The 56,225-nt window shown below is 70.0% G+C and carries 55 protein-coding genes and 1 tRNA gene (2 of these 56 cut by a window edge); 33 read left to right on the top strand and 23 right to left on the bottom strand.

Annotation, left to right across the window (positions count from 1 at the left end):
• Together AC1MEY_RS14180 and AC1MEY_RS14175 are read left to right on the top strand one after the other, a co-directional pair.
• Positions 1-1,308, top strand: the 3' portion of a protein-coding gene (locus AC1MEY_RS14180; protein WP_480231483.1) for an MFS transporter. The gene continues 60 nt to the left of window position 1, outside the view; 1,308 of the gene's 1,368 nt are visible here — the last part of the coding sequence; its start codon lies off the left edge, out of view; its stop codon occupies positions 1,306-1,308.
• Between the two features lie 54 nt (positions 1,309-1,362).
• Positions 1,363-2,325 (top strand): hypothetical protein, encoded by a 963-nt coding sequence (locus AC1MEY_RS14175; protein WP_480231216.1) that lies wholly within the window; start codon positions 1,363-1,365, stop codon positions 2,323-2,325.
• 7 nt (positions 2,326-2,332) lie between these two features.
• On the opposite strand, the gene AC1MEY_RS14170 is transcribed toward AC1MEY_RS14175, so the two are convergent.
• From AC1MEY_RS14170 to AC1MEY_RS14160, 3 genes are read right to left on the bottom strand one after another with little or no spacing between them, the layout of a single operon-like run.
• Positions 2,333-2,707 (bottom strand): DUF3817 domain-containing protein, encoded by a 375-nt coding sequence (locus tag AC1MEY_RS14170; protein WP_480231215.1) that lies wholly within the window; start codon positions 2,705-2,707, stop codon positions 2,333-2,335.
• A complete protein-coding gene (locus AC1MEY_RS14165) occupies positions 2,704-3,084 on the bottom strand; it encodes a hypothetical protein (protein ID WP_480231214.1) in 381 nt (126 codons plus the stop codon). Before AC1MEY_RS14165 ends, AC1MEY_RS14170 begins: the two co-directional genes overlap by 4 nt.
• Positions 3,065-3,889 (bottom strand): hypothetical protein, encoded by an 825-nt coding sequence (locus AC1MEY_RS14160; protein ID WP_480231213.1) that lies wholly within the window; start codon positions 3,887-3,889, stop codon positions 3,065-3,067. The genes AC1MEY_RS14165 and AC1MEY_RS14160 overlap by 20 nt, the downstream gene beginning before the upstream one ends.
• A 38-nt stretch (positions 3,890-3,927) precedes the next feature.
• Here AC1MEY_RS14160 and AC1MEY_RS14155 point away from each other — a divergent pair.
• A tRNA-Leu gene (locus tag AC1MEY_RS14155) sits at positions 3,928-4,010 on the top strand.
• 100 nt (positions 4,011-4,110) lie between these two features.
• Here AC1MEY_RS14155 and AC1MEY_RS14150 read toward each other — a convergent pair.
• The 6 genes from AC1MEY_RS14150 to AC1MEY_RS14125 form a co-directional block, all read right to left on the bottom strand.
• On the bottom strand, positions 4,111-5,751 hold the full coding sequence (locus AC1MEY_RS14150; protein ID WP_480231212.1) for a peptide chain release factor 3: 1,641 nt from the start codon (positions 5,749-5,751) through the stop codon (positions 4,111-4,113).
• A 51-nt stretch (positions 5,752-5,802) separates the two neighbouring features.
• Positions 5,803-7,620, bottom strand: a complete 1,818-nt coding sequence (locus tag AC1MEY_RS14145; protein ID WP_480231211.1) for a sulfatase-like hydrolase/transferase — start codon at positions 7,618-7,620, stop codon at positions 5,803-5,805.
• Positions 7,613-8,059 (bottom strand): SRPBCC family protein, encoded by a 447-nt coding sequence (locus AC1MEY_RS14140; protein ID WP_480231210.1) that lies wholly within the window; start codon positions 8,057-8,059, stop codon positions 7,613-7,615. Before AC1MEY_RS14140 ends, AC1MEY_RS14145 begins: the two co-directional genes overlap by 8 nt.
• A 54-nt stretch (positions 8,060-8,113) precedes the next feature.
• Complete coding sequence (locus tag AC1MEY_RS14135) at positions 8,114-10,480, bottom strand: lysylphosphatidylglycerol synthase transmembrane domain-containing protein (protein WP_480231209.1); 2,367 nt, start codon at positions 10,478-10,480, stop codon at positions 8,114-8,116.
• A gap of 49 nt (positions 10,481-10,529) precedes the next feature.
• On the bottom strand, positions 10,530-12,311 hold the full coding sequence (locus AC1MEY_RS14130; RefSeq protein WP_480231208.1) for a penicillin-binding transpeptidase domain-containing protein: 1,782 nt from the start codon (positions 12,309-12,311) through the stop codon (positions 10,530-10,532).
• A gap of 63 nt (positions 12,312-12,374) precedes the next feature.
• Positions 12,375-13,937 (bottom strand): Bcr/CflA family efflux MFS transporter, encoded by a 1,563-nt coding sequence (locus tag AC1MEY_RS14125; RefSeq protein WP_480231207.1) that lies wholly within the window; start codon positions 13,935-13,937, stop codon positions 12,375-12,377.
• A gap of 65 nt (positions 13,938-14,002) precedes the next feature.
• Here AC1MEY_RS14125 and AC1MEY_RS14120 point away from each other — a divergent pair, with 65 nt between their 5' ends.
• The gene (locus AC1MEY_RS14120; protein ID WP_480231206.1) at positions 14,003-14,467 is read left to right on the top strand and encodes a MarR family winged helix-turn-helix transcriptional regulator; all 465 of its coding nucleotides are present in this window, start codon (positions 14,003-14,005) and stop codon (positions 14,465-14,467) included.
• 18 nt (positions 14,468-14,485) lie between these two features.
• Here the strand turns inward: AC1MEY_RS14120 and AC1MEY_RS14115 are convergent, their stop codons facing one another.
• The 6 genes from AC1MEY_RS14115 to AC1MEY_RS14090 form a co-directional block, all read right to left on the bottom strand.
• Positions 14,486-14,929, bottom strand: a complete 444-nt coding sequence (locus AC1MEY_RS14115; RefSeq protein ID WP_480231205.1) for a nuclear transport factor 2 family protein — start codon at positions 14,927-14,929, stop codon at positions 14,486-14,488.
• Between the two features lie 72 nt (positions 14,930-15,001).
• Positions 15,002-15,808 carry an oxygenase MpaB family protein gene (locus AC1MEY_RS14110; protein ID WP_480231482.1) on the bottom strand — a complete coding sequence of 269 codons (807 nt, stop codon included), beginning with the start codon at positions 15,806-15,808 and terminating at the stop codon, positions 15,002-15,004.
• 105 nt (positions 15,809-15,913) lie between these two features.
• On the bottom strand, positions 15,914-16,879 hold the full coding sequence (locus AC1MEY_RS14105) for an acyl-CoA dehydrogenase family protein (protein WP_480231204.1): 966 nt from the start codon (positions 16,877-16,879) through the stop codon (positions 15,914-15,916).
• A complete protein-coding gene (locus AC1MEY_RS14100) occupies positions 16,876-18,072 on the bottom strand; it encodes an acyl-CoA dehydrogenase family protein (protein WP_480231203.1) in 1,197 nt (398 codons plus the stop codon). The genes AC1MEY_RS14105 and AC1MEY_RS14100 overlap by 4 nt, the downstream gene beginning before the upstream one ends.
• Positions 18,069-19,007: an acyl-CoA dehydrogenase family protein gene (locus AC1MEY_RS14095; protein WP_480231202.1), complete on the bottom strand. Its 939-nt coding sequence runs from the start codon at positions 19,005-19,007 to the stop codon at positions 18,069-18,071. Before AC1MEY_RS14095 ends, AC1MEY_RS14100 begins: the two co-directional genes overlap by 4 nt.
• Positions 19,004-20,143 (bottom strand): acyl-CoA dehydrogenase family protein, encoded by a 1,140-nt coding sequence (locus tag AC1MEY_RS14090; protein WP_480231481.1) that lies wholly within the window; start codon positions 20,141-20,143, stop codon positions 19,004-19,006. Before AC1MEY_RS14090 ends, AC1MEY_RS14095 begins: the two co-directional genes overlap by 4 nt.
• 58 nt (positions 20,144-20,201) lie before the next feature.
• Between AC1MEY_RS14090 and AC1MEY_RS14085 the strand changes: the two genes are divergently transcribed.
• Positions 20,202-20,981, top strand: a complete 780-nt coding sequence (locus AC1MEY_RS14085; protein WP_480231201.1) for a FadR/GntR family transcriptional regulator — start codon at positions 20,202-20,204, stop codon at positions 20,979-20,981.
• Between the two features lie 10 nt (positions 20,982-20,991).
• Here AC1MEY_RS14085 and AC1MEY_RS14080 read toward each other — a convergent pair whose 3' ends face one another.
• From AC1MEY_RS14080 to AC1MEY_RS14070, 3 genes are read right to left on the bottom strand one after another with little or no spacing between them, the layout of a single operon-like run.
• Positions 20,992-21,294, bottom strand: coding sequence for a hypothetical protein (locus AC1MEY_RS14080; protein ID WP_480231200.1), 303 nt, complete (start codon positions 21,292-21,294; stop codon positions 20,992-20,994).
• A complete protein-coding gene (locus tag AC1MEY_RS14075) occupies positions 21,291-22,790 on the bottom strand; it encodes a class I adenylate-forming enzyme family protein (RefSeq protein ID WP_480231199.1) in 1,500 nt (499 codons plus the stop codon). Before AC1MEY_RS14075 ends, AC1MEY_RS14080 begins: the two co-directional genes overlap by 4 nt.
• Positions 22,787-23,620: an SDR family oxidoreductase gene (locus AC1MEY_RS14070; protein WP_480231198.1), complete on the bottom strand. Its 834-nt coding sequence runs from the start codon at positions 23,618-23,620 to the stop codon at positions 22,787-22,789. The genes AC1MEY_RS14075 and AC1MEY_RS14070 overlap by 4 nt, the downstream gene beginning before the upstream one ends.
• A 247-nt stretch (positions 23,621-23,867) precedes the next feature.
• On the opposite strand from AC1MEY_RS14070, the gene AC1MEY_RS14065 reads away from it, so the two are divergent.
• The 4 genes from AC1MEY_RS14065 to AC1MEY_RS14050 all read left to right on the top strand — a co-directional run bounded on the left by AC1MEY_RS14065 (position 23,868) and on the right by AC1MEY_RS14050 (position 27,986).
• Positions 23,868-25,445 (top strand): methylmalonyl-CoA mutase family protein, encoded by a 1,578-nt coding sequence (locus tag AC1MEY_RS14065; RefSeq protein WP_480231197.1) that lies wholly within the window; start codon positions 23,868-23,870, stop codon positions 25,443-25,445.
• Complete coding sequence (locus AC1MEY_RS14060) at positions 25,445-25,858, top strand: cobalamin B12-binding domain-containing protein (RefSeq protein ID WP_480231196.1); 414 nt, start codon at positions 25,445-25,447, stop codon at positions 25,856-25,858. Before AC1MEY_RS14065 ends, AC1MEY_RS14060 begins: the two co-directional genes overlap by 1 nt.
• Positions 25,859-25,919: 61 nt before the next feature.
• On the top strand, positions 25,920-26,876 hold the full coding sequence (locus AC1MEY_RS14055) for an LLM class F420-dependent oxidoreductase (RefSeq protein ID WP_480231195.1): 957 nt from the start codon (positions 25,920-25,922) through the stop codon (positions 26,874-26,876).
• A 60-nt stretch (positions 26,877-26,936) separates the two neighbouring features.
• Positions 26,937-27,986, top strand: a complete 1,050-nt coding sequence (locus AC1MEY_RS14050; RefSeq protein WP_480231194.1) for a CaiB/BaiF CoA transferase family protein — start codon at positions 26,937-26,939, stop codon at positions 27,984-27,986.
• Here the strand turns inward: AC1MEY_RS14050 and AC1MEY_RS14045 are convergent.
• A complete protein-coding gene (locus AC1MEY_RS14045; protein ID WP_480231193.1) occupies positions 27,974-28,279 on the bottom strand; it encodes a 2Fe-2S iron-sulfur cluster-binding protein in 306 nt (101 codons plus the stop codon). The two genes, AC1MEY_RS14050 and AC1MEY_RS14045, sit on opposite strands and share 13 nt — an antisense overlap.
• Before the next feature lie 129 nt (positions 28,280-28,408).
• Here AC1MEY_RS14045 and AC1MEY_RS14040 point away from each other — a divergent pair, with 129 nt between their 5' ends.
• The 4 genes from AC1MEY_RS14040 to AC1MEY_RS14025 are packed head-to-tail and all read left to right on the top strand — an operon-like array spanning position 28,409 to position 32,453.
• Positions 28,409-29,797 (top strand): class I adenylate-forming enzyme family protein, encoded by a 1,389-nt coding sequence (locus tag AC1MEY_RS14040; protein ID WP_480231192.1) that lies wholly within the window; start codon positions 28,409-28,411, stop codon positions 29,795-29,797.
• On the top strand, positions 29,797-30,612 hold the full coding sequence (locus AC1MEY_RS14035; protein WP_480231191.1) for an acyl-CoA dehydrogenase family protein: 816 nt from the start codon (positions 29,797-29,799) through the stop codon (positions 30,610-30,612). The genes AC1MEY_RS14040 and AC1MEY_RS14035 overlap by 1 nt, the downstream gene beginning before the upstream one ends.
• Positions 30,599-31,687, top strand: a complete 1,089-nt coding sequence (locus tag AC1MEY_RS14030; protein ID WP_480231190.1) for an acyl-CoA dehydrogenase family protein — start codon at positions 30,599-30,601, stop codon at positions 31,685-31,687. Before AC1MEY_RS14035 ends, AC1MEY_RS14030 begins: the two co-directional genes overlap by 14 nt.
• A 1-nt stretch (position 31,688) precedes the next feature.
• Entirely contained in the window at positions 31,689-32,453 is a 765-nt protein-coding gene (locus tag AC1MEY_RS14025; RefSeq protein WP_480231189.1) for an enoyl-CoA hydratase/isomerase family protein, read from the top strand.
• Positions 32,454-32,737: 284 nt separating this feature from the next.
• Here the strand turns inward: AC1MEY_RS14025 and AC1MEY_RS14020 are convergent, their stop codons facing one another.
• On the bottom strand, positions 32,738-33,490 hold the full coding sequence (locus tag AC1MEY_RS14020) for an SDR family NAD(P)-dependent oxidoreductase (protein ID WP_480231188.1): 753 nt from the start codon (positions 33,488-33,490) through the stop codon (positions 32,738-32,740).
• 4 nt (positions 33,491-33,494) lie between these two features.
• Entirely contained in the window at positions 33,495-34,259 is a 765-nt protein-coding gene (locus AC1MEY_RS14015; RefSeq protein WP_480231187.1) for an SDR family NAD(P)-dependent oxidoreductase, read from the bottom strand.
• A 122-nt stretch (positions 34,260-34,381) separates the two neighbouring features.
• Here AC1MEY_RS14015 and AC1MEY_RS14010 point away from each other — a divergent pair, with 122 nt between their 5' ends.
• The 4 genes from AC1MEY_RS14010 (at position 34,382) to AC1MEY_RS13995 (ending at position 37,949) form a co-directional block, all read left to right on the top strand.
• A complete protein-coding gene (locus AC1MEY_RS14010; RefSeq protein ID WP_480231480.1) occupies positions 34,382-35,293 on the top strand; it encodes an ArgK/MeaB family GTPase in 912 nt (303 codons plus the stop codon).
• 99 nt (positions 35,294-35,392) lie between these two features.
• Positions 35,393-35,812 (top strand): Zn-ribbon domain-containing OB-fold protein, encoded by a 420-nt coding sequence (locus tag AC1MEY_RS14005; RefSeq protein ID WP_480231186.1) that lies wholly within the window; start codon positions 35,393-35,395, stop codon positions 35,810-35,812.
• A 37-nt stretch (positions 35,813-35,849) separates the two neighbouring features.
• A complete protein-coding gene (locus AC1MEY_RS14000) occupies positions 35,850-36,995 on the top strand; it encodes a thiolase family protein (RefSeq protein WP_480231185.1) in 1,146 nt (381 codons plus the stop codon).
• Between the two features lie 57 nt (positions 36,996-37,052).
• Positions 37,053-37,949 carry an enoyl-CoA hydratase gene (locus tag AC1MEY_RS13995; RefSeq protein WP_480231184.1) on the top strand — a complete coding sequence of 299 codons (897 nt, stop codon included), beginning with the start codon at positions 37,053-37,055 and terminating at the stop codon, positions 37,947-37,949.
• Between the two features lie 80 nt (positions 37,950-38,029).
• On the opposite strand, the gene AC1MEY_RS13990 is transcribed toward AC1MEY_RS13995, so the two are convergent.
• Together AC1MEY_RS13990 and AC1MEY_RS13985 are read right to left on the bottom strand one after the other, a co-directional pair.
• Positions 38,030-39,643: an FAD-dependent oxidoreductase gene (locus AC1MEY_RS13990; RefSeq protein WP_480231183.1), complete on the bottom strand. Its 1,614-nt coding sequence runs from the start codon at positions 39,641-39,643 to the stop codon at positions 38,030-38,032.
• 14 nt (positions 39,644-39,657) lie between these two features.
• Entirely contained in the window at positions 39,658-40,362 is a 705-nt protein-coding gene (locus AC1MEY_RS13985) for an IclR family transcriptional regulator (RefSeq protein WP_480231182.1), read from the bottom strand.
• 108 nt (positions 40,363-40,470) lie between these two features.
• Between AC1MEY_RS13985 and AC1MEY_RS13980 the strand changes: the two genes are divergently transcribed.
• From AC1MEY_RS13980 to AC1MEY_RS13905, 16 genes are all read left to right on the top strand, one after another.
• Positions 40,471-41,343, top strand: coding sequence for an alpha/beta fold hydrolase (locus AC1MEY_RS13980; RefSeq protein ID WP_480231181.1), 873 nt, complete (start codon positions 40,471-40,473; stop codon positions 41,341-41,343).
• The gene (locus AC1MEY_RS13975) at positions 41,336-43,036 is read left to right on the top strand and encodes a bifunctional 3-(3-hydroxy-phenyl)propionate/3-hydroxycinnamic acid hydroxylase (RefSeq protein ID WP_480231180.1); all 1,701 of its coding nucleotides are present in this window, start codon (positions 41,336-41,338) and stop codon (positions 43,034-43,036) included. Before AC1MEY_RS13980 ends, AC1MEY_RS13975 begins: the two co-directional genes overlap by 8 nt.
• Positions 42,984-43,904, top strand: a complete 921-nt coding sequence (locus tag AC1MEY_RS13970; RefSeq protein ID WP_480231479.1) for a 3-carboxyethylcatechol 2,3-dioxygenase — start codon at positions 42,984-42,986, stop codon at positions 43,902-43,904. Before AC1MEY_RS13975 ends, AC1MEY_RS13970 begins: the two co-directional genes overlap by 53 nt.
• Before the next feature lie 62 nt (positions 43,905-43,966).
• The gene (locus AC1MEY_RS13965; protein ID WP_480231478.1) at positions 43,967-45,631 is read left to right on the top strand and encodes an FAD-binding protein; all 1,665 of its coding nucleotides are present in this window, start codon (positions 43,967-43,969) and stop codon (positions 45,629-45,631) included.
• Positions 45,632-45,657: 26 nt separating this feature from the next.
• On the top strand, positions 45,658-46,968 hold the full coding sequence (locus AC1MEY_RS13960; protein WP_480231179.1) for an LLM class flavin-dependent oxidoreductase: 1,311 nt from the start codon (positions 45,658-45,660) through the stop codon (positions 46,966-46,968).
• 8 nt (positions 46,969-46,976) lie between these two features.
• Positions 46,977-47,825, top strand: coding sequence for a coniferyl-alcohol dehydrogenase (locus AC1MEY_RS13955; RefSeq protein ID WP_480231178.1), 849 nt, complete (start codon positions 46,977-46,979; stop codon positions 47,823-47,825).
• Positions 47,812-48,807, top strand: coding sequence for a cyclase family protein (locus tag AC1MEY_RS13950; RefSeq protein WP_480231177.1), 996 nt, complete (start codon positions 47,812-47,814; stop codon positions 48,805-48,807). The genes AC1MEY_RS13955 and AC1MEY_RS13950 overlap by 14 nt, the downstream gene beginning before the upstream one ends.
• A 7-nt stretch (positions 48,808-48,814) precedes the next feature.
• The gene (locus tag AC1MEY_RS13945) at positions 48,815-49,384 is read left to right on the top strand and encodes an NADPH-dependent FMN reductase (RefSeq protein WP_480231176.1); all 570 of its coding nucleotides are present in this window, start codon (positions 48,815-48,817) and stop codon (positions 49,382-49,384) included.
• A complete protein-coding gene (locus AC1MEY_RS13940; protein WP_480231175.1) occupies positions 49,381-50,220 on the top strand; it encodes an alpha/beta fold hydrolase in 840 nt (279 codons plus the stop codon). The genes AC1MEY_RS13945 and AC1MEY_RS13940 overlap by 4 nt, the downstream gene beginning before the upstream one ends.
• On the top strand, positions 50,217-51,044 hold the full coding sequence (locus tag AC1MEY_RS13935; protein WP_480231174.1) for an SDR family NAD(P)-dependent oxidoreductase: 828 nt from the start codon (positions 50,217-50,219) through the stop codon (positions 51,042-51,044). The genes AC1MEY_RS13940 and AC1MEY_RS13935 overlap by 4 nt, the downstream gene beginning before the upstream one ends.
• 95 nt (positions 51,045-51,139) lie before the next feature.
• A complete protein-coding gene (locus AC1MEY_RS13930; RefSeq protein WP_480231477.1) occupies positions 51,140-51,799 on the top strand; it encodes a TetR/AcrR family transcriptional regulator in 660 nt (219 codons plus the stop codon).
• Positions 51,796-51,990, top strand: a complete 195-nt coding sequence (locus AC1MEY_RS13925) for a ferredoxin (RefSeq protein WP_480231173.1) — start codon at positions 51,796-51,798, stop codon at positions 51,988-51,990. The genes AC1MEY_RS13930 and AC1MEY_RS13925 overlap by 4 nt, the downstream gene beginning before the upstream one ends.
• A 2-nt stretch (positions 51,991-51,992) precedes the next feature.
• Positions 51,993-53,228: a cytochrome P450 gene (locus tag AC1MEY_RS13920; protein WP_480231172.1), complete on the top strand. Its 1,236-nt coding sequence runs from the start codon at positions 51,993-51,995 to the stop codon at positions 53,226-53,228.
• A 58-nt stretch (positions 53,229-53,286) separates the two neighbouring features.
• Entirely contained in the window at positions 53,287-54,459 is a 1,173-nt protein-coding gene (locus tag AC1MEY_RS13915; protein ID WP_480231171.1) for an amidohydrolase family protein, read from the top strand.
• Between the two features lie 65 nt (positions 54,460-54,524).
• A complete protein-coding gene (locus AC1MEY_RS13910) occupies positions 54,525-55,700 on the top strand; it encodes a M24 family metallopeptidase (RefSeq protein ID WP_480231476.1) in 1,176 nt (391 codons plus the stop codon).
• A gap of 3 nt (positions 55,701-55,703) precedes the next feature.
• Positions 55,704-56,225: the 5' portion of a M24 family metallopeptidase gene (locus AC1MEY_RS13905; RefSeq protein WP_480231170.1), read on the top strand. The gene runs 615 nt beyond the window's last position; the window shows 522 of its 1,137 coding nt (coding positions 1-522); its start codon is at positions 55,704-55,706; its stop codon lies off the right edge, out of view.

The following is a 56,225-nucleotide window of genomic DNA, read 5'->3' as shown; positions in this document are numbered from 1 at the left end:
TCCGACGCATCCTGGGCGATCACGGCGACGCTGCTCACCGCAGCCGTGGCCACACCGGTCTTCGGCCGCCTCGGCGACATGTACGGCCCCAAGCCGATCCTCGTGGTGTGCGCGCTGATGCTCATCGCCGGATCGCTGATCGCGGCGATGACGAGTTCGCTGATCCCACTGGTCGTGGGCCGCGGGCTGCAGGGCTTCGGCATTCCCATCATCCCGCTGGGCATCAGCGTCCTGCGGACCTGCGTGCCCGCCGACCGGGTCGGCAGCGCCATGGGGCTGATGAGTGCCTCACTGGGAGTCGGCGGCGCGCTGGGACTGCCGCTGTCCGCGGTGATCGCCCAGCACTTCGACTGGCACATGCTCTTCTGGTTCGCCACCGCGCTCGGCGTGCTGGCGCTGGCGATGTTCACCTTCCTGGTCCCGCACGTCCCGTCGCGGTCGACCGACCGGCTCGACCCGCTCGGCGCCGTGCTCCTCGCGGGTGGCCTGGTCACGCTGCTGCTCGGCATCTCGAAGGGACAGACCTGGGGGTGGACGAGCGGTCTCGTGATCGCCATGTTCGGCTCGTCGGCCGTGATCCTCGCGGTGTTCGTGTGGTGGCAGCTCCGGGTGACGTCGCCCACGGTCGACCTCCGCACGACCATGAAGCGGCCCGTGCTGGCGACCAATGTCGCCTCGATCGCGGTGGCGTTCGGCATGTTCGGGCTGTCACTGGTGGCGCCGCAGATCCTGGAGATGTCGACCGACACCGGCTACGGACTCGGCCAGTCGATGCTGGCGACCGGGCTATGGATGGCGCCGGGCGGGCTGGCGATGATGGTGACGTCGCCGATCGCCGCGCGGATCGCTGCGGTGCGCGGTCCCCGCTTCACGCTGGTGATCGGCGCCGCGGTCATCTCGGCCTCCTACGCAGCCGGCCTCGTCCTGTTGTCGGCGCCGTGGCAGGTGATGGTGCTCAACGTGCTGGTGTCGGTGGGCGTCGGATTCGCCTACGCCTCGATGCCGGCCCTCATCATCGCGGCGGTACCCGTGTCCGAGACCGCCGCCGCCAACGGCATCAACGCGCTCGCCCGGTCGCTCGGTACCTCGATCTCGAGCGCGGTCATCGGGGCCATCCTGGCGGGCATGACGGTGTCGTACGCCGGCCGCGACGTGCCGTCCATGGCGGGCTTCCGGACGGCGCTGGTGGTGGCGGCCGCCATCGCGGCGCTGGCCGCCGTCCTCGCACTGCTGATCCCGGTGACCCGCGCCGACGCCGAGGCCGCCGAGTCGTCCGACGAGCCGCGGCGGGAACCCGCTCACCGCTGACGTGTCGGACCCCCTCGCCACAATGAGCCGGACGAGGACGACGAGGGGGAGACCATGGCCATCGTGCTGCAGGACGATTCGATCGAGTTCCACTTCCCGGAGGTGCACCCGTCCGCACGGCTGGAGGTGACCTTCCACCGCACCGTGCGCGTGCCCGACGACGGCGGACAGTACGGCCTGCCCGCCGGCCTCGGCCGGTTTCCGCTGCGCCGGGTCGCCGACCTGGCGGCGGCGCCGCGCGCGTGGCAGCGTGCGGGTGGTCTGGTGATGCCGATGTGGCAGTCCGAGGCGTGCTGGTTGGACTTCTCCGTCGAGGACGGATACCCGTTCCTGGTGACCGTGGGCGCCGGCGGGGTCAACGCCGTCACCGGCGGAACCTGGTCGCCGACACCGGATTTCGAGGCGGAGGACTACTTCGAGGTGCCCGAGCAGCCGTGGCTGGACGGCTTCTGCGTCGGCAACGGCGTCGTGCGGCAGTTCGTCGCGATGCCACTGGGGTCGGGATACACCGTCGAGGAACAGGTGACGGGCAGCGCCGCGGTGGGCGGCATCCAGATCGCGGTGGTGCCGCTGAAGGCCTCGGTGTTCCGGGAGCGTCCCGCGCCGCCGCCGTACCCGGAGGTCGACGGCATCTGCTGCGCGCCGCCCGACGGCATGGGCATGGGTGCCGGCGGCTCCATCACGCAGTCCATCGCGACGCCGGTGGAACCCCGGGAGAACTGGGAACCGGACAGCGGGTCGAGCGTCACCGTGCACCTCGCGAACAGCGCGCGGTGGGTGGAGGCGACCGGGGAGGAGCCGCCGACGCTGCCGCTCAGCGCCGCGGACTACACGCGGCGGGGGATGCCGTGGTTCGAGTGGTATGACGACACCCTCGCGCGCACGGGATCGGCGAAGCTGGCCGGGGTGGTGAGCGTCGCCGAACTGGGGCGCGAACGGGGGGAGCATCCGCTCCCGGAGAACGAGTCGTTCGAGCCGCCCGAGCCGGTGATCCTCGGCCCGGCGCTGACGGTCTGACGACCGGCTACAGCCCGAACTCGGCCTTGATCCGCTTCGTCTGGAAGTGCTCGACGACGATGCCGAGCAGCGGGATGGTGCCGGCGAGGAGCACGCCGATCGTCTTGCCGATGGGCCAGCGGACCTTGACGGCGAGGTTGGCGGCGAAGAGGAGATAGACGAAGTAGACCCAGCCGTGCACCACGGCGATCCAGCTCAGCGAGTCGTTGCCGAAGCCGTACTTCAGCACCATCTCGTAGCAGAGCGCGATCAGCCAGAGGCCCGTCACCCAGGCGAAGACGCGGTACCCCTTCAGCGCCTTGCGAATCGAGTCCTTCGGCGTCGCGGAGGGCTGGGCGGCGGCGGGGAGGTCGGCGGGAGCCTCGGGCTCGGGTGAGGTCATGGCGTGGTCCTGTCGTCGGCGTCGCGGTCGGATTGGGCGGCGAGTTCGGCCAGGTAGGCGTTGTACTCGGCGAGGGTGGGGTCGTCGTCGGGTTGCGTCGGCTTCGGCCGCTCGGGAAGGAGCCCCGCCGGGATCTCGGTGATCCCGTCGCCGTGCGCGCTGGGCGGCGGGGCCTCTTCGTAGCGGACGAACTTGAAGTACGCGTAGAAGCAGAAACCGGCGAACATCGGCCACTGCAGCGCGTAGCCGAGGTTCTGGAAGCTGCCCGAGTTGGACTCGTAGCGGGTCCACTGCCACCAGGCCAGCGCCATGCACCCTGCGGCGCCGAGGCACACCAGCAGGATGAGTGCCGGCCTCCTACGCCGTGTAGTGGACATTCGTCCACGGTACCGCGAGGGCCTTCGGTCCGATGAATGCGTCGAGGGCTGCGGTGTCGGCCTTGCGATAGATCGAGACGGTGTGTCGATCGGACCGCGTCCAGTGGACGGCGAGTCGGTCCAGCGCGGCGGTGAACAGCCCGATGATGTCCTCGGAGCGGTTGGAGAAGTGATAGCGGACGCTTCGAACACCGCGATCATTGGCGACCACGCGACACCCGTCGCTGTGGATCAGGCCCCGGACGAATTCGTCGGTGGCCTGATCCACGAGGTTCTGCTGCCACGGTTCGAGTGCGATGCGACGGGTGTGCTTTCGTCCGGGTCCGTGCTGCGGGAAGAGGCAGGGCCAGTGCTTGGAACAGTGTGAAACGTCCGAGCAATTGTCGCTGCGATGGACGATGCTCGCCCGTTGTGCTGGGAACAGCGAGTCAATCGCCTCGCGGCAGCGGCTGATGATCGCCGGATACTTCGCGTCGCACGTGATCCTGAGGCGGAACGTGCGGGGTCCGCGCGAGATGCACCCGTCGCCGAGGTAGAGGCCGAGCAGGTAGCAGTACTTCGCCGGATGAAGGGCGGCGTAGTCGTGGGCTACACCGCAATCCGCCGAACCGGCTCTCAAACGTGGCCGTATCCCGGGTCGTCGTCGCCACTGCCACACGGTCTTTCGGGGAACGCCCGTTCCCCGCGCTATCGCGCAATCGTTCAGGCCGGCCGCTATCAGCCGCTGAACTTCGTCGTATTCCTCGGAGGAACGCACGTCTTCTCCTTGAGGGCTTTCCCCCAACTTAGGAGGGGGCGCCGACAACCTTCACGGGCCGGACCGCAGGTACGATCGCCCCACAAGCGGGCGTGATGGAACGGCAGACATGCCGGCTTTAGGTGCCGGTGCTCGAGAGAGCGTGTGGGTTCGAATCCCACCGCCCGCACTCATGAGGCGTCGACGCCTCGAGTGTGAATCTGGCGACGCGAATCGCGGCTGAAGCGTCGTCAGATTCACACTCGGGCGGGCAGACCAAGCCAGAGCCGTCAGTCGTCGGCTGCGGCGACCAGCGAACCCAGCTCGATGTCGGGGTTGTCGCGCTGGAAGCCCTCGAGCCGCCACTTCGTCGAGAACAGGGCGAGCATGACGCCGTCGGTCCGCGTCATCACCTCGGTCGAGTGCTGCCGCTGCATGAATTCGGCGTCCTTCGGGTCGATCACCCGCGCGACGGTGTACGGCAGCGACTCCAGCTCGATCGGCGCGCTCAGCTCGCTGGCCATCCGGTGGGTCGCCACCTCGAACTGCATCGGCCCGACGGCGGCCAGGACGGGAGCCTGGTCACCGCGGCGGTCGGAGCGCAGCACCTGCACCACGCCCTCCTGCTCGAGCTGCTCGATGCCGCGCCGGAACTGCTTGTGCTTGCTCGGGTCCTTGCCGCGCGCCACCGAGAAGTACTCCGGCGAGAAGCTGGGGATCGGCGGGTACTGCACCGGTACGTCGCGGTACAGCGTGTCGCCGGGTCGCAGCGCGTTCGCGTTGGCGAGTCCGATGACGTCGCCCGGCCACGCGGTGTCGAGCGTCGTGCGTTCCCGGCCGAACACCGATTGGGCGTACTTGGTCACGAACGGCTTGCCGGTGGTGGCGTGGGTCAGCACCTCGCCGCGCTCGAAGGTTCCCGAGCACACCCGCGCGTAGGCGATGCGGTCGCGGTGCGACGAGTCCATGCCGGCCTGCACCTTGAACACGAACGCGCTGAACGGCGCCGCGGGTGGTCGGCGGGTGCCCTCGACGGACACCTGGCCGCTGGGCGGCGGCGCGATCTGGACGAGCACGTCGAGCAGCTGGTTGACGCCGAAGTTCAACGCGGCCGAGGTGAAGAGCAGCGGTGACGATTCGCAGCCCAGGAAGGTGTCGCGGTCGTAGTCGGCACCGTCGGCCTCGAGCAGTTCCGACTCCTCGACCGCGCGGTCCCAGTCGTCGCCGGCCGACTCGTGCGCCTTGTCCGGGGTGAGGTGCTCCTCGGGTGCGGCGGTGGCGCCGCCCGCCGTGCGGGTGAACCGGATGAAGTTGCCGGTCCGCCGGTCGAGGACGCCCTTGAAGTCGCCGGCGATGCCGACCGGCCAGGTCAGCGGGGTGGGGCGCAGGCCGATCCGCTCGTTGATCTCGTCGATGAGTTCCAGCGGATCGCGGCCCGGGCGGTCCCACTTGTTGATCACGGTGATGATCGGGATGCGGCGGTGGCGGCACACCTGGAAGAGCTTCAGCGTCTGCGGCTCGAGGCCCTTGGCGGCGTCGATGAGCATGACCGCGCAGTCGACGGCCGTGAGCACGCGGTAGGTGTCCTCGGAGAAGTCCGCGTGGCCGGGTGTGTCCAGGAGGTTGATGACGCAGTCCTGGCCGGCGGTCGCGTACGGGAACTGCATCGCCGTCGAGGTGATCGAGATGCCGCGCGCCTTCTCCATGTCCATCCAGTCGGAGACGGTGGAGCGGCGGCCGGCCTTGCCGTGGATGGCACCGGCCTCGGTGATGGCGTTGGCGTGCAGGACGAGCGCCTCGGTCAGGGTCGACTTGCCCGCGTCGGGATGGCTGATGACGGCGAAGGTCCTGCGGCGCCGCGCCTGGGCGGCGACGCGCTCCGCGGCCGGTCCGTCGACGACCGCCGGGGCATCGGCAGCGATATCTGTCATGAGTACGTCCATGATATTGGCGGGCGCCGTCAAACCCCCAATCGACGACAGTCAGTCGCGCCGCCGGATCCTGTTGAGGACCTGGCGGACCAGCGGATGCGATGCGGCACCGGGCGGGTGGCGGTCGACGTAGGGCCACGGTCGGTTGCGTTCGGGTACCGAGTCGGCGCGGGAGCGCTTCAGCCTGGTGCGAAGGTGTGCGCGCACGTCGAACAGGTCGGGATCGGTCCAGCGGTTGAGCGCCTCGATGGCGTCGTCGGTCAGGTCGTACAGCTCCCACTGGTCGTCGAGCGGTTCGGTGCGGTAGGCCTCGCCGGCCACACCGGTCGCCTCGAGGTGGCGCACGCCCGGTTCCGTCCACGTCGACGGATCGTCGAAGGTGCGGACCAGCTTCCACAGGTGGCCGGCACCACCCTTTGCGTCGGTGTCGTCCACGCGGACCACCAGACCTTCGAAGTTGGCGGCCACGTACGCGGGCACCTGGATGCGCAGCGGCGCGGGGGGATTGGCGGTCAGTCCGATCCGTCGTGCGCCGGCCGACGCCCCGGTGTCGCCTTCGAGCACGTTGTCGCGCGTCATCATGTACACCGCGCGGTCGGCGTCGGCCGCCGCGCCATCGACGACCGGCACGAGGTTGCGACCGGGCAGCGGATGAACCTCGGAGAAGGCCCGAGACAGGTCAGCGGCGACCGCGTCGACGTCCACCCCGGCGGCGCCGAGCAGCGTCGGCACCAGATCGACGTGCGAGGTGGGGGCCGTCACCCGGCGGGAGCAGGTGGCGGCGTCACCGATCCGCGCGATCACGAACGGCACCCGGGTCGCCTCGTCGTACAGGTTGAACCACTTCTGGTGCAGCCCGCCGTGCGCGCCGAGCAGGTCGCCGTGATCGGCGGTGCGGACGAGGACGGCGTTGTCGGAACCACCCTCGGTGACCGCGCGTCGAACCCGATCGATGGGGTCGTCGACCTCGGCGTGCAATCGGTAGTAGAGGTCGCGGTAGCGCTGCGCGTTGCGCCGGTAGGCGCGGTCGATCAGCGGGGCGGGGCCGTAGCCGCTGTAGTAGGCCTCGCGAAACGCGATCTGCGCGGCGGGCTTGTCTGCGAGGTCCTCCTCCGCGGTCGGTGCGGGCGGGACGTGCGGCGGCTCCACGTGCGACGGTGGCAGCGGGTTGCGCCTCAGCCATGCCGGGAAGAGCACGATGTCGTGCGGATTGACGAAGCTGGCCACCAGCAGGAACGGGCGCAGGGCGGCGGCGTCCCCCGCGCGGCGCCGCTCGTACCGGTCCGAGAGCCAGGCGACCACCCGATCGGCGATCAGGGGGTCGCGGCGAAAACCGCTGTTGGACAGCAGCGGTCCGTGTGGCTCGGGGCCCACCCAGCCGGAGAAGCCGAAGTCGCCCAGTGGATCGGCGTCCAGGTATCGCCGTACCGCAACGGGATCGACGATGCCGTCGTCGTCGTTGGTGGCCAGCGCGGCGCCGGTCGCGGCGTCCTCGAGGTCGGCGTGCGAGACGTGCCACTTGCCGTCGTAGTGGGTGTCGTAGCCGGCCGCCCGGAACCAGTTGCCGAGCGTCGGGACCTCACCGCGGCGCAGCCACCGCAGTCGGGAGTCGTCGAAGCGCTTGCCGATGCCGTCGGTCTGAGTGACGCCGTGCAGGTCGGGGTAGTGGCCGGTGAACATCGTGGGCCGGCTCGGCACGCACGCCAGCGATCCGGTGTAGTGCCGATCGAAGCGGACGCCGTGATCGTCGAACCACCGTCGTCCCGGTAGCGCGTGCTGCCGCCAGGCGAGCACCTCGGCGGACTCGTACGGAGGGATGGCCCGCTCTTCGTCGGTCATGATGACGACGACGTCCGGCCGCTCAGCCACGGGTGCGCGCCAGCCGGCGCGCGAGACCGTCGAGCATCGCGTCCGACTGCTTCGCCATCACGCGGGTGACGACGGCCGCCACGACGGGCCCGAGCGGACCACGGACGGGGGAGACGGTGGACGTCAGCGTCACCTCGGTGGTGTCGGCGGCCGGACGCAGCGTCCACTGGTTGTGCAACCGTCCGAGGACACCGGGCAGGCCGGCGATGTCGTATCCGATGGTCCGGGGCTCGTCGGCGACGGTGATGGTCTCCACCAGTGCATTACGGCCCATCTGCACGCGTCGGGACGTCCCGACGAGGCCGTCGTCGCCGGTGTGGAGGATCGACGAGTGGTCGGCGCCGTCGACCCACTCGGCGAGCGCGCCGTAGTCGGCGAGCACGTCCCAGACGTCCTGCTGCGGGGCGGCGATGGTCCTGCGTCGACTGATCTCGGCCACGGTGCCATCCAAGCACCGCCCGTGGCCGGGAGGCACGGATTGCCCGCGACGGCGTCAGATCATGTCGTGCTTGGTGAGCCACCGCATGACGGGCCATCCGATGAACACCGGCAGCCAGCAGGTGAGTACGCGGTAGAGCAGGACCGACGGCACGGCGATCGCGGCGGGTACGCCGAAGGCCGCCAGGCCACCGATCAGCGCTGCCTCGACGGCGCCGACGCCACCGGGGGTGGGCGCCGCGGACGCCAGCGTGCCGCCGATCATCGTCACCACCGTGACCGTGACGAACGACGTGTCGCCGCCGAACGCCTCGATGGCGGCCCACAGCGCCAGCGCGGCGCCCAGAGTGGTTGCGCCGCAACCCAGGACGATCAGGCCGAGCCGCTTGGGTTCGCGGGCCAACTCGACCAGGTCGTGGGCTACCTCGCTCAGCCGGGGGCGTACCGCGGTCGCCAGCCAGCGGCGCGCGGTGGGGAGGAACAGGAAGGTGCCCACGATTCCGAGCGCGGCGCCGCCGATCAGATACAGCACCGTCGTGGACGGCACGAAGTGCGACAGGTTGGCGGACGCGCCTGCGACGGCCGTGAAGAAGACGAGCAGGACGAGGTGCGTGATCACCTGCACCGACTGCTGCAGGGCGACCGCGGCGGTGGCGCGCAGCGTGCCGAGTCCGGACTTCTGCAGGAACCGGGTGCTCAGGGCGAGACCGCCCACGCCCGCCGGGGTGGTCGTGGCGGCGAAGGTGTTGGCCACCTGCATGATCACGAGGTTGCGGAAGTTCACCTTCTCGGATGCGCATGCCCACAGCGCCGCCGCGGCGCCGACGTAGGTCAGCGCCGACACCGCGAGGCCCATCAGCGCCCACCACCAGTTCGCCGTGCGCAGTTCGGAGAAGAACGCGGGCACGGTGCTGATGAACGGGTAGGCGACGTAGACCAGCGCGACGAGCAGCACCAGCTGGATGAGCTGGCTGCGGCTGAACCGGGTGATGGTCTCGGCGCGGATCCGGTCGGCTCCGGTCTGCCGCTTCACCTCGTCGCGGGCGCTCGACATGACCGACTTCGCGTCGGGGACCGACTGTCGGAGTCGTTGCGGCATGGCGGATTTCGACAGTCTGCTCGACGCGTCGAGCACGGCGTCGCGGCCGAACGTCCCGATGGCCGTCGTGACGGCGGCCTCGGCGCCCCAGAGTGCCGTCGACGTCAGCAGCAGCTGAGCGACGTCCGACTGCAGTTGGGTGTCCGAGGCGCCGTACTCGGCGTTGCCGAAGCCGCCGAACAGCGCGGTGTCGCCGGCGACGGTGATCTCGTCGGCGCGCAGGTCGCCGTGCGAGATCTGGTGTTCGTGCAGTCCGCGCAGCGCCGTCCACGCGGCCGCGACCGGAGCGGTGGCGCCCAGTGCGGCGCCGCGGGGCTCGCTGTGCGCGTAGAGCGTCCAGCCGCGGTCGAGTGCGGCCACGGCCAGCGTCCTGGTGTTGGACAGCTCGAGATCGTCGATGGCGATCGCCATCAGTGCCCGGTGCTCGACGGCGCGGCGCATGGACGTCTGCAGGGGTGCGGTCTCGTCGTTGCGCAGTGTCAGGAACCGCCACAGCTGTCGGAGTGCCCCGCCGCTGCGCTGATTCGGCCCGTACAGCTCCACGACGGCGGGGGAGTCGCCGTCGGCGCAGTCCGCGGAGAGCACCAGCGGGCCGGGTCCCGCGGGTCGCAGGACCCGCAGCGCGGACACGGTGCACGCCCGTCGGCCGAGCGCGCGGACGGCCGCGACCAGCGGCACCTCCAGTGCCGGTGTGCCGACGATCAGGACCGTCAACGCGCCGACGAACCAGCCGACGGACAGCCCCAGTAGCGTCCGTGCCGGCACGACGGCGCTCACCACCAGGTGGATGGGCACGAACGCGAGCAGCAGCGTCCACCACCATCGACGCCAGCGGGCGGGCACCCACGGGCCCGACACCGTCAGCACCGCGGCGAGCATGGCGATCCAGCGCGGATCGTCGAGGAACTGCGAGAGCGTGGTGTTCAACCGGTCGAACAGGTCGAAGTGCCAACGCGGCGCGGCGATTCCGTTGGCGGTGATCGACAGCGCGAGGATCGCCGTCAGCCCCGCCGCCGCGTACGCACCCAGCAGCTTGTACTGCCGGGCGACGATTAGCCCGATCAGGATCACGAACGGCAGCGCCAGGATTGCGACGCCGTAGACGACGTAGACCAGGTTGGACTGGGTCGGGGTGAGCACGCCGACGATGTCGGAGATCGACCGTTCCAGTGCCACCCAGTCCCGGCGGGTGACCAGCGAACTGGTGACGATGACGACCAGGAACAGGAAGGCGAACGTCAGCCGCAGGATGTCGTTGGTGCGTCGGTGCAGCGGTTGCAGCAGGCTGCCCGAGACGACCAGGTCCCGGCCGTCGACGCGCACGGTCCCCACCTTCCCGGCCCTGGCGTCGCGAAGTTTCGCGAAACGCCGCTCAGCCGGCAAGGGCGGGCCGCAGGAAGTCGCCGGTGATCGTGACCGCGGGCGTGGACGTGTCGCCGCCGACGACCAGCGTCGCGAAGGCGATGTCGCCGGCGATGCCGGCGAACCACCCGTGCGAGCTGGTGTTGTCGCCGAATTCGGCGGTGCCGGTCTTGCCACCGAGGCCCGGCACGTCGCGCAGGGCGGTGGCGGTGCCGTCGGCGACGGTCTGGGTCATCATCGCGCGCAGACTGTCGACGACGGCGGGCGGAATCGGCCGGGACTCGGTGTCGGCGGTGGTCTTCTCGCCGACGACGAGGGTCGGTGTGATCGTCGAGCCGTGGCCCAGGCTGGCCTCGGCGACGGCGAGGCCGAACGGGCTGACCGTGACGGTGCCCTGGCCGATGCCGTTCTCCACCTTCTGTGCGGGCGTGTCCGCGTCGGGCACGTTCCCGGTGATGGTGGTCAGTCCGGGGACCACGTAGTCCACGCCGATGCCGAAGAGCTTGGCCATCGCGGGCAGGGCGTCGGCGGGCAGTTCGTCGGACAGCACGGCCATGGTGGTGTTGCACGACTTGGCGAACGCCGTCACGAGCGGCACGGTGCCCAGGTCGAACTCGTCGTCGTTGGGGATGGTGCGGTTCTCCACGGTGACGCGGCCGGGGCATGCCAGCGGGCTGTCCGGGGTGGCGATGCCGGCCTGCAGGGCCGCCGCGGTGGTGATGGTCTTGAACGTCGACCCCGGCGGGTAGGAACCGGAGAAGGCGATGGGGCCCTGGGCGTTCGCCGCGGCGTTCTGCGCGGCGGCGAGGATGCCGCCGGTGCTGGGGGAGATCGCGACGATCACGGCGGGCCGGGGTTCGGTGGCCACGGCCTGCTGGGCGAGGAGTTGCAACCGGACGTCGAGGGTGGTGCGGACCGGTGGGGTGTCCTTCGGCGGTGCCGACGCCAGTTGGTCGGTGGGTTGGCCGTCGGCGCCGACGAGCATGGCCGACCAGCCGGCGGACGCGTCGATCCGCTGCTGCCAGATGTCCGCGAGCCCCGCGATGGCCGGGGAGGCGAGGTTGCGGTCGTCGGTCAGCAGCGCGCCCTGCTCGGCCACGGTCACGCCGGGGATCTGCGACAGCTGATCGCGCACCACGTCGAGGTCGGCCTGACGGAGGCGGACGACGGTGACCGCGTCGTCCTGGGTGCCGGCGAACTGCTCGGCGATGCTCGCGTCGGTGATGGTGGGAGCAAACTGCTGCAGGAGCGGGGCGAGCTGGGCTGCCGACGCGAGATTCGCCCGGGCGAGGGTGACGACGCCGACGGTCTGCCACGACATCAGCGGCCGGCCGTCGCGATCGGTGACCGGGGTCAGGTAGTTCTTGTCGTCGCTGTACTGGAACGTCTTGCCGGGCGCCAGGTCGGGGTGGAGCACCGTCGGCGCCCACTGCACGCGCCAGTCGTCACCGGACTCCGTGGCGGTGGCGGTGACGTCGTACCGCAGGGCCTTCTCTGGCCCGAACGTCCACGTGTACGTGAGGGTGGCACGGTTCTCGTCGTCACCGGCCTCGGCGGAGGCGACGGTCAGCGTGGCGTCCGTGCCCATGCCCTCGAACATCGACGCGAGGACCGGTGTCGCGGCGGCCGGGTCGCTGGTCGCGGCTGCCGCCGCATCCGCGTCCTTGCGCTGGACCGCGTCGGCGAAGGCGGCGAAGGCGTCCTGCGGACCGCTGCCGCCGAACACTGAACACCCCGTCGATCCGAGCACGAGGGCGCACAGCAGCAGGGCCGATAGGCAACGTCGAATCATGTTCCCCCGAGGGTAACGACGTCGACGCGTTCTACTCCGGTGGCGCGGCCCGGGTGTCGGGGATCAGGCCCGGACCCACTCCACGGTCAATTCGTCGCGGTCGCCGAAGCGCTCGAGGTGGCGCCCGACGACGTCCTCGTAGGTGGCGATCACCTCGTCGTCGGCGCGGATCTCGATGATCAGTGCCGACGGCGTGGAGGTCAGCGAGACGTCGGCTGCTCCGTCGCCCATGACCAGTGAGCCGGCCTCGTCGGCCTCGTTCCACGTGCCCACCGACCTGCGGCCCAGGTGGGACACCAGTTGCTTGCCGTAGCGGGGTGCACGTTCGGTGGGCACGGTGGCCAGGCTGATCGCGTCGGTCATGGCGTCGTCTCCTTCGGGGTGGTTTCGTACCGGCCTGCCGGCGACGAGGTAGGCGGCCACCGCGAGCGTGCTGGTGCACAGCATGACGATGGCGGCGGGGACCGCGGTGTTCTCCCCGGCGATGCTCACCAGTGGTGAGACCGCCGCGGCGACGCCGAACTGCAGGGCTCCGAGTACGGCCGACGCCGTCCCGGCGGCGCGCGGCGCGGCGCCCAGCGCCAGTGCGGTCACGTTGCCGAAGACCAGGCCCATGCTGCCCACGATGACCAGCAGGGGCAGTGCCAGCCATCCGGCGGGGAGGTCGGACAGGGCCAGCGCCAGCAGCACCAGCGTGGCGGTGGTGATGGAGGCGACGCCGACGGCGGCCACCTTGCGGACCTCGACGCGCGATGCGAGGCGCGCGGAGAGGGCGCTCGCGCTGAGCAGCGCGAGGGCGTTCACGCCGAACATCGCCCCGTACTGGCCGGCGCTGAGGCCCATCATGGTCTGGTAGATGAACGGCGAGGCCGAGATGTAGGCCATCATCGTCGCGAAGGCGCCGCAGAAGGCGAGCGCGTGACCGAGGTAGGCCCGGCCGAGCAGATCGCGCAGCGGCGATCCGAGCGTCGCGCGCGACTCGCGCAGTGCGGCACGGCGGTGTTCGGTGTGGGTCTCCCGGATCACCAGGAGGACGGCGAGCAGCATGAGCGTGGACAGGGCGAGGATGACCGCCAGCGCGCCGCGCCAGCCGATCGGTGCGACCAGGAAGCCGCCGGCGAGCGGCGCGATCACCGGTGCGACGCCGCCCACGATCATCATGAGGCTGAACGCCCGCGCGGCGGCCTTGCCGGTCGCGAGGTCGGCGATGATGGCCCGGCCGATCACCATGCCCGCGGCGCCTGCGACGCCCTGCGCGAAGCGGGCGCCGATGAGGACCTCGACGTTCGGCGCGAACACCGTTGCCGCACTGGCGATCACGCACACCGTCGCACCGACCAGCATGGGGCGCACCCGGCCGTAGCGGTCGGACAGCGGACCGAAGATCAGCTGTCCGACGGCGAGGCCCAGCAGGAAGGCGGTCAGCGTGAGCTGGACGGCGGTCGCGGACGCGTCGAGGTCGGCGACCATCGCCGGGAAGGCGGGGAGGTACAGATCGGTCGCGAACGGTGCGACGGCCGACAGCAGGGCCAGGGTGACCAGCAGGGCCGGCGTGATGGCCTGGGTCGGCCGGTGCTCGTTCGCCGCGGGTGCGGTGTGTGAGTCGAGCGGGGTGTCCACGGGCACGGGTCTCCTCAAGTGGTTATCAAAAGATAGTTATGAGAGTACAACCATGTTGGTAGGGTGGCCAGATGAACGCGAGCGAGGATCGTCACACCGACGACGGGTACGCAGACCTCGCCGACGTGGTCCAGGCCCTCGCCCGCATCATCGGCGCGGACGCACATGCCGACCCCGGTGTGGTGGACCTGACCGCCACCGAGATCAACGTGATGCGCTTCGTCGACCGCCATCCCGGCGCGTCGCCCAGCACCGTCGCGGCGGCCACCGGTCTGCAGCGGAGCAATCTCAGCCGCGCCATCCGCGATCTCGAGGCCAAGGGCATGATCCACCGGACCGCCGACGCGGCCGACGGCAGGCAGGCCCGCCTCGTCCCCACCGACCGAGCGGCGAGCAACCTCGCGCGACTGCGGTCGAAGTGGTCACGGCTGTTGTCGTCGGCGGGCGCGGACGACCGAGATCTCGCCGCGGCCCTCCGGCTGCTGACCGACCTCGAGGACGGGCTCTCGCCCTCGGCGCACCGCGACGGAGGCTAGCGGCCGCGGGACCCGCCGTCAGTACCTCAGGTGGTGGCTGGTGTCGCCCACCTGGTCGACGAACATGGTCCGGGAGTCGAACCACCAGTCGCCGTCGACGCGGTGGAAGGTGTCGCGGTAGTGACCCGTCACGATGACCTGCAGCGGGAGGTCCGGCGTCGCCTGCGTCACGCAGTAGTACGCGCTGCCGCGGGCGGTCTGCGACCCCTCGTCGACGTAGACCTGTACGTTGCTGGTGAAGTGCTTCGTCTTGGGAGTGCCGTCGTCGTAGCGGCGCACGGCCGTCTCGTACATCCGGCGGACCCGGGCGGCGCCGTCGAAAATCGACTCCGGCGGACCGTCCTCCATCCCGCAGATGCGGCCGTGCGCGAAGAGTTCCGCCACCCCGTCGAAGTCGCCTGCGTCGATGCGCTCGGCGTACCGGTACACCAGGTTCTCGATCTCGCGGGCGTGGTCGGTCACCGGGGGCCCCGCGTCGGCGTCATCCGCCGAAGACAACCAGCGGCTCCGACGGATGTCAACGACTCCGTGCGCTCAGGCGGTGTCGCTCCGGTCGAGCACCCAGCGGATCCCGCCGACCAGCGTCCGTCCCGCGACCCGCACCGCGGTCGCCTCGACCGGCGGCAGATACGGCAACCGCAGCGGCGCCCGGGCCCAGGCGGGCAGCATCGCGACCGACGTCGCCGCGAGAACGCCGTAGGGCGGTCTGGCGAGCAGCGGCAGTGGCGGTGTCAGCAACAGGAACTTGGCGGCGTCGCGGGCGGCGGCCGTGCCGTGCAGTTCCGGACGGTAGGAGGCGATGCGCTGCTTCAACTCCCGTTCGGTCCGCGGCGGATCCACCACGCCGAGTGCGGCGGCGACGCGGGCGGTGTCGGCGACGTAGTCGTCGCGTCCCTGCTGATCCAGCGGGTTGGCCCCGTAGCGCTGGTGGGCGAGCAGGAAGCTGTCGATCTCGGCGATGTGCACCCACTCGAGCAGGTGGGGATCGGAGGCGTCGTAGGGCCGGCCGTCGGCGGCGATGCCGTGCACCCGGCGGTGGATGCCGCGCACCTGGTCGACGGCGCGCTGCGCATCCTTCGCCGGACCGAACGTGGTGACGGCGAGGAAGGTGCTGGTGCGTTGCAGTCGGCCCCAGGGATCGCCGCGATAGTCCGAGTGACCCGCGACGCCCGCCATCGCGAGGGGGTGCAGCGACTGCAGGAGGAGGGCGCGCAGACCGCCGACGAACATCGACGCGTCGCCGTGCACCCGCCGGATCGGCCGGTCGTCGTCGAACCAGCGGGGGCCGGGGGTGTCGTGGATGCGCGCGCGGTTGGCCGGGCCGTCGGGGCCGGCGACCATGCCGAACAGCCTCTGGCTCAAGCCATCGCGCACACTGGTCAGACCGGGCAGCGTCACCTCTCCGACAGTACGCGCGAGGTTGCCGCCCACGACGTCGGTCGGGCCTCAGCCGTACCGCGCGGCCAGCGTCCTGCGGTGCTCCGCCGGTGCCCCGTAGAGGGATCGGTTGAGCGTCGCCCGCTTGAGGTAGACGTGCACACCGCTCTCCCAGGTGTAGCCGATGCCGCCGTGCAACTGCAGGGCCTTCCCGACCACGTCGACGGCCATCGACGTGGCGTAGGACTTCGCCATCGCGGTGGACGCCGCCGCGTCGCGCCCGGCGGCCAGGTCGGCGGCGGCCGCCGTCACCAGCTGCCGTGCCACCGCGACCTGGACCAGCATGTCCGCGCAGGCGTGCTTGACGGCCTGGAACGAACCGATCGGCCTGCCGAACTGGTGGCGCACACCGGCGTAGTCGACGGTGCGTGCCAGCATCGCCTCGGCCAGCCCGAGGCTGTCGCATGCGATCGCCACGGCGGCGCGCTGCAGCGCCGCGCGACCGCCGCCGGTGAGCGGCCAGGACTGCGTGACGGGGGCGCCGTCGGCGCTGACCGTCGCCAGCCGGCGGGTCTCGTCCACGACGGGCTGGGGTTCGACGGCGACGCCCGTCGCGAGCACCACGGAATCACCGGTGACCAGCAGCAGGTGGTCGGCGCCGTCCGCGTCCGGCACGAACCGGGCGCGGCCCGTGACCGCGTGGCCATCTGACGTGAAACCCGTTGCCACCGAGGCCGTCGCGCCCGCAGCGAGACGGTCGAGGAGATCGTCACGGGACTGGTCGGGGGTGAGTGTGGTCAGGACGCCGATCGCCAGCGCCGATCCGAGGTACCGGGTGTAGGCGGCCGCGCGGCCGAGTTCCTCGAGCACGATGGCGGTCTCGACGAACGACGCGCCCGACCCACCCTGGTCCTCGCCCACCTCCAGGCCCGTCCACCCGGCGTCGACGAGCCGGCGCCAGTCGGGGGTGCCGCGGGAGAGGACGTCGCGCGCCACCGCGCGCAACTCGTCGTGCAGGTCGCCGAAGTCCGTCACGTCGTCACCGGTTCCCGCGGCAGCCCGAGGCCGCGCTCGGCGATGATGGTCCGCTGGATCTCGCTCGCCCCGCCGGGGATCGTCCACTCCCAGGACCCGATGAAGTCGAGTACCCACGCGCCCGACTCCCAGCCGCTCGACATGGGCTTGCTGAGGACGGCGTGGGCGTCGAGACCGCCCACCTCGACGCCGAAGTCGGTCATCCGTTGCAGCAGCTCGCTGTAGAACAGCTTGACGATCGACGGGTCGGCGGGACCCACGGCACCACCGTCGTGACCCTCGACCACGTCGCGGCACAACCCGCGCAGGCCGCTGATCTCGATCTCCAGGCGCGCCAGACCGTCTCGGACCACCGGGTCGTCGAGCGGTCGGGAACCGTCGGCGCGGGGGCGGTCGCATTCCTCGACGAGCCACCGGAATCCGGCGTTGCCCAGCCGTTCCGCGAGTTCCAGCATCGTCATGCCCCGCTCGGCACCCAGGGTCGCCTGAGCCACCTGCCAGCCGCCGTTCTCGGGTCCGATCAGGTTGGCCTCGGGGATGACGACGTCGTTGAGGAAGACCTCGCAGAAGTGCGAGTCGCCGACGGCGTTGCGGATGGGCCGGACGTCGATGCCGGGTGAGGTCATGTCGAGGAGGAAGTACGAGATGCCCTTGCGCTTGGCCGCATTCGGGTCGGTGCGGGCGAGCAGCAGGCACCAGTCGGCGTGTCGGCCACCACTGGCCCACAGCTTCTGCCCGTTGACGACGAACACGTCGCCCTCGCGGCGGGCCGTCGTTCGCAGCGCGGCCAGGTCCGATCCCGCCTCCGGCTCCGAGAAGCCCTGCACCCAGATCTCACCGTCGAGGATGGCCGGCAGATGCCGGCTGCGCTGCTCGTCGGTTCCCGCGACCAGCAGGGTCGACGCGGCGTGGTGAATGCCGACGAAGGCGAGCACCAGGCGCGGCGCATCGTGGGCGGCAAGTTCCTGGTACAGCACGATTTGCCGCTCGACCGACATGCCGCCGCCCCACGCGACCGGCCAGTGCGGCACGGCGAATCCGGCTGCATGCAGCTCGGCGAACCACGCCTTCTGGAAGGTGACGAATCGGTCGTCGGTGGCACCGGTCTGGGCCGATCGCCAGTCGGCGGGGACGTGGTCGACGCACCACTGCCGCACGTGGGCGCGGAACTCCGTCAGCTCGTCGGTGCTCATCGGACGGCCTCGGCTTCCGGGGTGTAGAGGCCGGCCAGCCCGCGTCGGTCGACGCGGGTGGTCAGCTGCTCACGGGTGGCCGACAGGCCGATGGGCAGGCGCCGCAGCGGCTGACTGTGCCGCGACAGCCACGACAGCGTCGTCTCGTCGCAGAAGCCGACGGCTCCGTGCAGTTGGTGGGTCACCCGGAAGACCACCTCGGCCGCCTCGAGTGCGGCCATCCGCAGGGCGAGTGCGTCGTTCAGGGCGTCGGCGCCACCGGTGCCGACGCTCCACAGGGTGTACTTGGCGAGCATGTCCAGTCCCGACCGCTCGACCTCGGCGTCGGTCAACTGGAACTGGACGCTCTGGAACCGCGACAGCGGCTGCCCGAACTGCTCTCGCATCCGGACGTGGGCGACGGTGAGGTCGATGGCGCGATCCAGCATTCCGAGGAGCGTCCAGCACGGCAGCGTCAGTGCCAGCGGCAGGTCCGACGAGCCGTCGGCGTCGAGTGGTCGGAGGTCGAGCGTGCTGACGAAGCCCGGGCCGGGTGCCGACGCACCGTCGACGCGATACCGGGTGCCGTCGAGTGCGACTGCGACCCACCGGCCGTCGACGCCGCCGATGGCGGCCGACGGGCGAGCCGCCGAGACCACGACGAGCCCGTCGGCGTCCAGTGCCGCGGGGGCGGAGAGCCGCTCGGCGACCGGGTAGGGCAGTGCCCAGTACCCGGCGCTGCGGCAGAGGGCCGCGGCGGCCTCCAGCGAATCCGTGTCCTGGGTCGGTTCGAGATCCCAGGCACCGAGGTCGGCGAGTACCGCGCCGGCGAGCGCCTCGCGCGCCGTGGGGTCGGCTTCGGCACGCTGGACCAGGTGGTCGCCACCGGCGGCCTCGAAGGCATGTCGTGCCGCGACGCCGAACTCGACTGCTTCGGGACTCAGGTCGATGTTCATCGCGCTCCCAACATGTTGCGGGAGAGCAGGATGCGCTGCATCTCGATGCTGCCGGAGGACACCGTGGACGCCTGTGAGTACTTCCAGTGGTCCTCGACCTCGCGGCGGAACACCTCGGCGAGCCCGGCCGTCGCCACGGGCAGGTCGGCGGCGATCTCCATCAGGACCTCGGCGCTGTCCTGATCGAGCTTGGTCACCGCGATCCGGTAGGCGGCGGCATCGGTGGGCGTGACCTGACCGGTGGCCTGCAGGGAGACCACCCGGTAGGCGAGCAGGCGGGCGCGTCGACAGTGGGTCAGCATGCGCGCCCACCGGCCACGGAGTTCGGCGGGCAGCAGGTCCCAGCGGTCGCCCAGCGCGTCGGGTGCCATGTGCAGCAGGCGTTCACAGCGCGCGTACCGCGCGATTCCGACGCGCTCGAAGGCCAGGACGTTCTGCACGATGGACCACCCGTCGTCGACGGTGCCGAGGACGTCGGCGTCCGTCACGCGCAGGTCGTCGAAGAACACCTCGTTGAGGTGGTGCGGCCCCATCATCGAGCCGATGGGACGCACCGTGATCGCGGGATCGGACATGGGCACCAGGAAGATCGTCAGTCCCTGCTGCTTCTTCTCGCCGCGCGTGGTGCGGGCCAGCAGGAAGCACCACTGCGCCATCGTCGCGTAGGAGGTCCAGATCTTCTGACCGTTGATCCGCCAACCGTCGCCGTCCCGGGTCGCGGTGGTGCGCAGCGACGCGAGATCCGAACCCGCCTCCGGCTCGCTGAAGCCCTGGCACCAGATGACCTCGCCGCGCGCGATGGGCGGCAGATGGGTGCACTGCTGCTCGGGGGTGCCGTGCCGCATCAGCGTGGGGCCCACCCAGTTGACGCCCATGTACTGGGCGCCGCGCGGCTCGTGATGGGCCCACATCTCCTCGCGCACGACCGTCTGCTCCCAGGCCGACGAGCCGCGCCCACCGAACTCCGGCGGCCACGACATGCACAGCAGGCCCCGCTCGGCGAGCAGCCGGCAGAACGCCTGTGCCGTCTCGAGATCGGCGGGGTCGGAGGTGAAGGCGCCCAGGAAGTCGTCGGGTACGTGGTCGTGCACCAGGTCGCGAAGCTCACCGCGCAGCGTCGTCGCAGCAGCGGTCATCTCGAAGTCCACTCGTCGATCGTAGGGCAATCCTTATAAGGATTGCTAGTATTGACCCATGACGCCTCCCGGGCACACCCCGCAGCAGCGGATCGCCGAGACGGTCGCCGCCGAACTGCGGGAGCGCATCCTCGTCGGTTCGGACACCGACCGGCTCCCCACCCAGGATCAGTTGGTCAGGGAGTTCGGCGTCAGCCATCCGTCGGTCCGGGAAGCGTTGCGGATACTGGAGACCGAGGGCCTCGTCACCGTTCGCCGCGGCAGCGTCGGTGGCGCCGAGGTACACCGTCCCGACCAGACGTCGGCCGCCTACCACCTCGGTCTGGTGCTGCAGGGTGCGGGCGTCACCCTCGGCGATCTGGCCGAGGGGCTGCTACGGCTCGAGCCGCTGTCGGCCGCGGACGTGGCGCGTCGGCCGGATCGCGCGACGGCCGTGGTGCCGGTGCTCCTGGCCAACGTCGAGGCGTCGGCGAACGCGGTGTCCGACGGCGTCGCCTTCACCCGCATCGCACGCGAGTTCCACGATCTGATGGTGGCGTTCACGCCGAACGACACCATCCGCTACGTCGTACGGAGTCTGGTCGCCCTGTGGTCGGCGCAGGAGCAGCAGTGGGCGGCGCTGGTCACCCGCCGGGGCGAGTACCCGTCGCCCGCGGAGGCGAGGGGGGCCGTGCGCACCCACCGCAGACTGGTCGACCAGATCGCCGCGGGACGGTCCGACGAGGTGCACCGCCTGGTCCGGCGTCACCTCGCGGCGACGCAGGCGGTGTTGCTCGAACGCTTCACCGGCGACGTGGTCAGGGCCAGCCCCGCCAGGACGGCGCGGGTCCGCGCCTGACCGGCTCGGGTCAGTCGCTGGCCGGCAGCGGCTTGGCTTCCTTGATCGACAGGGGCGTGGCGCCGATGCTGAGCGTCCCCTTGCCTGCCTTGGTCACCAGCACCTCGGCGCCACCCTCGTCGACGTACCGCTTGCCCATCAGATTGCCGTCGGCCAGCGAATCGTCCAGCGACAGAGCGGCATCGGCGTCGTCCCCGATCGGGATCATGGGGGCACCTCCGGCGCGCAGATCGTCGAGGCCGTCGGCGCTGCGCACCACGATCACCTGGGTGTCGCAGACCTGGCTCTGCAGGCGGCTGCCGTTCTTGATCACAGGGGCTCCTTCGTCGTGGCGTTCACTTCGTCGACCAGTTCGCGGCGCAGCACCTTGCCGGTCGCATTGGTGGGGAGTTCGTCGCGGAACACGACCCGGTCCGGGGTGCGGCTGCCGCGCAGCTGAGAACGTACGTGGGCCCGGAGGTCGTCGACGTCCGGGTCGGCGCCGGGCTGGGGGACGACCACGGCGACGATGATCTGCCCCCACTCGGGATCGTCGGCGCCCACCACCGCACAATCCCGCACGTGCGGATGCTCGACCAGGACGTCCTCGATCTCGGCCGGCGCGATGTTCTCCCCGCCGCGGATGATGGTGTCGTCCGACCGCCCGCCGATGAACAGGTAGCCGTCGGCGTCGAGGTAGGCGACGTCGCGCGTGGGGAACCAGCCCTGCTCGTCGAGTACCGACCCGACGTCGGTGTAGCGCCCCGAGACCTGCTCGCCACGCACGAACAACTCGCCCGGCTCGCCGGAGCCGAGGACGCTGCCGTCCTCGCCGCGGATCTGTACCTCGATGCCGGGGACCGGTTGCCCCACCGATCCGAGCCGGCGCATGGCCGCCTCGTCGTCGGCCGCCAGTGCGGCGCGGTGGTCGTCGGGGGTGAGCACGGCGATCGTCGAGCTGGTCTCGGTCAGGCCGTAGGCGTTGACGAAGCCCACGTCGGGCAGCAGCGACAGCGCCCGACGGACGAGGGGGAGCGCGACCTTGGAACCGCCGTAGGCCAGCGTGCGCAGCGAGGGCAGGGTCACCTTGTCGGCGTCCAGGACGGTGACGATGCGGTCGAGCATGGTGGGTACCACGGTCGCCGAGGACACCTTCTCGGTGCCGACCAGGCGCACCCATTCGAGTGCGTCGAAGTTGGTGAGATACACCATCTTCCGGCCCGCGTAGAGGTTCGACAGCGCGGCACTGACCCCCGCGATGTGGTACGGCGGGACGCAGACGAGCGCGGCGTCACCGGGATCGGCGGCGCCGAACTCGACGGTGCCGGTGATGTAACTGGTGAGGTTGGCGTGGGTCAGTTCGACGGCCTTGGGCGTGCTCGTGGTCCCCGAGGTGAAGAGCACCACCGCGACGGCCTCGGGATCGGCGAACTCCGCGACGGGTTCCTCGGTGCGTGCCCGGTCGACGAACTCGGTGGAGCCCAGCACGCGGTATCCGTCGCCGACGGCCTCGCGGTAGTCGTCGTCGACCACCACCAGCGGATCGGGCAGGCGGTCGAGCAGGGCGCGCAGGCCGTCGGTCGACAACCGGTAGTTGAGCGGGGTGACCGGGACGGCGGCGCGCGCGGCCGCGAACAGCAGCAGGGGCAGGATCGCCCCGCCGGTGCCCACGTACGCCACGTGCCGGGCGCCGGACGCGGCGATGACGCCCGCCCCACCGTCGGCCAGTGTGCTCAATTGCCCTGTGGTGAGCCTGATGTCATCGGCCACCACCGCCGTCCGATCCGGATCGGACGAGGATGCCATCTCCAGCAGCAGCGAGATACTCATGACTTGTCCAGGAAGATATCCCACATGGGGTCGTCGCCGCCGCCGTACCGCGACAGGTCGGTCTGGCCCGCGGCGGTGAGGACGTCGGCGTCGATGAAGCACTGGCCGTTGACCTCGGCGGCGGTCTTGCCGAGGACCGCCACCGCGGCGTCGGACATGATGTCGACGCTGCGCGAGCGCTCGACGAGTTCGTCGCCCGCCCGAAGGTTGGTCACCGCCGACGTCGCGATGTAGGTCTGCGGCCACAGGCAGCTGAAACCGATGTCGTCCGCCGCGTATTCGCTCGCCCAGCCCAGCGAGAGCAGGGTCATCCCGTACTTGGAGAGCGTGTACGACGGGTGTGCGCCCAGCCAGTGGGGGGAGAGATTGAGCGGTGGTGCGAGCGTCATCACGTGCGCGTGCGGCGACTCGCGCAGGTGCGGCAGCGCCGCCTTGGTCAGGAGGAAGGTGCCGCGCACGTTGATGTCCATCATGAGGTCGAACTTCTTCGCCGACAGGTTCTCGGTCGAGTCGGTCGAGATCGCGCTGGCGTTGTTCACCACGACGTCGACGCCGCCGAATCGCTCCACCGCGGCGTCGACCGCGCGTTGAACGTCCTCCTCATTGCGGACGTCGCCGACGACCGCCAGGCCCTTGCCGCCCGCCGCCTCGATCTCGGCGACCGCGGTGTGCACTGTGCCAGGCAGTTTGGGGTGGGGTTCCGACGTCTTGGCGAGCAGGACGACGTTGGCCCCGAGCCGTGCGGCCCCGAGCCCGATCGCCAGTCCGATCCCGCGGCTGCCGCCGGAGACCACCAGGGTCCGGTCGGCGAGCGTGTGCTGTTCGGTCACGCGTGATCACGCTCCGCTCCTCGGTTGCCCGACATGGCTCCTCCTCGGTGCGTCGATGGTATCCGAATGACAGTGCCATTCTCATTTTTAGCAAGTGTCATGCTCGCACATCGCGCAGGCACCCCGGTTAGCGGTTACGCGACCGTGGACCGGCCCGGCCCAGACGGCCGCCGACACGCGTTCGATCCGGGATGTTTCCGCTATCCGGTATTGGCATTCTCATTTTAAGCAAGTACGTTATCGACTGATGAACGACGCCGTCCAGACCCCGTCGGGTCTCCCACTGCAGCCCGTCTACGGTCCCGCCGACCGTTCGGGTGAGCCGCCGGCGCCCGGCGAGTACCCCTTCACGCGCGGCAACTTCGCGTCCGGGTACCGCGGGAAGACGTGGACCTTCCGCCAGTATTCGGGCTTCGGCACCGCCGAGGAGTCGAACCAGCGATACCGATATCTCCTGGGCCAGGGCGGCACGGGACTGTCGGTCGCCCTCGACCTCCCCACCCAGTGCGGTTACGACTCCGACGACGCCGAGTACGGCGAGGAGGTCGGCCGGGTCGGCGTGGCCGTCGACACCCTCGCCGACGCCGAGATCCTCTTCGACGGCATCCCGCTCGACCAGATCAGCACCAGCTTCACCATCAACGGCACCGCCGCGATCCTGCTGGCGTTCTACGTCGCCGCCGCGGAGAAGAAGGGCGTGCCGCGCGAGAAGCTCACCGGCACCATCCAGAACGACATCCTCAAGGAGTACGCCTCCCGGGGAACCTGGATCTGGCCGCCCGAGCCGTCGCTGCGGCTGATCGCCGACACCATCGAATTCTGCGCCGCGGAGGTACCGCGGTTCAACGCGATCTCCGTGGCGGGAGCGCACTTCCGCGACGCCGGCGCCAACGCCATCCAGGAGATGGCGTTCACGCTGGCCGACGGCGTCACCTACTGCGACACCGTCGTCGAGCGCGGCCGCATGACGATCGACAAGTTCGCGCCGCAGATCTCGTTCTTCTTCTACACCCACGGCGACTTCTTCGAGGAGATCGCCAAGTACCGCGCCGGACGGCGCCGCTGGGCCACGATCGTGCGGGAGCGGTACGGCTCGACCAGCGACAAGGCGTCGATGTTCCGGTTCGGCTGCGTGTCGGGCGGGGCGTCGCTCTATGCGCCGCAGGCCCAGAACAACCTGGTGCGCGTGGCCTACGAATCCCTGGCCTCGGTGCTCGGCGGCGTGCAGTCGATGTTCACCGCCGCCTGGGACGAGCCGTTCGCGCTGCCCAGCGAGGAGTCCGCGACGCTGGCACTGCGCACCCAGCAGATCCTCGCCTACGAGACCGGGGTGGCGAAGGTCGCCGATCCGCTCGGCGGGTCGTACTTCGTGGAGGCGCTCACCGACGCCACCGAGGAGAAGATCGTCGAGATCATGGCCGACCTCGAAGCCCACGGTGGCATGGTGCGCTGCATCGAGGACGGCTACCTGCAGGGCCTGATCGCCGACGAGGCCTACAAGATCCACCGCGAGGTCGAGTCCGGCGAGCGCCCGGTGGTGGGTGTCAACAAGTTCGTCGTCGACGAACCCGCACCCGACCTCGCCACCTACGAACTCGACGCCGAGGGCCGCGACCTCCAGCTCAAGCGGCTCGCCCGGGTGAAGGCCGAGCGCGACGACGTCGAGGTGAAGGATGCGCTTGCAGCACTTGCCCGTTCGGCGGAAGGCGATGACAACCTGATGCACCGACTGATCGACTGCGCCAACGCGTACTGCACCGTCGGCGAGATGGTCACCACGCTCAAGTCCGTGTGGGGCGAGTTCCAGCAACCGGTGGTGTTCTAGTGAGCGACACGACGTCCCCGGCGCGGGTCCTGGTCGCGAAGCCGGGTCTCGACGGACACGACCGCGGCGCGAAGATCGTCGCCCGCACGCTGCGCGATGCCGGCTTCGAGGTGATCTACACGGGCATCCGGCAGCGGATCGAGGACATCGTCTCGATCGCGCTGCAGGAGGACGTCTCGGTGGTCGGGTTGTCGATCCTGTCGGGCGCGCACGTCGCACTGACCGCGCGCACCGTCGACGCGCTGCGTGCCGCCGACGCCGGTGACATCGCCGTCGTCGTCGGTGGCACGATCCCCGGATCCGACGTGCAGAAGCTGCTCGACGCCGGTGCGGCCGCGGTCTTCCCGACCGGCACCCCGCTCGACACGCTGGTGCACGACGTCCGGGCGCTGACCGAGAAGGCCCGGCGATGAGCCGGTCCCGCAGGCTGATCGCCGTGGCATCGCGTCCGTCGACCGAGGAACGGGAGCAGGCATGAGACTGGGCGTGATGATCGGGGCCGAGCGCGGCGACATGGCGCGCAAGGTCGCCAAGCTGGTGGCCGACGTGGAGTGGGCCGAGGCCGCGGGCATGGACACCGCGTGGATGCCGCAGGTGCCCGACGACTTCGATTGTCTGACGATGATCGCGCTGATGGCGGCCCACTCGTCGCGCATCGAACTCGGCACGGCCGTGGTGCCGCTACAGGCCCAGCATCCCATCGCGCTTGCCCGGCAGGCACTCTCGGTGCACGCCGTCGCCGGCGGGCGGCTGGCACTCGGGGTGGGCCCGTCGCACCACTGGATCGTCCGGGACATGCTCGGCCTGCCCTACGACAAGCCGGCCGGCTACACCCGGGACTACCTCGAGGTGCTCAACGCCGCGACCGCCGGACCGGGTGCCGTCGACGTCGAGAACGACTCGTTCACCGTGCACAACCCGACCGTGCTGGGCGCCGCGACGCCGATGCCCGTGCTGGTGGCCGCACTCGGACCGGTGATGCTGCAGATCGCCGGTGAGCACGCCGACGGCACGGTGCTGTGGATGGCCGACGAGAAGGCCATCGGCGACCACATCGCCCCCAAGATCACCAAGGCCGCGGCCGACGCGGGCCGGCCGGCGCCGCGGATCGTCGCGGGCATCCCGGTGTGTCTGTGCGCCAACTCCGAGATCGACGCCGCGAAGGACCGGGCCAACCGCATCCTCTCCGAGGCCGAGACGTCGCCCAACTACCAGAAGCTGCTCGATCGCGGCGACGCCCGCAGCGTGGGCGACCTGTGTGCGGCGGGCGACGAGGAGTCGATCCTCAAGCGGTTCAAGCAGTTCGCGGACGCCGGCGTGACCGACCTGTCGGTGCGCCTGCTGCCGATCGGGGACACCCGGGACGAACTGGTGGCGTCGAAGTACCGCACGCGTGAGGTGATAGCGGAGCTCGCCAAGGCGGTGCGATGAGCGCCTGCGCGAAGAGCCGACGGCCGCGATGAGCGCCTGCGCGAAGAGCCGAGGGCCGCGATGAGCGGTCCGCTCGCGGGCATTCGCATCCTCGAGGTCGGCGTGATGCTCGCCGGCCCCTACGCGACCATGATGCTGGCCGACCTCGGTGCCGAGGTGATCAAGGTCGAGCCGCCCGGCGGCGAGATCTCCCGCCAGGTGAGCGACAGCTACTTCGCGAGCCTCAACCGCAACAAGCGCAGCGTCTGCCTCGACCTCGCGTCCGACGAGGGGCGCCGGCGGCTCGGCGACCTGGTCGCGGATTCCCATGCGCTGCTGGTGAACATGAAGCCGTCGGTCATCCGCAAGCTGGGGTTGACGTACGGGGCGCTGTCGGCGTTCAACCCGAAGATCGTGTGCGTTGCGCTCACGGGTTACGGCCTCGACGGCGGCGACGATCCGGCGTTCGACTACGTGGTGCAGGCCGCCACGGGCGTGGCCGCGATGACCGGTGATCCCGACGGTCCGCCGACGCTGCCGGGGTACTCCTCGGCAGACAATTCGACCGGGCTGACCGCGGCGCTGGGCCTGCTGGCGCAGATCGTCTCGGGACGTGGCGGTCAGGTGGACGTCTCCCTGCGCGACGTGATGCTCTCGCAGTTGAACTACCGCGCGTCGGCGTACCTCAACGACGGCGTGGCCCCGCGACGGCATCCGCACGGTGCGCACTCGTATTACGTTCCGGCGCAGCTGTTCCCGACGAAGGACGGCCACCTGGCGCTGTTCATCACCCACGATGGCTTCTGGCGGTCGTTCGCCCGGGAGGCGGGCGTGGGCGGGTTCGAGCTGATGGCCGAGCGTTCGGAGCGGCGGGACGAGGTGCTGGCACTGGTGACGGCGGTGCTCGCCACGGACACCGCCGTCGGCTGGCAAGAACGGCTCGCGCCGCTGGGCATTCCCGCGGCCGCGGTCCGGTCGCTACCCGAGGCGCTGGAGGCGACACCCGATGCGGTCGTCACGGCCGGGGACTTCCGGCTGGTCGGCGGCTCGGTGAAGGTCGCCGGCTACGAGCCGGTGTACCGGCCCGCACCCGCGCTGGACGAGTACTCGGCCGGTCCTCAGTCGTCGTAGGAGACGTAGACGTCCGTGGTGTCGGGGACCGCCTGGCAGGTCAGTACGTACCCGTCCTCGACCTCGTCCTCGTCGAGTGCGTCGTTGACGCGCATCGTGGCCCGGCCCTCGACCAGCTTGGCCATGCAGGTGCCGCAGTTGCCCGCCTCGCAGGAGAAGGGCGGTCCCATGCCGGCACGCCGGGCGGCTTCGAGCAACGTCTCGCCGGGCACCATCTTGATCGACGCCGTCTTCCGGTCGAGGAGGATCTTGACCTCGCCGGCCTCGCCCGTCGGCACCGGATCTGCACTCATCGCACCCACTCCTGGTATAGGGATTCTGTTGCTGCGAGAATACTATTCTCCATTATTGATAGGGTATTCTCAACCGACGTCTGAGAGCCATCGCCCCCTTGTCGGGCGACCAGCGGGAAGGGCCGAGCAGTGACTGACACCGCCCTCCTCGCGTACGGCGACAGGCAGTACACCCGCGCCGAACTCGACTCTCTCACCAGCGGCATGGCCACCATCCTGGAGCAACGCGGCGTGCGCAGCGGTGACCGGGTGGCGTTGATGTCGTCCAACCGGCCCGAGTTCGTCGTCGCGATGCAGGCCATCTGGCGCCTCGGCGCCGCCGTGGTGCTGCTCAGCACGTCGTGGAAGCGCGCCGAGGTGGACCACGCCCTGGCGCTGACGGCGCCGTCGCATGCGGTGGGCGACAGTCCGGTGCTGGCCGAAGCGATGCCGATGCTCGACCTCGACTCCCCGGTCACCCCGGGCCGTCGCGAATTCGACGCGCCCGCGCCCGAATCGGACGCACTGTTCGTCTTCAGTTCGGGCACCACCGGCATGCCCAAGGCCGTCCGGCACACGCATGGCGGCTTCGCGGCGGCCGTCGCCCACTGGCGGGCGGCGCTGGGGCTCACGCCGAACGACCGGATGCAGATCCTGACGCCGCCGTCGCACATCCTCGGACTCCTCAACATCGCCACCGCCTTCGACGCCGGGGCATGGATCCGGCTGCACCCCCGCTTCGACGTGGACACCATGTTGCGGCACATCGAGGCCGACCGCATCACGATCGAGATGGCCGTGGCGCCCATCGCGCTGGCGCTGGCCGCCCACCCCCGCCTCGAGGACCACGACCTGTCGTCGCTGCGCTACGTCGTGTGGTGCGCGACGCCCGTGACCCGAAGCGTCGCCGACGAGGTGACACGGCGCGCGGGCGTCACCTGGGTGACCGCCTACGGGGCCAGCGAACTGCCGGTGATCACCTGCAACGTGCTCGACGGCGCTGACTTGGACACCGTCGGCCGGGCGGTGCCCGGTGTGCGGTTGCGCATCACGTCCTCGGAGACCGGCGAGCCCGTGCCGATCGGCGAGGACGGCGAGATCCAGGTGTCGTCGCCGTCGGTGATGGCGGGCTACCTGCCGGACGACGCGACCGCATCGGCCTTCGACGACGGCTGGTACCGCACGGGCGACGTCGGGCACCTCGACGCCGACGGCTGGCTCCGGATCACCGACCGCTCCAAGGAGATGATCAAGGTCCGCGGATTCCAGGTGGCACCCGCCGAGGTCGAGGCGGTGCTGCACGGCCATCCGGCCGTCGCCGACTGCGCGGTCTTCGGCGTGCCCGACCCCGTCAGCGGCGAGGCCGTCGTCGCGGCCGTGTCGCGTTGCGGTGCAGTCGAATCGGACGAGTTGATCGGCCTCGTCGCCGACCGACTGGCGTCCTACAAGCGGCCCAGCCGGGTCGCCTTCGTCGAGGAGATTCCCCGACTTCCCTCCGGGAAGGTGTTGCGCCGAGTGCTGAAGGAGCGCGTGATCTGATGGACGTCCGTCTGACCTTCGAGCAGCGTCAGCTGCGCGATGCGGCCGCGAAACTGGCCGACGACCTCGGGCCGGGTTCGGTCGCCGACCTCGACGACGGGGGGCGAGTGACGCGCCTCGAGAAGAACGTCGACGCCACCGGGTGGCGCACCCTGCGCTCGGACGAGGCGTCGGGCGTCGAGGTGGCCATCGTGGCGGAGGAGTTCGCCCGCGGTCTGGTCGACGTGCCGTTCATCGGGCCGGTGCTGGCCGACGACCTCACCCGTCGGCTCGGCCGCGAGGTGTCCCCGTCCCCGTCCGACGAGCCCTCGATCGACCTGACCCGGAGCCTCGCCGGCGTGATCGAGTCGCCGGCCGAACTCGCCGATTTGGCGGACGAGGACGCCGCCCGCTGGTACGCGCTCGCGCTCACCGCGACCACGGCCGACCTGGTCGGTGCGGCGCGGGGGACGCTGGCGCTGGCCACCGAGTACGCCAAGGTGCGCGAACAGTACGGCGCCGCCATCGGGTCCTACCAGGCGGTGCGGCACCTGCTGGCGGAGAGTCTCGCGCTGATCGAAGGATCGGTCAGCATGCTGCGGCACGCCGCGTGGGCCGTCGACGAGTTGCCGGTCGTGGAGGCCGTCGAGGCGGGCCGGGTCGCGAAGATCTACTGCGCCCGTTCGGCACTCACCGTGTGCGAGACGTCCATCCAGGTGCACGGCGGCATCGGCAACACCTGGGAGTGCCTCGCGCACGTCTATCTACGCCGCGTCCTGACCGCCACCGAGACGTGGCCGGTGAAGTTGGAGGAGTTGACCGTTGGACTTTCGTGATTCGCCGGACGAGGCCGAGTTCCGCAGCAAGCTGCGGACGTGGCTGCTCGAGCAGAAGGGCAAGTTCCCCACCTCGGGTGACGAGTACTGGGCGGCGCAGGGACGGTGGCACCAGGCGCTGTACGCGGCCGGGTTCTTCGGCACCACCTGGCCCGCCGCCTACGGCGGGCGCGACCTGCCCGCGGTGTACGACGTCATCGTCGACGAGGAGATCGCGAAGGCCGGTGCGCCCGCGCGCCCGAGTCTCGGGTATCTGGTCGTCGGTCTGAGCCATCACGGCAGCGAGGAACTGCGGCAACGCTTCCTGCCCGGGATGATCAACGGCACCGAACGGTGGTGCCAGGGGTTCAGCGAACCGGGTGCCGGGTCGGACCTCGCGTCGCTGACGACGACGGCCGTCGCCGACGGGGACGAGTACGTCATCCACGGCCACAAGATCTGGACCAGTTACTCCGACGTCGCCGACTGGTGCCTGGTGCTCGCGCGCACCGACCGCGACGTGCCCAAGCACAAGGGGATCTCGGCGTTCATCGTGCCGATGCACCAGGAGGGCATCGTGCAGCGCCCGCTGAAGATGATCAGCGGCGTCACCAAGGAGTTCGGCCAGGTCGAGTTCGACGGAGCGCGAGTGTCCGCTGACAACATGGTGGGTGCTCCCGGCGACGGGTGGAAGCTCGCGATGACCGTGGTGAGCCACGAGCGCGAACCGTCCACGCTGGGCTTCTCGGCTCGCTACGGAAAACTGGTGCGGCAGTTAGCCGGCCGCGTCCACGGCACGCCGCCCGACGAGCTGTCGTGGGCGTGGGTGCAGACCGAGATGCTGCGCCTGCACGTGCGGCGGCGGTTGTCCGAGCAGTTGGACGGCATCGTGCACGGACCCGACGGATCGCTGGACAAGCTGCTGATGACGTGGGTGGAGCAGTCGGTGGGACACGCGACGCTCGCGACCCTCGGCACCGGCGACGAAGAACTGTTCGGCGCCTACCTGTACAGCCGCGCGCAGAGCGTCATGGGCGGCACGTCGCAGATTCAGAAGAACATCATCGCGCAGCGGATACTTGGATTGGGAGCCTGACGTGTACGACATGCCGGACGAGATCGACGTCAAAGCCGATGGCGCGCTGCGCATCATCACGCTCAACCGTCCCGACGCGTTGAACGCGGTCAACGACGACCTGCACGTCGGGCTCGCGAAGATCTGGGAGGCGCTCAACGAGGACGCCGGTGCCCGCGCCGCCGTGATCACCGGGGCGGGCCGCGCGTTCTCTGCGGGCGGCGACTTCAACTACCTCGACGAGTTGCGCAGCAACGAGGCGTTGCGGCAGAAGACGATCAAGCACGGTCGCGATCTGGTCATCGGCATGGTGCGGTGCCGCATCCCGGTGATCGCCGCGGTCAACGGCCCGGCCGTCGGGCTCGGGTGCAGCCTGGCGGCACTTTCCGACATCGTCTACATGGCCGAGACGGCGCACTTCGCCGACCCGCACGTGCAGATCGGACTGGTCGCCGCCGACGGGGGACCGCTGGTATGGGGCTCGCAGATCAGCCTGTTGCAGGCCAAGGAGTTCGCGTTGACCGGCGTGCGGATCAAGGCGCAGCGGGCCCTGGAACTCGGCCTCGCCAACCACGTCGTCGCGGACCCACTGGCCGAGGCCATCGCCGCGGCGAAGAAGATCATCGACCTGCCGCAGCAGGCCGTCGAGGCCACCAAGCGTCTGATGAACATCCAGCTGGAGCGTTCGGTGATGGCGTCGCTCGACTACGCCAACCTCGCCGAATACGTGTCGTTCGGCACGGCCGACTTCAACCGGATCGTCGACGGCCTGATCGCGAAGAACTAGCCGCCGTTCGGCCCGGTTTCATGGGTTGTTTCTTCCTTCGGCGAGCGTGCGTGTCTGCGGGCGACACGCCGGTCCTGAGCGGGAGATTACGCACGCTCGCCCGGGGTGAGCGCGCGGTCGTGTGCCGTCGCGCCGGCGCTCGCGGCGGCGGTCGGCGCCGACGAGCGTGCGTGAACTCGGGTTTCTACTCGGCGTGTCGCCCGCAGACACGCACGCTCGCGGAACTTGGTGCTCGCGGAAGGTGTTGACCGCGGAAGGTGGTGACCGCGGACGGTGGCGGGGCGTCAGGCGGGGAGGTGCTCGGAACGCTGGACGGTGCCGGTGATGCCGGAGGCGTTCTGGCCGGCCAGGAGGACGGCCGCCCTGCCCATCGCCTCGGGCGGCTCGACCATCTCGGGCGGGATCTCCATGCCCATGCCGCCGGCCTGCCACCCCTCGGTCAGGACGACGCGCGACGGGCTCAGGCAGTTGACGGCCACGCCGTCGCCGCGTAGGTCGGCGGCCAGACCCAGGTAGAGGCGTTCGGCGGCGGCCTTCGACACCCAGTAGGCGTTCGCGCCGGAGTCGAGCATCCCGACCCCGGTCGTGGTGACGGCGATCAGCGACCCGCCGCCACGCGCCCGCACGTGCGGGATGACGGCCTTGGTGACGAGGAAGACGCCGGTCAGGTTGACGTCGAGGCACAGCTGCCAGCGTTTCAGCGGGGTGGTCTCGATGGGCCCGAGCCACAGCACGCCCGCGTTCGCGACGAGCACGTCGATGCCGCCGAACTCGGCGACCGTCGCATCGACCGCAGCGTCGACCGACTGCTCGCTGGTGACGTCGCACGCCACGGCGAGCGCCCGTCCGCCGGCGTCGGTGATCTCCGCGGCGACCGAGCCGATGGTTCCCGGCAGCTTGCCCCGTTCCTCGGAGCGTGCGGCCACGGCGACCGCTGCGCCCGCCGCTGCCAGATGGCGGGCCACCGTCGCGCCGATGCCGCGACTGGCACCGGCGACGAACGCCACCTTGCCGTCGAGAGGCCCGCCCGCCGTCACGGAATCACCTGGGTGGGAAGCGCAGAGCACCGTCGAGACGGATGACCTCGCCGTTGAGGTAGTCGTTCTCGATGATGCTCTGCGCCAGCTGTGCGTACTCGGTCGACCGGCCCATGCGCTTGGGGAACGGGACCTGCGGCGCCCAGTACTGCTCGAGCTGGTCGGCGGCCTTGCCGTACGCGGGCGTGTTGATCGTGCCGGGGGCGATGGAGACGACGCGGATGCCGAGCGGCGACAGGTCGCGCGCCGCGACGAGCGTCATGCCCAGGACGCCGCCCTTGGCCGCGGCGTAGGGAAGCTGGCCGACCTGACCCTCGTAGCCCGCGATGGACGCGGTGTTGACGATGACGCCGCGCGCGCCCTCCTCCAGCGGGTCGGTCGTCGCGATGGCCGCGGCCGACAGGCGCATCACGTTGAACACCGCGGTCAGGTAGAACTCGATTGTCTTCTTGAAGCCGTCGAGGTCCAGCGGCGAGCCGTCCTTGCCGATGAGTCGCCCACCGCTCGCGGGACCGCCGTGGGTGTCCACCGAGATGCGCAGCGGCGCAAGGGCTTGCGCCTCGGCGATCGCGGCGTTGACCGACTCCTCGGAGGTCGCATCCGTGTGGACGTAGCGCACGCCGAGTTCGGACTCGAGTTCTCTGCCCTTGTCGTCGGCGACGTCGGCGACGACGACCTTGGCGCCCGCGGCGTGCAGGCGGCGCACGGTGGCCTCGCCCAGTCCGCCGGTTCCACCGACGACGATCGCTGAGCTTCCCGCGATTTGCATGCGGCTCCCCTTCTTGCAACTGTGGCTCTCGGAAGGCGAGAATAACATTCTCAACGTGGGACGAAGAGGAGTACGCCGATGCGCCGCCCGTGCTCCGTGCCGTCACTAGGGTGAGCCGCGAGATGACCATCGCCGAACTCATCGCCAACGCGCGCAACGGATCCACGCGTGCGGTCGGCCGTCTGCTGAGCCTCGTTGAGAGCGACCGGCGTGACGAGGTGCTGGCGCTGCTCGGCGACCGGACCATGCGCGTCATCGGCGTGACGGGTCCGCCCGGCGCCGGCAAGTCGACGACGATCGCCGTCCTGGTGTCGGCCTACCGGCGACGCGGGCTCCGGGTCGCGGTGCTCGCGGTCGATCCGTCGTCGCCGTACAGCGGGGGAGCTTTGCTCGGCGACCGCATCCGGATGGCCGCCCACATCGACGACGCCGACGTGCTGATCCGGTCGGTCGCCACCCGCGGTCATCTCGGTGGGCTCGCCGCTGCCGTGCCCGCCGCGGTACGTCTGCTCGCCGACTTGAACTACGACGTCGTGCTTCTCGAGACGGTCGGCGTCGGGCAGTCCGAGATCGAGATCTCCGCCGTCGCCGACCCGGCCATCGTCATCCTCAATCCCGGTGCGGGGGACGCGGTCCAGGCCGCCAAGGCCGGCCTGCTCGAGGTGGCCGACATCGTGGCGATCAACAAGGCCGACCGCGACGGCGCGGATCAGACCGTCCGCGACCTGCACGCCGAGACCGCCGCGCCGATCCTGAAGATCATCGCCGCCCGCAACGAGGGCATCGACGAACTCGTCGAGGCCATCGACGCACACCACCGGTCCGACGACCCCGCGCGGCGGGCGGCCCGCGCCCGCGCTCAGATCCTCTCGCTGGCGCAGAGTGCCCTGCGCGCGCACGACGGGCTCGACGGTCTGGCCGCTGCGGTGGCCGAGGGTCGCCTCGACGTGTACTCCGCGACCCGCGCGCTGCTGGCCGATGCCGGCCTGCGGCCGACCGCCGAGCCGACGGACGAGGCTTCCCATCAGCGGTGACGCCGGAATGAGAATGACCTTTCCGTTTTCTGCCAATGGTGTTGTACTGTTTCGTGAACGTATTCTTGATCCGTAATGTCTCAGTGCTGAGGAGCCACGATGCAGAAGGCGATCGATCCGACGATCTCGACGTGGCCGGACGAGAGTCCCCAGCTGATCGGCAGCACGTGCGGGGCCTGCTCGGCGACGGTGTTCCCGCGACAGTCGCACTGCCCCAAGTGCAGTAGGGCGGAGATGAGCGACGCCCTCCTGCCGCGGCGCGGCACGGTGGTGGCGTGGACGACGCAGGGTTTCCCGCCCGGAGCGCCCTACGCCGGTCCGGCGGGCAAGGACTTCGTCCCGTTCGGCGTGGGTCTCGTCCAGTTGGCCGACGACATCCGCGTCGAGGGCCGACTCACCGAGAACGATCCCGCCAAGCTTGATTTCGGGATGGACGTCGAACTCGTCTTCATCCCGTTCGCCACCGACGCCGAGGGGAACGAGATCGTCACGTTCGCCTTCCAGCCGATTTCCCGATGAGCGCTTGCGCGAAGAGCAACGAGTAAGGGGCACCGACATGACCAACGACGTAGCCATCATCGGCGTCGGCATTCACCCGTTCGGCCGCTTCGACAAGTCGGCCGTCGAGATGGGCGCCGACGCCATCCACGGCGCCCTCGCCGACGCCGGCCTCGAATGGCAGGACATCCAGTTCGGCTTCGGCGGGAGCTACGAGGTCTCCAATCCCGATTCGGTGACCCGCCTGGTCGGCCTCACCGGCATCACGTTCACCAACGTCTTCAACGCCTGCGCCACCTCGGCCAGCGCCATCCAGCAGACCGCGGACACCATCCGGCTCGGCAAGTACGACATCGGCATCGCGGTCGGGCTCGACAAGCACCCGCGCGGCGCGTTCACCGACGACCCGGCCAAGCTCGCACTGCCCCAGTGGTACGCCGAGAACGGACAATTCGTCACCACCAAGTTCTTCGGCATGAAGGCCAACAGGTACCTGCACGATCACGGCATCAGCGAGGAGACCCTCGCGAGGGTGGCGGCCAAGAACTTCCGCAACGGCGCGCTGAACCCCAACGCGTTCCGACGCAAGCCGATCTCCGAAGAGGACATCATGGCGTCGCCGGTGCTCAACTACCCGTTGCGCCAGTTCATGTTCTGCGCGCCCGACGAGGGTGCGGCGGCGGTCATCATGTGCCGCGGCGACCTGGCGCACAAGTACACCGACAAGCCGGTGTTCGTGCGGGCCAGCGAGATCCGCACGCGGAGGTTCGGCGCCTACGAGGTGCACGCGACGTCGGCGCCGCTCGACGAGGACTCGTCGCCCACCGTCTACGCGGCGAAGGCGGCGTACGAGGCCGCCGGCATCGGCCCCGAGGACGTCGACGTGGCGCAGCTGCAGGACACCGACGCCGGTGCCGAGGTCATCCACATGGCGGAGACGGGCCTCTGTGCCCACGGCGATCAGGAGAAGCTGCTGATCGACGGCGCGACGGAGATCGGCGGCTCGATGCCGGTCAACACCGACGGCGGCCTCATCGCCAACGGCGAGCCGATCGGCGCGTCCGGGCTGCGACAGATGCACGAGCTGGTCCGCCAATTGCGCGGCGAGGCAGGGGAACGCCAGGTGCCGGGCAATCCGCGGGTCGGTCTGGCGCAGGTCTACGGCGCGCCCGGTACGGCGTCGGCGACCATCCTCTCGCTCTGACCCGACGGCGCCACCCCATCCGGTAACGCCGTTCTCACAAGGAATAGAGTGCGCTCCATGGCCGACTATCGCTTCGTCACCTACGAGACCCTCGACGAGGGCACGATCGCCCGGATCATGTTGAACCGCCCCGAGCAGCGCAACGCTCAACAGCGCGGCTTGCTCGTCGAACTCGGCGACGCCTTCCTGCGGGCCGAGGCCGACGACGACGTGCGCGTCGTGATCCTCGGCGGCAACGGGCCGATGTTCTCGTCGGGCCACGACCTCGGTTCCAAGGCGATGATGCAGGAGTATCAGCCGGGTCCCGATCAGCACCCGAGCTTCCGCGAGAACGGTGCGACGCGCGAGGGTGCCGAGAAGCTGCTGCTGCAGGAGTGGCACTACTTCTTCGAGAACACCCGCCGCTGGCGCAATCTGCGCAAGATCACGGTGGCGTCGGTGCACGGCGACGTCTACGCCGCGGCGCTGATGCTGATGTGGTCGTGCGACCTGATCGTGGCCGCCGACAACACCACCTTCGCCGACGTCGTCGGCACCCGCCTGGGAATGTGCGGCGTCGAGTACTTCGCCCACCCGTGGGAGTTCGGGGCGCGAAAGACCAAGGAACTCATGCTGACCGGCGATTCACTGTCGGTCGAGGAGGCGCACGCGCTCGGCATGGTCTCGAAGGTGTTCCCCGCCGACGAACTGGCCGACAAGACGCTGGAGTTCGCGCGGCGGATCGCGAAGGTCCCCACGATGGCGGCGCTGCTCATCAAGGAATCGGTCAACCAGACCCAGGACAACCAGGGCTTCCACAACTCGCTGAACGCCTGCTTCACGATGCATCAGCTCAACCACAGCCACTGGTCGCAGGTGCACGGCGGCGGGTTCCCGGTCGCCAACGAGTCCGACGGCCTGCCGAATTGGCGTGAGGCGCCGCCCATTCAGCCGTCGCTGAAAGACCAGCCCTAGCCGAGTCGCTCCGCGACACTACGGAAGATGACGGGAAACCGGCGAGATCCGTCATCAACCGTAGTATCGGCGCGCCTACCCTACGAACTGAGCGCGCGCCCCGCCCGGTAGCCGAACACCATCGCGGGACCGAGCGTGCCACCGGCGCCGCCGTAGGCCTTGCCGGTGACGCCGGCCATCGCGTTGCCCACGGCGTACAACCCGTCGATCGCCTCGCCCGAGACGTGCAGCACCCGTCCGTCGCCGTCGGTGCGGGGGCCGCCCTTGGTGCCCATCGAGCCGACGGTCACCGGCACGGCGTAGAACGGCGCGGTGTCGATCGGGCCGAGGGTCTGCAGTGCCGGCGTCGACGCCGAGGTGTCGCCCCAGTAGCCGTCGTATGCGCTTGCGCCGCGGTGGAAGTCGGGGTCGTGTTCCTCGGCGACGGCCTCGTTCCAGCCGTCGAGGGTGCGCGCGAGGCCCTCGGCGTCGATGCCGGTCTGCTCGCCGAGTTCGGCGAGGTCGGCCGACTTGCGGAACCAGTCGGGCGCCTCCGCGTCGGGGTCGACGCCGAGGAAGCCGTACTTCTTGAGGTGTAGCGAGTCGAAGACGATCCACGCCGGGTCGTTGAGGTAGCCGAACCGCGGGTCGAGGTGGTGGAACGGCCCCGCCATCGAGTTGTACTCACCCGCCTCGTTGAGGAAGCGCTTGCCCGCCCGGTTGACGATGATGCTGCGCGGCCGGGTGCGTTCGAGTCGCACGCTGCGACTGCGGGGGTGGTCGTCGATGGTGTCGCCGGGGATCTGCACGATCGGCACCCACCACGCCTCGCCCATGTTCGCGAGGTCGGCGCCGTGGGCCATCGCCATCCGCAGGCCGTCGCCGGTGTTGTTGGGCGGTGACACCGCGCCGTGCATCGGGCCACGCAGGTACGCCTCGACGAGCGTCGGGTCCCATTCGAAGCCGCCGGTGGCCAGGACCACGCCCCGCCGCGCGCGGACGCGAAGGTCGTTGCCGCCGTGCGACAGTCGGACGCCACCGATCGAGCCGTCGACCACCAGCAACTCCGTCGCGCGGGCCTCGGTGACGGGCTCGACGCCGAGGTCGAGGAGACCCTTCAGCAGGCCGGCGATCAGTGCGGTACCCGCCACGCACGGTTCGGCGAGCGATGCGTCCACGTTGGCGTGGATGCGTGCCCGTGTCTCGGCGTCGATGCCGACGTTGCTGAAGTCGACCGGAAATCGGGTGATGCGGCCACCCCAGTCGCCGAGGCGGGCGAGGTCGACGGGGCGGGCGTTGTGCGAGCGGCCACCGGACGGGCGACCGCCGGGCAGCTCGGGCTTGTAGTCGGGGAACCCCGCTGCGATCTCGAACTGCAACTCGCTGTGGGTCTCGACGAAGTCGAGCATCTCGGGACCCGTGCGCACGAACGTCTCGACCAGGTCGGCGTCCATCGCGCCGAGCGACTGCGCTTCGAGGTAGCGCATGGCGTCCTCGACGGTGAGTTCGCCGTCGGGGGAGCGGTGGTGGGCCGGTATCCACACGATGCCGCCGGACACCGCCGTGGTGCCGCCGACGGTCGCCGCCTTCTCGTAGACGGCGACGCGGGCACCCCCCACGGCCGCGGTCAGCGCCGCGGTCAGCCCGGCGCCGCCGGTGCCCAGGACGACGACGTCGACGTCGTGGTCCCACGTGGTGTCCGAATCGGTCGCCATCGCAACCCCTTCCGTCAGCCGAGGATGGTCGACAGCTGCCTGGCTGCCGCGATCACCGCGTCACGTCCCTCGATCAGGACGTCCTGGCGGTGTGAGATCAGGTTGATGCAGGTGGGTGGTGACGGCGGCTTGCGCCGGACCGGTACGGCCAGGCCGTAGGTGTCGGGTTCGATCTCGCCGTGGGTGATCACCCAGCCCTGCTCGCGGGTCCGTGGCACCAGGTCGCGTTCGCCCGGCCGCGGCGGCATGCTGGCCAGCAGTGCGAGGCCCGCCGATCCGCGCTCGAGCGGGTGGCGGCTGCCCTCGTGGAACGACAGTTGGTAGAAGACCAGTGTCGGCACGATGACGGCGATGGCCACCTGCTGATCACCCTCGGCGACGAGCAGGGACACCGTGGCCCCCAGGTCGTCGGCGAGCGTGCGCAGAGTGGGCACGGACAGCGCGCGCAGGTTGTTGTCGAACGACGCACCGAGTACCGCCAGTGCCGCCGCGGGCCGGTACCGGCCGTCCTCCCCCTTCACGATGAACCGCTGCTGGGCGAGCGTGCTGAGCAGCCGGTAGGCGATCGTCCGATGCACCCCGACGTGGTCGGCCACCTGCTGGGCCGTGATGCCCGCCGGAGACGTCGCGACGGCCTGCAGTGCCGACAGGCCGCGGGCGAGGGTCTGCGACCCCGCCGCGAGCTTCTCGGCAGGCTGACCGTCCTTGACAGACGTCATCGCGGAAGTGATGCTCTATACATAGTGCACATCGTTGTGCGATATTAGCACACCTTGATTGCGCTGCAAGAGAATGTCATTCTCAGGGTCGAGCCGGGAAGGGGCCTCGTGGCGGAGTTCGAGAGCGTGTGGAGCGACCTGCAGGGCGTCCCCTTCACGCAGGGCTACCTGGACGCCGGAGGAGTGCGGACGCGCTACCTCCACGCGGGCGACGCGGACCTGCCGACGCTGGTGCTGCTGCACGGGTCCGGCGGCCACGCCGAGGCGTACGTGCGCAATCTGGAAGCGCACGCCGAGCACTTCTCGACGTGGTCGATCGACATGCTGGGGCACGGCTACACCGACAAACCCGGCCACCCGCTGGAGGTCGCGCACTACGTCGACCACCTGCTCGCCGTCTTCGACGCCATCGGCGCCGACCGCGTGCTCCTGTCCGGCGAGTCGCTCGGTGGCTGGGTCGCCGCGCGCGCGGCGGCGGATCACCCGGACCGCATCGACCGGCTGGTGCTCAACACCGCCGGCGGTTCCCAGGCCGACCCCGAGGTGATGAAGCGGATCATCACCCTGTCGATGGCCGCCGCGGAGGATCCGTCCTGGGAGACCGTCGGTGCGCGCATCAGGTGGCTGATGGCCGACAAGTCCAAGGACTACGACGACATCGTCGCCAGCAGGCAGCGCATCTACCGCCAGCCGGGGTTCGTCGCCGCGATGAGCGACATCATGGCCCTGCAGGATCCGGAGATCAGGGCGCGGAACCTGTTGGGGCCCAGGGAGTACGGCGCCATCACCGCGCCCACGCTGGTGCTCTGGACCAGTGACGACCCCACCGCCGACGTCAGCGAGGGCAGCCGGATCGCGTCGATGATCCCGGGTGCGCGGTTCGAGGTGATGCCCGACTGCGGGCACTGGCCGCAGTACGAGGACGCCAAGACATTCAACCGTCTGCACGTCGACTTCCTGCTGGGCCGGTCCGATGCCTGAGGCCGTCGACGTCCTGATCGTCGGTGCCGGGCCGGTGGGTCTGACCCTGGCGAACATCCTTGGTGCTCGCGGCGTCCGGACACTGGTGGTCGACGAGCGCGACGCCCTGATCGACTATCCGCGTGGCGTCGGTCTGGACGACGAGGCGCTGCGTACCTTCCAGTCGATCGGCCTGGTCGAGCACGTGTTGCCGCACACCGTGCCGAACCAGATCCTGCGGTTCTACGACGGCAACCGCAGACTGCTCGCTGAGATGGCTCCGCCCGACGCACGATTCGGCTGGCCCAAGCGCAACGGGTTCGTCCAGCCCATGGTCGACGCCGAACTCCTGCGCGGCCTCGCGCGCTTCGACGACGTCGAGGTGGCCTGGAACACCCGGATGGAGTCCTGCACGGAGACGGCGGACGGCGTGACGGTCGGCCTCGACGGCAGGCCTGCCGTCACCGCCCGCTACGTCGTGGGATGCGACGGCGGCCGCAGTGCCACCCGACGTCTGGTGAACGTGACGTTCGAGGGCACCACCTCGCCGACGAGGTGGCTCGTCATCGACGTCGCGACCGACCCCCTCGGGCATCCGAACAGCGAGGTGGGCGCGGATCCTGCCCGGCCCTATGCCTCGATCTCGATCGCGCACGGAATTCGCCGCTTCGAATTCATGATCCACGCCGACGAGACCGACGAGCAGGTCGAGCAGCCGGCGTTCATCACGCGGATGCTCGAACCGTTCCTGCCGCACCCCGACCGCGTCGACGTGATCCGGCACCGCGTCTACACCCACCACTCCCGCATCGCGAGCGCGTTCCGGACCGGCCGGGTGTTCCTCGCCGGCGACGCCGCGCACCTCATGCCGGTCTGGCAGGGTCAGGGCTACAACAGCGGCATCCGGGACGCGGCCAACCTCGGGTGGAAGCTGGCCGCGGTGGTCAACGGACAGGCGGGCGACGCCCTGCTCGACACCTACGACGCCGAGCGCCGCAAGCACGCCCGGGCGATGATCGACCTGTCCACGATGGTCGGTCGGGTGATCTCGCCGACCAACCGACGCGTGGCGACGGTGCGCGACAGGCTGATCCGATCGGCCTCGGTGGTGCCGACCCTGAAGCGCTACGTCCTCGAGATGCGCTTCAAGCCGATGCCTCGCTACGACCAGGGCGCCATCGCCCACCTCGACGGCCAGCGCGTGCCACGCAGCGCCACCTCGCCCACCGGCACGCTGTTCATCCAGCCACGCGTGGACACCCGCGCCGCGCACGACGTCATGCTCGACGACGTGCTCGGCACCGGCTTCGCGGTGCTCGCCTGGAACAACGACCCGCGCCGGCTGCTGGGGGACGTCGCCTTCCAACGGTGGAAGACCCTCGGCGCCAGGTTCGTCGCGGTGCGTCCGCTCACGCAGCTGCACTGGACCGGGCACGACGACCCCGACGTCACCGTCGTCGGCGACCGCACCGGTGCGCTCAAGTCCTTCTTCGACGCCCACGCGGAGTCCGTGCTCTTCGTCCGGCCCGACCGCTGCATCGCCGGCGCCTGCATCGCCCAGCTCGCCCCCGAGATGAGCACCGCACTGTTCGACGTCCTCCACGTCACGAAGGGAGGATCGCAATCTCATGAAAGCCGAGACGTCACTGGCACTGTGCTGCATGTCGCACAGCCCGCTGCTGAATCTGCCGGGACCGTCACCCGAACTCCTTGACGACGTCGAGACGGCCCTGGCGACGGCGCGCGACGTCGTGCGCGCCTTCGATCCCGAACTGGTCGTGATCTTCTCGCCCGACCACTACAACGGCTTCTTCTACCGCCTGATGCCGTCGTTCTGCATCGGCACCGCCGCCACCGGCGTGGGTGACTACGGCACCCACGCCGGACCGCTCGACGTGCCCGGGGATCTCGCGACCGCGTGCGCCGAGGCGGTGTGGGCGGCCGACGTCGACGTCGCGCTGTCGTCGAGCATGGACGTCGACCACGGCACCGTCCAGCCGCTCGAGACGCTCTTCGGCGCCGCCGACTCGGTGCCCGTGATCCCCATCTTCGTCAATTCCGTCGCCACCCCGCTGGCACCGATCAGGCGGGCACGGGCGCTGGGCGCCGCGGTCGGCGACTTCCTCGCCACCCTCGGCAAGCGCGTCCTGATCGTGGGATCCGGTGGGCTGAGCCATGATCCGCCGGTCCCTACGCTCGCGACCGCACCGCCTGCCGCACTCGGCCGCATCGTCCACGGTGAGCCGATGTCCACCGAGCAGCGCGCCGCGCGGCAGACCGCCGTCATGGCGGCCGCCCACGACTTCGCCCACGGCGCCAGTGCGCTCCGACCCCTCAACCCGGACTGGGACAACGCCTTGCTGGAACTCCTCGACACCAACCGCGTCGCCGACGTCGACGGCTGGACCAACGCGTGGATCGCCGCCGAGGCGGGCAACTCGGCGCACGAGGTCCGGACGTGGATCGCGGCCTTCTCGGCGATGGCCGCCGCGGGCCCGTACGAGACGGGTTCGCACTACTACCGGGCAGCGCCCGACCTGATCGCGGGCTTCGCGGTGCGGACGGCGGTGCACGTCCGGTGAGCATCGACGCAGACTTCGACCACGAGATCGACGTGCTCGTCGTCGGATCCGGCGGCGGCGGCATGACCGCGGCCCTGACGGCCAAGGTCGACGGCCTCGACACGCTGGTGGTCGAGAAGTCCTCGCAGTTCGGTGGGTCCACGGCGCTCTCCGGTGGCGGCATCTGGGTTCCGGGCGCACCGTCGCAGCGCCGGGCCGGCTACCGCCCCGACCCCGACGGCGTCGTCGAGTACCTGAGGACGATCACCGGCGGGCTCGTCAGTGAGGCGCGGCTGCGCCGGTACGTGGACGCCGCGCCGGAGATGATGGAGTTCCTCGAGCGATCGAGTCCCTGGTTCGACTTCGTCTGGAAGCCGGGGTATGCCGACTACTACCCGGAGCTGCCCGGCGGATCCGAGCGGGGCAGCACCATCAACGTTCCGGAGATGGACCTGCGGGCGCTCGGCGACGAGGAGGCGAACCTGCTGGCCCCGCTGGCGCTGGCGCCCAAGGGCATCTGGTTCGCGCCCAAGGATCTGCGGCTGTTCTACCAGGTGCGCCAGAACTGGCGTGGCAAGGCCGTGATGGTCAAGCTCATCTGGCGGATGGTGCGCGCGCACGTCTTCGGCGACCGCATGGCTGCCATCGGCCAGTCCTTGATGGCGCGGATGCGGTTGGCGCTGGCCGAGCACGACGTGCCGCTGTGGCTGGACTCGCCGATGACCGAGCTGATCACCGACGTCGACGGACGCGTGGTGGGCGCCGTCGTGGATCGCGGCGGCCGGACGCTGCGGATCCGCGCGAGACGCGGCGTGATCGTCGCCAGCGGCGGGTTCGACCACGACATGGCGTGGCGGCGCGAGCACCTGCCCGAACTCGAGAAGGACTGGAGCTTCGGCAATCCCGCGTCGATGGGCGACGGGATCAGGGCGGGGGAGAAGGTCGGCGCGGCCACCGAACTGCTCGACGAGGCGTGGTGGTTCCCCGCGATGTGCTGGCCCGACGGTCGGCTGCAGTTCATGCTCAACGAGCGGATGATGCCGTCGCAGTTCGTCGTCAACGGCGCCGGCGAACGGTTCGTCAACGAGGCGGCCCCCTACATGGACTTCGCCCACGCGATGATCGACGGCCACCGCTCGGGCGTCGCCCACATCCCGTGCTGGCTGATCACCGACATCCGGTCGTTCCACCGCTACGTCGTGGGCGGCCACCTCCCGATCCCCAAGATCCCCTTCGCGCCGGTGCCGACCGGACGGAAGGTGCCCGCGGCGTGGCTGGAGTCGGGAATCGTCAAGCAGGGCGAGAGCTTCGCCGAACTCGCGCACCAGATCGGCGTCCCGGCCGAGACGTTGCGGGCGACCGCGGAGCGCTTCAACCACCTGGCCCGCACGGGTCACGACGATGACTTCGACCGCGGGGACAGCGCCTACGACAACTACTACGGCGATCCCACGCTGCCGAACCCCAACCTGCACCCGCTGGGCAAGCCGCCGTACTACGCGTTCCAGATCATCCTGGGCGACCTCGGCACGTCCGGCGGACTGCGCACCGACGAGTTCGCGCGGGTGCTGCGCGACGACGACTCGGTGATCGACGGCCTGTACGCGACGGGCAACGCCAGCGCGGCGGTGATGGGCCGGAGTTATGCGGGTGCCGGCGCCACCATCGGACCGGCGATGACCTTCGGGTACGTGGCCGCCCGCCACATCGCGGCCACCAGTTCCACGACGGTGCCGTACTCCACCTAGACGTCCAACACCTATCGGAGGTAATGATGAAGATCTCACTGTTCTACGAGTTCCCGCTTCCCCGGCCGTGGTCGGACGGCGACGAGCACCAGCTGTTCCAGCACGGTCTGGACGAGGTCGAGGCCGCCGACAAGGCAGGGTTCTCGACCGTCTGGCTGACCGAGCACCACTTCCTCGAGGAGTACTGCCACTCCACCGCGCCGGAGATGTTCCTCGCCGCGGCGAGCCAGCGCACCAAGGACATCCGGCTGGGCTTCGGCGTCATGCACCTCCCGCCGCCGATCAACCACCCGGCCCGCATCGCCGAACGCGTCGCCACGCTCGACCACCTGTCCAACGGCCGCGTCGAGTTCGGCACCGGTGAGGGTTCGTCGGTCGCGGAACTGGGCGGCTTCGACATCGACCCCGCCGACAAGCGCACCATGTGGGAGGAGGCGCTCGAGGTCTCCATCCGCTGCATGACCGAGGCGCCGTTCAGCGGCTTCAAGGGCGAGCACGTCGAGATGCCCGCCCGCAACGTGATCCCCAAGCCGCTGCAGTCGCCGCACCCGCCGGTCTGGGTCGCGTGCACCAGGCCCTCGTCGGTGCAGATGGCGGCCCAGAAGGCCATCGGCGCCTTGAGTTTCGCGTACACCGGACCCGAGGCGCTCAAGGACCGCGTCGACGGCTACTACCGGACCTTCGAGGAGGAGGGTGCGCCGGTGACACCGGCGATGAACCCCAACATCCTGGCCATCGGCGGCGACCTGTCGATGATGGTCGCGAAGTCCGACGACGAGGCCCTCAAGCGCCTCGGCACCGGTGGTGGGTTCTTCTCGTTCGGGATCATGCACTACTACCTCACCGGGATGCACACGCCCGGCCGCACCGGCGTCTGGGACCTGTACCAGGATGCGGTCAAGGAGGATCCGACGCTCGCGTACGGGCCCGGCCGCGGCGCCATCGGCTCGCCGGACACCGTGCGGGAGTTCCTGCGCGGCTACGAGGCCAGCGGCGTCGACGAGATCATCCTGCTGCTCAACCCGCGCAGCCACGAGGGCACCATGGAGTCCATCGAGATCATGGGCCGGGAGGTGCTGCCGGAGTTCATCGAGCGGGACGCCAAGGCCGTCGCGGCCAAGGCCACCCGACTGGCGCCGGTGCTCGAGAAGGTCGAGGCCCGCCGCCGGCCGTCGGAGGCGCCGCTGTTCGACGAGACCTACGCCTTCGGCGGGCTGCCCACCGGCAAGGGCGGAAAGTTCACCGCTGGTGAGATTCCCGAGGCCATGGCCGAGATCAACGAGGGCCGGGTGAAGGCGGCCCAGCAGGAGAGGGACGCCCGGGAAGCCGTGAGCTGAGCGGGCCCGTGACCGCATCCGACGATCTGCTGGGATACGCCGGGCGGCGCGTCGTCGTCACCGGGTGCGCGTCGGGCATCGGCGCCGCACTCGTCGCGCAGCTCGGTGCGCTCGGCGCGCACGTCGTCGGTCTGGACGTGACGTCGCCGGCGCTCGACCTCGACGAGTTCCACCGGCTCGACCTGTCGGACCCGGCCTCGATCGACGACGCCGTCATCGCGGCCGGCGGCCCCGTCGACGGACTGTTCAACGTGGCCGGGGTGTCGTCGGGGATCCGTGATCCGTTGCGCGTGGTCACGATCAACTTCCTGGGGACCCGCCGGTTCACCGAGGGCGTGATCCCGGCGATGCCGCCGGGGTCGGCGATCGCGAGCGTCTCCTCCCTCGCCGCGTCCCGGTACCGCGAGAACGCCACCGTGACCGCGGGCCTGCTCGACACGGCGACCATGCCCGACGGCGTGGCCTGGTGCGAGCGCCACCCCGACGCCCTCGCCGACGGCGGCTACCGGCTGTCCAAGGAGGCGCTGATCCTGTACGGCATGGCCAACGTAGGCATGCTCGGCGCCAAGGGAATCCGCATCAACTGCACCGGACCCGGCGTCACCGACACGCCCATCCTGGACCAGCTGCGCGGGGCCTACGGTCAGGACTTCCTGGATTCGTTCCGCACACCCCTGGGCCGGGTCGCCGGGCCCGACGAGCAGGCCGCCGCCCTGGTGTTCCTCAACAGCGCCGCAGCGAGTTACGTCACCGGGCAGGTGCTGTGGGTGGACGGCGGTACGGTCGCGGAGAACGTCTTCGGCGATCTCGCCGACGCCCGCGCACGAGCCGGAGGGCCCGACCATGGCAACGCTTGACGACTTCCGCCGCGTCGCCGACGACGTCCGCAACTGGGGCCGGTGGGGTGACGACGACGAACTGGGCACCCTGAACCTCATCACCGCCGAGAAGGTTGCCGAGGCCGCGGCCACGGTCACCAAGGGGACCGTCATCCCGCTGGGCGGCGACTTCGGCTCCTCGGGGCCGCAGGGCGCGTTCACGTTCCGGCAGAACCCGGTGCACGTGATGACCGTCGACGGCGGCGACGCCGAGACCCTCGTCCGGTACGGCCCGCAGTGGCTGCGCAACGCGGTCGCGAGCGACGTCAGCGCGTTCTTCGCCGACAACCCGTTCCGCTTCAACGACGACATGATCATCATGCCGCTCCAGGCCGCCACCCAGTGGGACGCGCTGTCGCACGTGTACTACGAGGACAAGCTGTACAACGGCTTCCCCGCCGACTCAGTGACCAGTTTCGGTGCCTACCACTGCGGCATCGACAAGGTCGACGTCAAGGGCATCACGTCGCGGGGGGTGCTGCTGGACGTCGTCGCCCATCGCGGCGAGGACGTGTTCTGCGCGCCGGGCAACCCCATCACGCCCGCGGAACTCGACGACGTCGCCGCGGCGCAGGGCGTGACCATCGGCGCGGGTGACGTCGTCGTCGTCCACACCGGGTGGTGGACCCGCTTCCTCCAGACCGGCGACGGCGGCGAGGCCGGCGCGGGTCTGGACTGGACGTGCGCGTCGTGGCTGCACGACCACGACGTCGCCGCCGTCGCGGCCGACAACCTGATGGTCGAGGACCCCGATCCGGCCAACGGCGTCGAGGGCACCTTCCTGCCCATGCACATGCTCTGCCTGCGGGACATGGGCCTGATGCTCGGCGAGTACTGGAACCTCGCCGCACTGGCCGAGGACTGCAGGCAGGACGGCGTCTACGAGTTCCAGCTGATCGCACCGCCGCTCAAGGTGGTCGGAGCGGTCGGCGCGCCCGTCAATCCCATCGCGATCAAGTGAGGCACCCGTGACAGTCAGCAGACAGCCGCTCGTCGTCGGACTCGGCGGCACGCTGAGAACCAACTCCTCCACCGAACGCGCGCTGCGGCACTGTCTCTCGGCGGTCGAGCAGCGTGGCGGGCGGACCGCGCTGTTCTGCGGCGACGACATCGACCTGCCGATGTACAACCCGCACGAGCCGGTCCGCACCGAGAAGGCCGTCGCGCTGGTCGCCGCACTGCGTGACGCCGACGCCGTCGTGGTCGGGTCGCCCGGCTACCACGGCGGGGTGTCCGGCCTGGTGAAGAACGCCCTCGACTACATCGAGGACCTGCGCGGCGACGCGAGGGTGTACCTCGACAACACGCCGTGGGGGTGCATCAGCTGCGCCTACGGCTGGCAGGCCGCGGTCGGGACGCTCGGGCAGCTGCGCGTCATCGGCCATGCGCTGCGGGCGTGGCCCACCCCGCTGGGCGTCGCGATCAACTCCGCCGACCAGATCTGGGGCGAGAGTGGCGAACTGGTCGACGACACGATCAGCGGCCAACTCGACATGCTCGCGATGCAGTTGGTCGCCGGGTCGGTCCGGGCGGCGTGACGGCGACGCAGTTCGTCCGCCGGTCCGTGCTCGTCGACGGATTGGTCACCGGTTATCTGGAGGCCGGTGCGGGCGATCCCGTCGTGCTGCTGCACGGAGGGGAGTTCGGGGCCAGCGCCGACCTCGGCTGGGAGTGCACGATCGGCGCGCTGGCGGCACGTCACCGGGTGCTCGCCCCGGACATGCTGGGCTACGGGCACTCCGCCAAGGTGGTGGACTTCGTGGACGGTCGGGGCATGCGCATCCGCCACGTCGCCCGCTTCTGCGAGACGCTGGGCGTCACGTCGGCGCACTTCGTGGGCAACTCGATGGGTGCCATCAACCTGCTGACCGACAGCACGTCCGCGTCGCCTCTCCTGCCCGTCCGAAGCCTGACCCTGATCTGCGGCGGCGGCGACATCCAGCGCAACGAGCACGCCGACGCGCTCTACGACTACGACGCAACGGTTCCCGCGATGCGCCGCATCGTCACCGCGCTGTTCGCCGGGCCCGCCTGGGCCGACGACGACGCCTACGTGGCCCGCCGCCACGAGTCGAGCACCATGCCAGGCGCCTGGGAGGCGATCGCTGCGGCGCGGTTCCGACGCCCGGGTGCGGCGCCGCCGCCGACGCCCTCGGCCGACCGTGCCTACGAGCGGATCGGCGTGCCCACCCTCGTGATCGAGGGGGCGGCGGACAAACTCCTGGCGAGTGGCTGGGCCGCGGACGTCGCCGGCCGCATCGCCGGGGGAGTGTCGGCCGTCGTCGACGGTGCCGGGCACTGCCCCCAGATCGAACGGCCCGAGGCCGTCAACCACCTACTACTGAACTTCCTCGAAGGGAGCCCGTCGTCGTGAGCGCGGAACTGGAGGGCAAGGTCGCCGTCGTCACCGGTGGCGCGTCGGGCATCGGGCGGGGCATCGTCGAGCGGTTCGTGGCCGAGGGCGCGCGCGTCGTCATCGCCGACGTGCAGACCGACCTGGGCGAGGCGCTGGCCGCCGACCTCGGCGAGACCGCCGTCTTCCAGCGCACCGACGTGGCCGAGCAGGACGACGTGGCCCGCGTGGTGGCGCGCGCGGTCGACGAGTTCGGCGGCCTCGACGTGATGGTGAACAACGCCGGCCGGTCCAGCCCGCTGAAGAAGGGTCTCTTCGACGAGGACTTCGCCGAGTTCGACAGCGTCATGCGGGTGAACCTGCTCGGCGTGATGGCAGGCACGCGGGATGCCGGACGCCACATGGCCGAGCACGGGGGCGGCGCGATCATCAACATGGCGTCGATCGGGGGGATCCTCGCGGGCGGTGGCGTCGCCAGCTACCGCGCGTCCAAGGCCGCGATCATCCAGTTCAGCAAGTCCGCGGCGATCGAGCTGGCGCACTACGAGATCAGGGTCAACTGCATTGCGCCGGGGAACATCCCGACGCCCATCCTGCGGTCGGCGGCCACCGACGAGGACCGCGAGCGGCTCGAGAAGTTCGAGGCGCGCATCCGCCAGCAGATGCGCGACGACCGGCCACTCAAGCGCGAGGGTGCCGCGAGCGACGTCGCCGAGGCGGTGCTCTACTTCGCCACGGACCGTTCGCGCTACGTCACGGGCACGGTGCTGCCCGTCGACGGTGGCACGGTCGCCGGAAAGGTGATGGTGCGCAGGCAGAGTCGGGACGGGTCCGGCACGGCGTGATCGATTCGGTGCAGGTGCGCCCGGCCGAGGATCATCATTTAAATCAATTGCTTGACTTAATCAGGCGAGCCGCGTTGACTGAAGACGTGACGGTGATCACCACGAAGGCCCCGCGGGCCGACCGGGCCAGCACCACGCGAGAGGCCATCCTGACCGCCGCCGAGCGGCTCTACGCCGAGCACGGCGTGTTCGCGGTCTCGAACCGGCAGGTGAGCGAGGCTGCGGGCCAAGGCAACAACGCGGCCGTCGGCTACCACTTCGGCACCAAGACCGATCTGGTCCGTGCCATCGAGCAGCGACACCGTGCACCGGTCGAGGAGCTGCGCGAGTCCATGGTCGCCGCGGCCGACGGGTCCACCGACCTGCGCGACTGGGTGGCCTGCCTGGTGCGGCCCCTCACCGATCATCTCGCGGCACTGGGCAACCCCACCTGGTACGCCCGGTTCGCCGCCCAGGCCATGACGGATCCGGCCTACCACGGCATCGTCGTCAAGGACGCGCTGAGTTCGCGGTCGCTCGTCGAGGTGGTCGACGGGATCAACGCCTGCCTGCCGGACGTGCCGACGGACATCCGCTTCGAGCGCAACATCATGGCCAGGAACCTGTTGATGCACAGCTGCGCCGACCGCGAGCGGGCGCTGGCCAACGGCGCCACCGTGGCCCGGACGTCCTGGCAGGCAGCGGGATCGGGCCTCATCGACGCCATCGTCGGCGTGTGGCTGGCGCCGGTGACGCGAGAGGTCGACGTCCCGTGAAGGTGACCGTCGATCAGGACAGATGCGTCTCGTCCGGAATGTGCGTGATGAACGCCTCCGACGTGTTCGACCAGCGCGACGACGACGGCGTCGTGGAACTGCTCACCGACAGCCCGGGTGCGGACAGGACTTCAGACACCCGCAACGCCGCCGCGGCATGCCCGGCCATGGCCATCCACATCGAGGAGTGACGATGACTGACACGCTCGCCAAGGACCACGTGTCCGCCGAGGCGCCCGAGTACCCGATGGAGCGCGCCGCCCGCTGCCCGTTCTCGCCACCGCTCGAGATGCTCGAGATGAACGACGTCGCACCGCTGTCGCGCGTGCGGATCTGGAACGGCAGTACGCCCTGGCTCATCACCGGGCACGAGGTGGCGCGCACCCTGTTCGCCGATCCGCGGGTCAGCGTCGACGACCGCATCGAGGGATTCCCGCACTGGAACGAGCACATGCTCTCGACCGTCGACAAGCGGCCGCGTTCGGTGTTCACCGCCGACGCCGAGGAGCACACCCGCTTCCGTCGGATGCTGTCCAAGCCGTTCACCTTCAAGCGGGTGGAAGGGCTTCGGGCGGCCATCCAGGCGGTCACCGACGAGTGCATCGACACGATGCTCGCCGGAGACCGCCCCGCCGACGTGGTCGCCGGACTGGCCCTGCCGGTGCCCACCACTGTGATCAGCGAGATGCTCGGCGTGCCGTACGCCGACCACGAGTTCTTCCAGCACCACGCGAACGTGGGCCTGGCCCGCTACGCCTCTGCCGAGGACGGGCAGAAGGGCGCGATGAGCCTGCACAAGTACCTCATCAATCTCGTCGAGCAGAAGATGGCCGAGCCGTCCGAGGATGCGGTGTCCGACCTCGCCGAGCGGGTCACCGCGGGGGAGATCAGCGTCAAGGAGGCAGCCCAACTCGGCACCGGCCTGCTGATCGCCGGCCACGAGACCACGGCCAACATGATCGGCATCGGCGTGCTGGCACTGCTCCAGAACCCCGAACAGGCTGCGCTGCTGCGTGAATCCGACGATCCGAAGTTCATCGCGAACGCCGCCGAGGAACTGATGCGCTACCTGTCGATCATCCAGAACGGGCAGCGTCGCGTCGCGACGGCGGACATCGAGATCGGCGGCGAGACCATCCGTGCGGGCGAGGGCATCATCATCGACCTCGCGCCCGCCAACTGGGACGGCGCCGCCTTCCCCGAGCCGGACCGGCTCGACTTCACCCGGAACGCGGGTCAGCAGTTGGGCTTCGGCTACGGCCGGCACCAGTGCGTCGGACAGCAGCTGGCCCGTGCCGAGCTGCAGATCGTGTTCCACACGCTGCTCCGTCGCATCCCGACGCTCGAACTCGCCATCCCGTTCGATCAGGTGCCGTTCAAGCACGACCGCCTCGCGTACGGCGTCTACGAACTTCCGGTCACGTGGTGACCACCGCACTGCCCCACAGCCTCAGCCCCGCACGACCAGCCCGATTGGAGTGTCGACGATGACCGCGACCACTGAAGCGCCGTCCCTGTACCCGCCCGAGGGCTTCGGAGCGCCCAAGCACCGCAAGGGACACGCCACCGGCGACTACGGCCTGCCCGCGGGCACCGTGGTGTTCTCGGCCGACAACCACATCTCGGTCGCCGACGACATCTTCTACGACCGGTTCCCGGACGACATGAAGGGTGCCGCGCCCCGGATCTGGTACGAGAACGGCGCCTACATGGTCGGCATGAACGGCAAGGCGTGGACCGGTGGTGACTTCGGCCGCGTGCTCATGCAGTACGACGATCTCGCCGGCGCCGCGACCAACGACATCGAGGCGCGGATCCGCGAACTGGCCGAGGACGGCATCGAGAAGGAACTGGCCTTCCCGAACGCCGTGCTGGCACTGTTCCACTACCCCGACAAGGCGTTGCGCGAGCGCGTGTTCCGGATCTACAACGAGGTCATGGCCGATCTGCAGGAGCGGTCGAACGGCCACTTCTACGGGGTGGGCCTGATCAACTGGTGGGACCCACGGGGCACCGAGAGCACGCTGACCGAACTGAAGTCGCTGGGCCTCAAGACGTTCCTGCTGCCGCTCAATCCCGGCAAGGACGAGGACGGCAACATCTACGACTACGGCAGCACCGAGATGGACGCCGTGTGGGACGTCATCGAGGACTCCGGCGTGCCGGTCACCCACCACATCGGCGAGACCCCGCCGAAGACGCCGTGCCAGAACAACAGCGTGGTGGTCGGGATGATGGTCAACGTCGACTCGTTCCGCGAACAGTTCGCCAAGTACGTGTTCTCCGGCATCCTCGACCGCCACCCCGCGCTGCGGGTCGGCTGGTTCGAGGGCGGCATCGCCTGGGTGCCGACGGCGCTGCAGGACGCCGAACACATGCTGGCCTCCTACCGCCACATGTTCAATCACCAACTCGAACACGAGCCACGCCACTACTGGGACAACCACATGAGTGCCTCGTTCATGGTGGACCCGCTGGGCCTGCGACTCATCGACGAGATCGGCGTCGACCGCGTCATGTGGTCCAGTGACTACCCCCACAACGAGAGCACCTACGGCTACTCCGAGAAGTCGCTCGCGTCGGTGGTGCGGGCCGTCGGGCCGGAGAACGCGGCCAAGATCGTCAGCACCAACGTCCAGAAGTTCCTGGGCATCGCGTGACGGCGACCATCCCGGGCACGATCGGATCGACGCTCGACATCCCCGACCTGCCCGACCGCGCCCGGATGTACCGCGACTGCGGCGCCCGGTTGCGGGACGCCATGCGGGACAAGGGCATCGCCGCCCTCGTCCTGCTAGGCAACGGCAACGTCGTCTACGCGACCGGCGTCAGCTGGCCGCTGCTCGACGCGGGCCTGTCCCACGTCGAGCGGCCGGTGGCCGTGGTCCTCGTCGACGACCCGCATCCCCACGTCTTCCTGCCGCTGCGCGAGGGATCCAACTCGCACGTCGAGGTGCCCGCCGATCACGTGCACCCGCCGCTCTACCTCGAGTTCGACGAGGGCGTCGACCGGCTGGCGAGCGTGCTCGCCGACCTCGTGCCCGCGGGCGGTGCGGTGGCGGTCGACGAGTTGACGGGTGCCATGCGGCGCGCCGGGACGAGGCTGTTCCCGGCGGGACCGCCGTCGGACGCCGCCCAGGTGGTCGGACCGGCCAAACTCGTCAAGACGCCGGATCAGGTGTCCTGCATCCGCAAGGCCTGCCGCATCACCGAGGAGGCCGCGGCCGACGTGCAGCGGTCCCTGGCACCCGGCGTCCGGCAGGTCGACCTCTCGGCGGCCTTCGTCCGGAGGGCCTTCGAACTCGGCGCCACCGCCAACATGCTCGAGGCCATCTGGCAGGTCATGCCCACCACCAGGGTGAGCGGCAACGTCTGGACCACCACCGGCGACCTGGCCCTGCCGCTGCTCACCACCGAACGCGAACTCCTCGACGGCGACGTCCTGTGGACCGACGTCAGCATCACCTACCAGGGCTACTGCTCCGACTTCGGCCGCACCTGGGTGGTCGGCGACCACGTCACCGACCGCCAGCACGGGCAGTTCGAGTCGTGGCGCGGCATTCTCGACGCCGTGCTCGCCGTGACGCGGGCCGGCGCGACGTGCGGCGACCTCGCGCGGGCCGCGATCGCCGCCAACGGCGGCACCAAGCCCTGGCTGCCGCACTTCTACCTGGGCCACGGCATCGGCACCAACGCCGCCGAGATGCCGATGATCGGAACGGATCTCGGGAGTGAGTTCGACGACAACTTCGTCTTCCCCGCCGGGATGATGCTCGTGCTGGAGCCGGTGGTCTGGGAGGACGGCACCGGTGGCTACCGAAGCGAGGAGATCGTGGTCATCACCGAGGACGGCTACCAGTCGATCACGGACTACCCCTACGCGCCGTACGGAAGGAGCTGACCGATGGCGTTGGAGATCCTGCCCGATCCGGCCGAACTGCGCCGGGGCCGCCGTGACCGTGCGCTGGCACAGATGGACGCCCACGACATCGACGTCCTGGTGCTGGGACGTCAGGCCAACGTCCGGTACGTGACCGGCGCCCCGCAACTCTGGGTCGCGGGCACCCGGCCGTTCGGACCCATCTGCGAGGTCATCCGGTCCACCGGTGAGATCCATCTGAACAGCACGTGGGACGAGGGCATCCCCGACGAGATCAGCCACGACCACCTGTACGGCCTGGCGTGGAATCCGATGACGCTCGTCGAGGTGCTCAGGGCACTGCCCGGTGCCGCGACGGTGCGACGCGTCGGAACCGACTCCCTCACACCGACCTTCGCGCAGCTCCTGCCGCTGGCGTTTCCGAACGCCGAACTGGTCGACGCGGAACCGGCGCTGCGCGCGGCGCGACGCATCAAGACCCCCGCCGAGATCGCGGTGCTGCGCGGCGCCCTCGGAATCGCGGAGACGGCGCTCGACGCGGCGCGT

Source organism: Mycobacterium sp. PTI7, assembly GCF_056679845.1.
Note: the sequence above shows the minus strand (reverse complement) of the source record. Positions and strands in the feature narration are given on the sequence as shown.

Excerpts from the sequence above, each read along its gene's own strand:
- AC1MEY_RS14175 (WP_480231216.1), top strand. The coding sequence starts at position 1,363 with ATGGCCATCGTGCTGCAGGACGATTCGATCGAGTTCCACTTCCCGGAG.
- AC1MEY_RS14170 (WP_480231215.1), bottom strand. The coding sequence starts at position 2,707 with ATGACCTCACCCGAGCCCGAGGCTCCCGCCGACCTCCCCGCCGCCGCC.
- AC1MEY_RS14165 (WP_480231214.1), bottom strand. The coding sequence starts at position 3,084 with ATGTCCACTACACGGCGTAGGAGGCCGGCACTCATCCTGCTGGTGTGC.
- AC1MEY_RS14150 (WP_480231212.1), bottom strand. The coding sequence starts at position 5,751 with ATGACAGATATCGCTGCCGATGCCCCGGCGGTCGTCGACGGACCGGCC.
- AC1MEY_RS14130 (WP_480231208.1), bottom strand. The coding sequence starts at position 12,311 with ATGATTCGACGTTGCCTATCGGCCCTGCTGCTGTGCGCCCTCGTGCTC.
- AC1MEY_RS14120 (WP_480231206.1), top strand. The coding sequence starts at position 14,003 with ATGAACGCGAGCGAGGATCGTCACACCGACGACGGGTACGCAGACCTC.
- AC1MEY_RS14110 (WP_480231482.1), bottom strand. The coding sequence starts at position 15,808 with ATGGTCGCCGGCCCCGACGGCCCGGCCAACCGCGCGCGCATCCACGAC.
- AC1MEY_RS14100 (WP_480231203.1), bottom strand. The coding sequence starts at position 18,072 with ATGAGCACCGACGAGCTGACGGAGTTCCGCGCCCACGTGCGGCAGTGG.
- AC1MEY_RS14095 (WP_480231202.1), bottom strand. The coding sequence starts at position 19,007 with ATGAACATCGACCTGAGTCCCGAAGCAGTCGAGTTCGGCGTCGCGGCA.
- AC1MEY_RS14090 (WP_480231481.1), bottom strand. The coding sequence starts at position 20,143 with ATGACCGCTGCTGCGACGACGCTGCGCGGTGAGCTTCGCGACCTGGTG.
- AC1MEY_RS14085 (WP_480231201.1), top strand. The coding sequence starts at position 20,202 with ATGACGCCTCCCGGGCACACCCCGCAGCAGCGGATCGCCGAGACGGTC.
- AC1MEY_RS14075 (WP_480231199.1), bottom strand. The coding sequence starts at position 22,790 with ATGAGTATCTCGCTGCTGCTGGAGATGGCATCCTCGTCCGATCCGGAT.
- AC1MEY_RS14065 (WP_480231197.1), top strand. The coding sequence starts at position 23,868 with ATGAACGACGCCGTCCAGACCCCGTCGGGTCTCCCACTGCAGCCCGTC.
- AC1MEY_RS14055 (WP_480231195.1), top strand. The coding sequence starts at position 25,920 with ATGAGACTGGGCGTGATGATCGGGGCCGAGCGCGGCGACATGGCGCGC.
- AC1MEY_RS14050 (WP_480231194.1), top strand. The coding sequence starts at position 26,937 with ATGAGCGGTCCGCTCGCGGGCATTCGCATCCTCGAGGTCGGCGTGATG.
- AC1MEY_RS14045 (WP_480231193.1), bottom strand. The coding sequence starts at position 28,279 with ATGAGTGCAGATCCGGTGCCGACGGGCGAGGCCGGCGAGGTCAAGATC.
- AC1MEY_RS14035 (WP_480231191.1), top strand. The coding sequence starts at position 29,797 with ATGGACGTCCGTCTGACCTTCGAGCAGCGTCAGCTGCGCGATGCGGCC.
- AC1MEY_RS14015 (WP_480231187.1), bottom strand. The coding sequence starts at position 34,259 with ATGCAAATCGCGGGAAGCTCAGCGATCGTCGTCGGTGGAACCGGCGGA.
- AC1MEY_RS14010 (WP_480231480.1), top strand. The coding sequence starts at position 34,382 with ATGACCATCGCCGAACTCATCGCCAACGCGCGCAACGGATCCACGCGT.
- AC1MEY_RS14005 (WP_480231186.1), top strand. The coding sequence starts at position 35,393 with ATGCAGAAGGCGATCGATCCGACGATCTCGACGTGGCCGGACGAGAGT.
- AC1MEY_RS14000 (WP_480231185.1), top strand. The coding sequence starts at position 35,850 with ATGACCAACGACGTAGCCATCATCGGCGTCGGCATTCACCCGTTCGGC.
- AC1MEY_RS13995 (WP_480231184.1), top strand. The coding sequence starts at position 37,053 with ATGGCCGACTATCGCTTCGTCACCTACGAGACCCTCGACGAGGGCACG.
- AC1MEY_RS13990 (WP_480231183.1), bottom strand. The coding sequence starts at position 39,643 with ATGGCGACCGATTCGGACACCACGTGGGACCACGACGTCGACGTCGTC.
- AC1MEY_RS13985 (WP_480231182.1), bottom strand. The coding sequence starts at position 40,362 with ATGACGTCTGTCAAGGACGGTCAGCCTGCCGAGAAGCTCGCGGCGGGG.
- AC1MEY_RS13975 (WP_480231180.1), top strand. The coding sequence starts at position 41,336 with ATGCCTGAGGCCGTCGACGTCCTGATCGTCGGTGCCGGGCCGGTGGGT.
- AC1MEY_RS13970 (WP_480231479.1), top strand. The coding sequence starts at position 42,984 with ATGTCGCACAGCCCGCTGCTGAATCTGCCGGGACCGTCACCCGAACTC.
- AC1MEY_RS13965 (WP_480231478.1), top strand. The coding sequence starts at position 43,967 with ATGACCGCGGCCCTGACGGCCAAGGTCGACGGCCTCGACACGCTGGTG.
- AC1MEY_RS13960 (WP_480231179.1), top strand. The coding sequence starts at position 45,658 with ATGAAGATCTCACTGTTCTACGAGTTCCCGCTTCCCCGGCCGTGGTCG.
- AC1MEY_RS13950 (WP_480231177.1), top strand. The coding sequence starts at position 47,812 with ATGGCAACGCTTGACGACTTCCGCCGCGTCGCCGACGACGTCCGCAAC.
- AC1MEY_RS13920 (WP_480231172.1), top strand. The coding sequence starts at position 51,993 with ATGACTGACACGCTCGCCAAGGACCACGTGTCCGCCGAGGCGCCCGAG.
- AC1MEY_RS13915 (WP_480231171.1), top strand. The coding sequence starts at position 53,287 with ATGACCGCGACCACTGAAGCGCCGTCCCTGTACCCGCCCGAGGGCTTC.
- AC1MEY_RS13910 (WP_480231476.1), top strand. The coding sequence starts at position 54,525 with ATGTACCGCGACTGCGGCGCCCGGTTGCGGGACGCCATGCGGGACAAG.